44 protein-coding genes, 3 tRNA genes, 1 riboswitch and 2 other annotated features (1 of these 50 cut by a window edge) are annotated in these 57671 nt (G+C 42.2%); of the genes, 8 read left to right on the forward strand and 39 right to left on the reverse strand.

Annotated elements, in window-relative coordinates:
- Nucleotides 1-195 precede the first annotated feature (195 nt).
- From CTER_RS05495 to ileS, 10 genes are all read right to left on the reverse strand, one after another.
- Nucleotides 196-930, reverse strand: coding sequence for a Fic/DOC family protein (locus CTER_RS05495; RefSeq protein WP_004624006.1), 735 nt, complete (start codon nucleotides 928-930; stop codon nucleotides 196-198).
- An 11-nt stretch (nucleotides 931-941) separates the two neighbouring features.
- Nucleotides 942-1814, reverse strand: a complete 873-nt coding sequence (locus CTER_RS28715; protein WP_004624043.1) for an antitoxin VbhA family protein — start codon at nucleotides 1812-1814, stop codon at nucleotides 942-944.
- A 139-nt stretch (nucleotides 1815-1953) separates the two neighbouring features.
- Nucleotides 1954-3246 (reverse strand): hypothetical protein, encoded by a 1293-nt coding sequence (locus CTER_RS05510; RefSeq protein WP_004624194.1) that lies wholly within the window; start codon nucleotides 3244-3246, stop codon nucleotides 1954-1956.
- 155 nt (nucleotides 3247-3401) lie between these two features.
- Nucleotides 3402-3779 carry a DUF4368 domain-containing protein gene (locus CTER_RS05515; RefSeq protein ID WP_004624011.1) on the reverse strand — a complete coding sequence of 126 codons (378 nt, stop codon included), beginning with the start codon at nucleotides 3777-3779 and terminating at the stop codon, nucleotides 3402-3404.
- 109 nt (nucleotides 3780-3888) lie between these two features.
- Nucleotides 3889-3963: transfer RNA gene (locus tag CTER_RS05520), tRNA-Thr, on the reverse strand.
- 162 nt (nucleotides 3964-4125) lie between these two features.
- A complete protein-coding gene (locus CTER_RS05525; protein ID WP_004624076.1) occupies nucleotides 4126-4941 on the reverse strand; it encodes a Cof-type HAD-IIB family hydrolase in 816 nt (271 codons plus the stop codon).
- A gap of 152 nt (nucleotides 4942-5093) precedes the next feature.
- Nucleotides 5094-5726 (reverse strand): TraR/DksA C4-type zinc finger protein, encoded by a 633-nt coding sequence (locus tag CTER_RS05530; protein ID WP_004624281.1) that lies wholly within the window; start codon nucleotides 5724-5726, stop codon nucleotides 5094-5096.
- Between the two features lie 20 nt (nucleotides 5727-5746).
- Complete coding sequence (locus tag CTER_RS05535) at nucleotides 5747-6049, reverse strand: DUF5665 domain-containing protein (RefSeq protein ID WP_004624084.1); 303 nt, start codon at nucleotides 6047-6049, stop codon at nucleotides 5747-5749.
- 157 nt (nucleotides 6050-6206) lie between these two features.
- Nucleotides 6207-7286, reverse strand: coding sequence for a 3-dehydroquinate synthase (gene aroB, locus CTER_RS05540; protein WP_040760410.1), 1080 nt, complete (start codon nucleotides 7284-7286; stop codon nucleotides 6207-6209).
- A gap of 59 nt (nucleotides 7287-7345) precedes the next feature.
- Nucleotides 7346-10135 (reverse strand): isoleucine--tRNA ligase, encoded by a 2790-nt coding sequence (ileS, locus tag CTER_RS05545; protein ID WP_004624263.1) that lies wholly within the window; start codon nucleotides 10133-10135, stop codon nucleotides 7346-7348.
- A 133-nt stretch (nucleotides 10136-10268) separates the two neighbouring features.
- Nucleotides 10269-10520, reverse strand: a binding site (T-box leader).
- A 206-nt stretch (nucleotides 10521-10726) separates the two neighbouring features.
- Here ileS and CTER_RS05550 point away from each other — a divergent pair.
- The gene (locus CTER_RS05550) at nucleotides 10727-11233 is read left to right on the forward strand and encodes a hypothetical protein (protein ID WP_004624056.1); all 507 of its coding nucleotides are present in this window, start codon (nucleotides 10727-10729) and stop codon (nucleotides 11231-11233) included.
- On the opposite strand, the gene pdxR (CTER_RS05555) is transcribed toward CTER_RS05550, so the two are convergent.
- Nucleotides 11234-12664: a MocR-like pyridoxine biosynthesis transcription factor PdxR gene (pdxR, locus tag CTER_RS05555; RefSeq protein WP_004624188.1), complete on the reverse strand. Its 1431-nt coding sequence runs from the start codon at nucleotides 12662-12664 to the stop codon at nucleotides 11234-11236.
- 144 nt (nucleotides 12665-12808) lie between these two features.
- Between pdxR (CTER_RS05555) and pdxS the strand changes: the two genes are divergently transcribed.
- Both pdxS and pdxT read left to right on the forward strand, forming a co-directional pair.
- The gene (gene pdxS / locus CTER_RS05560; RefSeq protein WP_004624153.1) at nucleotides 12809-13687 is read left to right on the forward strand and encodes a pyridoxal 5'-phosphate synthase lyase subunit PdxS; all 879 of its coding nucleotides are present in this window, start codon (nucleotides 12809-12811) and stop codon (nucleotides 13685-13687) included.
- Nucleotides 13688-13756: 69 nt separating this feature from the next.
- On the forward strand, nucleotides 13757-14329 hold the full coding sequence (pdxT, locus tag CTER_RS05565) for a pyridoxal 5'-phosphate synthase glutaminase subunit PdxT (RefSeq protein WP_004624085.1): 573 nt from the start codon (nucleotides 13757-13759) through the stop codon (nucleotides 14327-14329).
- Nucleotides 14330-14520: 191 nt separating this feature from the next.
- On the opposite strand, the gene CTER_RS05570 is transcribed toward pdxT, so the two are convergent.
- The 10 genes from CTER_RS05570 to CTER_RS05615 form a co-directional block, all read right to left on the reverse strand.
- The gene (locus CTER_RS05570) at nucleotides 14521-15237 is read right to left on the reverse strand and encodes a hypothetical protein (protein ID WP_004624179.1); all 717 of its coding nucleotides are present in this window, start codon (nucleotides 15235-15237) and stop codon (nucleotides 14521-14523) included.
- 173 nt (nucleotides 15238-15410) lie between these two features.
- The gene (locus CTER_RS05575; protein WP_004624253.1) at nucleotides 15411-16973 is read right to left on the reverse strand and encodes a rhomboid family protein; all 1563 of its coding nucleotides are present in this window, start codon (nucleotides 16971-16973) and stop codon (nucleotides 15411-15413) included.
- On the reverse strand, nucleotides 16963-18282 hold the full coding sequence (locus tag CTER_RS05580; protein WP_004624189.1) for a homocysteine S-methyltransferase family protein: 1320 nt from the start codon (nucleotides 18280-18282) through the stop codon (nucleotides 16963-16965). The genes CTER_RS05575 and CTER_RS05580 overlap by 11 nt, the downstream gene beginning before the upstream one ends.
- A 190-nt stretch (nucleotides 18283-18472) precedes the next feature.
- Nucleotides 18473-20137, reverse strand: a complete 1665-nt coding sequence (locus CTER_RS05585; RefSeq protein ID WP_004624086.1) for an AMP-binding protein — start codon at nucleotides 20135-20137, stop codon at nucleotides 18473-18475.
- Between the two features lie 71 nt (nucleotides 20138-20208).
- Nucleotides 20209-20437 (reverse strand) — a binding site (T-box leader).
- 98 nt (nucleotides 20438-20535) lie between these two features.
- Complete coding sequence (locus CTER_RS05590; RefSeq protein ID WP_004624251.1) at nucleotides 20536-21186, reverse strand: response regulator; 651 nt, start codon at nucleotides 21184-21186, stop codon at nucleotides 20536-20538.
- A complete protein-coding gene (locus CTER_RS05595) occupies nucleotides 21173-22357 on the reverse strand; it encodes a sensor histidine kinase (RefSeq protein ID WP_004623996.1) in 1185 nt (394 codons plus the stop codon). Before CTER_RS05595 ends, CTER_RS05590 begins: the two co-directional genes overlap by 14 nt.
- 271 nt (nucleotides 22358-22628) lie before the next feature.
- Nucleotides 22629-22704 (reverse strand) — tRNA-Lys (locus CTER_RS05600).
- Between the two features lie 98 nt (nucleotides 22705-22802).
- On the reverse strand, nucleotides 22803-23423 hold the full coding sequence (locus CTER_RS05605; protein WP_004624098.1) for a cyclase family protein: 621 nt from the start codon (nucleotides 23421-23423) through the stop codon (nucleotides 22803-22805).
- 196 nt (nucleotides 23424-23619) lie between these two features.
- A complete protein-coding gene (locus CTER_RS05610) occupies nucleotides 23620-23928 on the reverse strand; it encodes a hypothetical protein (protein WP_242834933.1) in 309 nt (102 codons plus the stop codon).
- 156 nt (nucleotides 23929-24084) lie between these two features.
- A complete protein-coding gene (locus CTER_RS05615; protein ID WP_004624307.1) occupies nucleotides 24085-24711 on the reverse strand; it encodes a phosphatase PAP2 family protein in 627 nt (208 codons plus the stop codon).
- A gap of 291 nt (nucleotides 24712-25002) precedes the next feature.
- On the opposite strand from CTER_RS05615, the gene CTER_RS05620 reads away from it, so the two are divergent.
- Nucleotides 25003-25482 carry an acyl-CoA thioesterase gene (locus CTER_RS05620; RefSeq protein WP_004624202.1) on the forward strand — a complete coding sequence of 160 codons (480 nt, stop codon included), beginning with the start codon at nucleotides 25003-25005 and terminating at the stop codon, nucleotides 25480-25482.
- A gap of 2 nt (nucleotides 25483-25484) precedes the next feature.
- Here CTER_RS05620 and CTER_RS05625 read toward each other — a convergent pair whose 3' ends face one another.
- Nucleotides 25485-26228, reverse strand: a complete 744-nt coding sequence (locus CTER_RS05625; protein ID WP_004624099.1) for an AAA family ATPase — start codon at nucleotides 26226-26228, stop codon at nucleotides 25485-25487.
- Nucleotides 26229-26446: 218 nt separating this feature from the next.
- Here CTER_RS05625 and CTER_RS05630 point away from each other — a divergent pair, with 218 nt between their 5' ends.
- Entirely contained in the window at nucleotides 26447-27178 is a 732-nt protein-coding gene (locus CTER_RS05630; RefSeq protein WP_004624213.1) for an NAD-dependent protein deacylase, read from the forward strand.
- 11 nt (nucleotides 27179-27189) lie between these two features.
- On the opposite strand, the gene crcB is transcribed toward CTER_RS05630, so the two are convergent.
- Nucleotides 27190-27576 carry a fluoride efflux transporter CrcB gene (gene crcB / locus CTER_RS05635; protein WP_004624137.1) on the reverse strand — a complete coding sequence of 129 codons (387 nt, stop codon included), beginning with the start codon at nucleotides 27574-27576 and terminating at the stop codon, nucleotides 27190-27192.
- A 300-nt stretch (nucleotides 27577-27876) separates the two neighbouring features.
- Nucleotides 27877-27973: riboswitch (glycine riboswitch) on the forward strand.
- Nucleotides 27974-28061: 88 nt separating this feature from the next.
- On the opposite strand from crcB, the gene CTER_RS05640 reads away from it, so the two are divergent.
- Nucleotides 28062-29477, forward strand: coding sequence for an alanine/glycine:cation symporter family protein (locus CTER_RS05640; protein ID WP_004624287.1), 1416 nt, complete (start codon nucleotides 28062-28064; stop codon nucleotides 29475-29477).
- Nucleotides 29478-29634: 157 nt separating this feature from the next.
- On the opposite strand, the gene CTER_RS05645 is transcribed toward CTER_RS05640, so the two are convergent.
- From CTER_RS05645 to CTER_RS05675, 8 genes are all read right to left on the reverse strand, one after another.
- Nucleotides 29635-30114: a GNAT family N-acetyltransferase gene (locus tag CTER_RS05645; RefSeq protein WP_004624109.1), complete on the reverse strand. Its 480-nt coding sequence runs from the start codon at nucleotides 30112-30114 to the stop codon at nucleotides 29635-29637.
- A gap of 140 nt (nucleotides 30115-30254) precedes the next feature.
- A tRNA-Pro gene (locus CTER_RS05650) sits at nucleotides 30255-30332 on the reverse strand.
- Between the two features lie 123 nt (nucleotides 30333-30455).
- Nucleotides 30456-30641 (reverse strand): hypothetical protein, encoded by a 186-nt coding sequence (locus CTER_RS05655; protein ID WP_004624128.1) that lies wholly within the window; start codon nucleotides 30639-30641, stop codon nucleotides 30456-30458.
- A 171-nt stretch (nucleotides 30642-30812) separates the two neighbouring features.
- Entirely contained in the window at nucleotides 30813-30986 is a 174-nt protein-coding gene (locus CTER_RS28215) for a hypothetical protein (RefSeq protein WP_004624186.1), read from the reverse strand.
- A gap of 118 nt (nucleotides 30987-31104) precedes the next feature.
- Nucleotides 31105-32262: an aminotransferase class V-fold PLP-dependent enzyme gene (locus tag CTER_RS05660; protein WP_004624204.1), complete on the reverse strand. Its 1158-nt coding sequence runs from the start codon at nucleotides 32260-32262 to the stop codon at nucleotides 31105-31107.
- Nucleotides 32263-32379: 117 nt separating this feature from the next.
- Complete coding sequence (locus tag CTER_RS05665; RefSeq protein ID WP_004624030.1) at nucleotides 32380-33558, reverse strand: aminotransferase-like domain-containing protein; 1179 nt, start codon at nucleotides 33556-33558, stop codon at nucleotides 32380-32382.
- 67 nt (nucleotides 33559-33625) lie between these two features.
- Nucleotides 33626-35146, reverse strand: coding sequence for a MocR-like pyridoxine biosynthesis transcription factor PdxR (gene pdxR, locus CTER_RS05670; protein WP_004624235.1), 1521 nt, complete (start codon nucleotides 35144-35146; stop codon nucleotides 33626-33628).
- A gap of 178 nt (nucleotides 35147-35324) precedes the next feature.
- Nucleotides 35325-35858, reverse strand: coding sequence for an ECF transporter S component (locus CTER_RS05675; RefSeq protein WP_004624093.1), 534 nt, complete (start codon nucleotides 35856-35858; stop codon nucleotides 35325-35327).
- A 355-nt stretch (nucleotides 35859-36213) separates the two neighbouring features.
- Between CTER_RS05675 and CTER_RS05680 the strand changes: the two genes are divergently transcribed.
- Nucleotides 36214-37278, forward strand: a complete 1065-nt coding sequence (locus CTER_RS05680; RefSeq protein ID WP_004624308.1) for a branched-chain amino acid aminotransferase — start codon at nucleotides 36214-36216, stop codon at nucleotides 37276-37278.
- 345 nt (nucleotides 37279-37623) lie between these two features.
- Nucleotides 37624-38901: a sporulation integral membrane protein YlbJ gene (gene ylbJ / locus CTER_RS05685; RefSeq protein WP_004624233.1), complete on the forward strand. Its 1278-nt coding sequence runs from the start codon at nucleotides 37624-37626 to the stop codon at nucleotides 38899-38901.
- Here the strand turns inward: ylbJ and CTER_RS05690 are convergent.
- The 8 genes from CTER_RS05690 to CTER_RS05725 form a co-directional block, all read right to left on the reverse strand.
- Nucleotides 38893-39330 (reverse strand): hypothetical protein, encoded by a 438-nt coding sequence (locus CTER_RS05690; RefSeq protein WP_004624051.1) that lies wholly within the window; start codon nucleotides 39328-39330, stop codon nucleotides 38893-38895. The genes ylbJ and CTER_RS05690 overlap by 9 nt on opposite strands.
- A 74-nt stretch (nucleotides 39331-39404) precedes the next feature.
- A complete protein-coding gene (coaD, locus tag CTER_RS05695; RefSeq protein WP_004624007.1) occupies nucleotides 39405-39884 on the reverse strand; it encodes a pantetheine-phosphate adenylyltransferase in 480 nt (159 codons plus the stop codon).
- A gap of 14 nt (nucleotides 39885-39898) precedes the next feature.
- Nucleotides 39899-40474 carry a 16S rRNA (guanine(966)-N(2))-methyltransferase RsmD gene (gene rsmD / locus CTER_RS05700; RefSeq protein WP_004624178.1) on the reverse strand — a complete coding sequence of 192 codons (576 nt, stop codon included), beginning with the start codon at nucleotides 40472-40474 and terminating at the stop codon, nucleotides 39899-39901.
- Nucleotides 40475-40484: 10 nt separating this feature from the next.
- Complete coding sequence (gene recG, locus CTER_RS05705) at nucleotides 40485-42557, reverse strand: ATP-dependent DNA helicase RecG (RefSeq protein ID WP_004624259.1); 2073 nt, start codon at nucleotides 42555-42557, stop codon at nucleotides 40485-40487.
- 233 nt (nucleotides 42558-42790) lie between these two features.
- Nucleotides 42791-50047 carry a type I polyketide synthase gene (locus tag CTER_RS05710; RefSeq protein ID WP_004624119.1) on the reverse strand — a complete coding sequence of 2419 codons (7257 nt, stop codon included), beginning with the start codon at nucleotides 50045-50047 and terminating at the stop codon, nucleotides 42791-42793.
- Nucleotides 50048-50049: 2 nt separating this feature from the next.
- Nucleotides 50050-51216 (reverse strand): MFS transporter, encoded by a 1167-nt coding sequence (locus CTER_RS05715; protein ID WP_004624029.1) that lies wholly within the window; start codon nucleotides 51214-51216, stop codon nucleotides 50050-50052.
- A 17-nt stretch (nucleotides 51217-51233) separates the two neighbouring features.
- Entirely contained in the window at nucleotides 51234-57272 is a 6039-nt protein-coding gene (locus CTER_RS05720; protein WP_004624225.1) for a non-ribosomal peptide synthetase, read from the reverse strand.
- Between the two features lie 49 nt (nucleotides 57273-57321).
- A protein-coding gene (locus CTER_RS05725; protein WP_004624097.1) for an FMN-binding protein crosses the window boundary here: on the reverse strand, nucleotides 57322-57671 show its 3' portion. It continues 82 nt past the right edge of the window; only the last 350 of its 432 coding nucleotides appear in the window; its start codon lies off the right edge, out of view — the gene reads right to left on this strand; the stop codon is at nucleotides 57322-57324.

Genomic DNA, 57671 nt, shown 5'->3' on the forward strand with positions numbered 1-57671 from the left:
TGCGAGAAACGCACTCATACTCAACAGGCTTAAAGCCCATATAAATTAATGATAAGCAGACAGCTTACCCATATCATTTGTTACATATGCATAAAAAAATCCTTAGAACCATTGCAATTCTGAGGATTTAACTTCATTGGAACTGGTAGTCGGAATCGAACCGACAACCGCTGGTTGTTCGTAAGGTAGTATACATTATTTTTCCTTTTCCTCGTCGTCAGCCCGGTATTCATGCGCTACCGGCTTGTAATCTGTCTTATACTTCTCAGATTTCTCACCTTGAGGAAGTGATTCCTCTTGGTCTAAATCGTCCTTGTATTCGATTGCCTCTGTACAGATGGCGTCCAGAAGGATTTTTTCAAGGTGTTCATATTCCGAATATTGTCCGAGGCTGGCCATCACAAAGGCATTGCGAACATATCCGGCACTGGCAGCCAAAAGCTCTTTATCAAAGTAATAATCGTAATGCTCAACGAAAAAAGTCATCAGCATTACGATGGTTCGCGTATTCCCTTCGCGGAAGGGATGAGCCTGCCATAGTGCAGGGAACAGCCGGGCAATCTGTACAGCGAACTCTTCACGGCTAAGGCGGCCCCATTGAACTTTTTTAATTGCTTTCCATGCCGAGTCCAAATCCTTTTTGATATTGTCGGAATCAGCATACCAAACGCTTATCCCTGCTAACAAAGGTTCTCGCTTTTGGATGTTTATAGTCCGGAATTTTCCCGACCAATCGTATACATCTTCAAACAGAACCTTATGAATTGTCTTTATTCCCTGTGTAGAAAAGTCATCAAATCCTTGCTCATAAAGCAGCATCATGTTGGCTTGTGATAGTTCCGCTTCGGCAATATCCAATTCCTTCTCGTCATGGATATTAAATAAATTGCGCAAAACAGAGCTGTCTTTATAAAGATACGGATCATTCATAAACAACCCCCTTAGCTTTGTTTATGCTTTGCTATAAGGGTGGCTTTCATTTCCGCGCCTGAAATCTCTCCCCGTGCCCACTTAGCTGAGAGCGTTTTAGCTTGAGAGGAGACAGGGACGCCTTCTATTTTATTCACAGCGTTGGCAAGCTTTACTGCTGCCAGACGACGAGCATGCAATTCCGGAGACATAGAATCAACTCCTTTTACAGTATTATTATACCACAAATCGCTGGCGAATTGCGGTTTTTTTGTATTTTGCTCCACCAGTATATCAACCAGAATGAGAAGCGTCTTTTTCGAATAAAAACGTCTGGCATATGTCAGCACAACAATAGGGTCTAATTTATTTTTTGCTGCGAAGCTGTGTAGTATTGCTTTAGGATTCGCCGCATCAACAGACGCCTCCGGCAAGTCGCTGATGACATCGAGGAACTGCAGATAGCGGAAATTTCCGGCGTTGACTGTAACAACCGGCTTCCTGACAATGATGAATCTGTCATCTACATTTTTATGATAGGCATTGGTGGCTATCTCACGTTTCGTGGGGACAAGCGTTGTCAATCCTATTTTGTTCATGAGAGAAAAACCTGTCTCATAGCCGATGATTTCATTGCCGCGGCAGGTAAGGAGCTGTGCTTCAAGTAGTTCTTCTCTTGGACGAGCCTTGCCGAAGGCCGTTTGTTTGGCACGATAATAAACGCCTTTTTGAAAACGCTCAATCAAGCCCCTGTCTGCTAGGCGTTTCAAGGTGACGTTGATAATCGGTTTAGCCTTATATTCTTCAGCCATTGCTTCGGCTATGACGTCAGTCTGAAATGCCTGACCATACGGGATGTCGGCTATTTTATTCGTGATAAACTCACCGTAAGTGAGACGCTCCATAAACAAGAACTCCTTTCTTGTGTTATTATAATGTGCATTTTTTATTGGTATTATTGACGCTATAATAACATATTATGTGCAGAAACTCAATCCGTGATCACGTGCCTTCATTTTGCAGACAGCATTTACTACTCTATCATTATTGCATATTGGATCCTTCGTGCAAATAGTAGTATTTACCCTCTTTAATAACAATCTGAACGTCCTTATCATATATATCTTCAGGCTCATTGGAAATTAACTGGCTTTGCGTTGTTTGAGCATCTATTTTTTTCCCTAATCCATCCTCAAGCCCCTTATAATTCAAATCATCATCAATTAAGCCGGGTATTGCAGCAAAGAACCCTTCAATACCTTTTCTGCTTCTTCGGTTCTTATTTACATCAATGCCATGTGACTCCACTTGTCTTTTATGCCATTCTTCTAATGACAACCGTATCTGATTTGATTGTTGCAGATATGTGTTAAATATTGAATAGCTCATCTCATTCGAGTTTTCGCCTTTACCAAGTAAATATGTCAGCTTACTGATTTCTTCTAATACTGTCATCAATATTTGTTGATATTCGAGCAAAATCTTGAAGTCATCAACCTTTTCTTGATATTCCCTGTAATCTGGCTTTTGATTTTTCTTTATTATATCATCCATGGATAAATTAACCTGTTGAAGTAATTGAGTTCCTTCTTTTTTAAAATCATCCAAAGCGTGCAGTTTCCGATTCCGCAAATCATCACTTTCCAGAATTTCTGAACTAAAATTAGATATTTCTCCTACCAAAGCAATTAATGATAGAATCCGGCTTTTAAATTCTCGCTCTTGAAAATCACTAATCTTATTTACACTCTTCTTCAAAGTTTCAATCTTAGAATTAATTTCTGACATATAGTATTGACCAACAACCAATGAGCCAACATTCATTACATTTGCAACACCATTAGCTATCTTGGTAGCCTTGGAAATTTTCGCAGGGTCTACTTTGACTAAATTTGCTTGCCCTTTAATTCCTTTTGCCCCCCGATAAAAGCCTCGCACAGCCCCTTCCATTTGTTTGGATTCTGCGAGTGTAGCGCCACTGGGAATAACCGCCTTGTATAATTCAACATTTTTAAGTGCTTTGTTTGTAATTGTTTTTGCTGCAGTTTCCACTGCAGCTGGAATTGTTTGTGAAATTCGAGCAATAACTGTACGGTCAGTAATTTCAAATAGACTCTTTTCTTCAATTTTAATCGTCGCAGGCAGTCGTTCTATCGGTATGGTTATTTCACCTTGCACACTTTCTACCTCAAGCGTCTCGGGAGTGATGGAAGCAGATTTTTCAGGGCATAGAACATCATTGCCATTGAAAATAGCTTTTCTTCTTAAATAAATTGTTAAGACAACAATCAAAGCAATGACTATTATAGCAAATATTAATACCAGAAAATAATCCACGAATCCACCTCCGTATATAAAATAAATTACCTCGCTGCGAAGTAATTTAAGTAGTCCAAGATTAAAACCCATCGATTTCGAGGGGTTTTAATCTTGGAAGGTTCTGATATTTAGATTTATTATACTAAGATATTCCTCCATTCACAATCCGGATTCTATCCCGCAAACTCTTTCGCCACTCCTCTGGCTTCTGCTATCAGCACATCATCAATTTCAACATCCTTCGCCATTACCATGACCATCGGCAGCCCAAACATCTCTTTCATCTCCACATACCCGATGAATTTATAATGGATATCCACCCGCTGGCTTTTGCTGCCGTCAGGATTGTCCGTCTTTTCATATACAACAATTTTCTGTATCAGTTCATTTAGAATGTGCGTATTGAGTTCATTGATATCAGTATACTTCTGTATAATCGGCAGGAATTTATCGATGTTTTCATACGCCGACTCAGCGCGGGTAATCAGTTCGGTGAGATGATTCCGCCGCTCCTTAAGTCCTGACTGTTCTTCCTCATAGCCTTTAGACATGACTTAGCGTTGATGGTTGGATACGAAACTCACATTAGCACTTGTCACTTTACTCGTTACGAATGAGCAACAAAAAACGTGTAGCTATTGAAACTGCACGTTTTTTCATTGGAGCTGGTAGTCGGAATCGAACCGACAACCTGCGGTTTACGATACCGCTGCTCTGCCTTTGAGCCACACCAGCATATATGTGAGGACGGGACTTACATTCCCGGTTTTATATATTAAATGGTTTTAAAAATGCCACCTAATCTTATCAGCAATCACAGACGTGATGATTAAGAATCACCAATCTGAATCAAACAAATTTATATTAACATGAAATTCCTATTAATTCAATTCTAAATTATAATCCGGGAATTATTTTATGGATAATTTCATAAATGGCATGGCAGTCATTACTGACAGTAATCATATCAGCTACCATTTTGACGTCTTCACTGGCATTTTCCACTGCTATCCCCACATCAGCCAACTTTATCATTTCAATATCATTATCATAATCTCCCACTGCTATTATGGTTTTGTCCCTGAAATGCTCCAATTTTCTCATGCTATGTAATGCCGAGCCCTTTGAAATACCCTTCTTTAGAATTTCCAGATAAAATTCGAAAGAAAAAACATTATCAAAACTTACACTTAGCCCGAATTTTTCCAAAGCACTTCTAGCTTCCAGAAGTTTGTCACGCTTATCATTCAGTATCAATTTAAACCAATTGTTTTTCAGCATCTCTTTTAATTCCGAGCTGATAAACGGCTGTTCTTCCCGTAACACATATTCATCCACATTGCTTTCAGGAGAAACCGTATACATTCCCTCGGGAGTAAATATTTCAACCACCATTTGATCAAAGGTGTCCAGACAATAATTTATGTAATCAACCAGAAGTTCCTTTTCAAGATACTCCGCTCCGAGGATCCTCTCACTATGGAAATCATAAACAGCGGCGCCGTTGTAAAGAATGCATGGACCATTGAGTTCCAGGTTCTTTATAAAGGGTCTTGTATTTTGAATTGTTCTCCCGGTGGCTATGGCAAAGCGCCCGCCTTGTTCAGTGAAATAATTGATTGCTGCCAGGTTCTGTTTTGAAATTACATGTTGTGAATTAATCAGTGTACCATCCAGATCACTAATAATCAGGTATTTGCTATAATCTTTCATCCGTACCTCATATGTATAATTTTCTAGGAATATTACCATTATAACAGCTTTGAGCCATAGAAGCAAAATCCTTTAAAAGTACGCGCCTGAAATTGCAGATAGATGGATCACTTATGATGAAATGCACTGATTTCAGGCGCGTACTTTATAGATTACGGAAGCTGGTCCTTGTACTGCTGATTGGAAATCTTGTCTATTTCCTCTACAATCCCCTGGTTGTCCAGCTCATTTGTATAATATTCTTCAAAATCGGCATATCCTCCCATATCCTGAGGTGAATCCGATGAACCGTATTTCAAAACATCGTTCAGAATATCAATACCCTCAAATTCATCATCCTCCTGTTTATTAAGATACTTTCTTCCGAAAGGAGAATCAAATATTTCACCATACTGCTGATCGGCAGTATTTATTTCTTTAGCTTCAAGATTCATTTCACATTCGTAGCACAGGCCTGCACTGGGCTTTGCGTTAAGTCTTCCGAAATCTATCTCCCTTTGGCAATGCTCGCATATTCCATAGGTGCCATTGTCAATTTTTTTCAGCGCTTTTTGAATATCATTCAGCTTTGTCTGTTCATGAACCTTCAGTGCCATATTCAACTCAAGTATATACAGCTCAGTTCCGTGGTCTGCAGGATGATTGTCGTAATTGGACAGCTCTGTTGGATAATGTTCGCTCATATCTGCATCACCGTTTTCATGCATTGTTTTGATTGTATTTATCATTTGCTTTTCCTGTTCTTTAAGTTTTCCCTTTAATTGGTCCAATCTATATTTTTCCATATGGCCGCCTCCCTAATATTTTATCTGACGTTGCGCATACTGCTTTGGACTATCTTTACAATTTCACTTATAAACTCTCCAATATAAGGTAGATTATATTGAACTATTTTATTCAGTACATAAATGGCCACGGCGCCTAAAAGTGTAAAACCTATTGCAATACCAAAGCCCCTTGCCATTCCGCTTATAAAGTTAGCCCATAGCATCTTCCTGGGATGCTCCAGAAAATAAACATAATCAACAAATTTCATTTTTTCCATTTTCAAGGACATTTCGTCGATTTTTTTATTCAAAGAATCGAGAAGTTGATTATTGTTTGACATCTGCAAGACTAACTCCTTTCTTTTGTCATTTCTTATAACATTATGTTTGTTTAGTTTTACTTTATTTATACCTTGGGTAAAAATAACTAATGCATAACAAAAAAACAACCGGAAAACTTTTCCGGCTGTTTTAAAATTCCAACTTGTGTATATATATTTATTTAGCAAGATCGAATAATACTTTTTTCAGCAATCCGGTATCCTCTATGGTACACTGGAATACTTCCCCTATTTTCCTCGGAAGTATGAATTTCAGCTTGTTGTCCTTCACCTTTTTATCATAGAATATCTGATCAAAAACCCTGTCAACATCCATACCCGGAAGCGATACGGGAAGTTCCAGCTTCACAAGCATTGCCTTGACCTGATCTACAACCGACTCCGGCAGAATATCCATATACCTTGACAGTTTGAAAGCTCCCACCATACCTATGGCAACACATTCACCATGCAGAAGTTCGAAATTCCGGGCAGTTTCAATAGCGTGACCTATTGTGTGGCCTAAATTCAAAACAGCTCTCAGGTCGTCCTCCTTCTCATCCTGTTCAACGACACTGCCTTTTATTGACACGTTTCTTTTTGCCAGAAACTGAAGGACATTTTCGTCAAAAGCAAAGATTTTTTGAGCGTTATAGTTCAGATATTCGCAGAACTCTTCATCCATAATAAAACCATGTTTGATTACCTCTGCCAGCCCTGCCGAAACTTCACGCTTCGGAAGTGTTTTTATGGTATTGACGTTCATATATACCAGCTTTGGCTGATAGAAAGCTCCAACGGCATTTTTGTGTCCGTCGAAATCGACCCCGGTCTTGCCCCCGACACTGCTGTCGGCCTGTGACAGCAATGTCGTAGGAATCTGGATGAAATTGATGCCCCTCATGTATGTAGCGGCGGCAAAGCCTGATATATCTCCGACCACGCCCCCTCCCAAAGCAACCAGTGAGCTGCTTCTATCCAGTTTGTATTCTATCAGCTTTTTATATATTCCGTAAACGGCGTCAATAGTCTTGTGCTCTTCGCCGGGAACAAGCACGTGCTTGTATACTTCAAACCCGCTTTCTTCAAGTCTGCTGATACATTCCTCCGAATGAAATCCGTCCACGTTTTCGTCGGTGACAATCATTACTTTTTTACCGGTTCTCAAGGATAAAACAGCTTTGCCCAATTCATCGAAATTTGTTGTTATACAAATCGGATAGCTTCTTTCCTTTAAGTTAATAGTATGTCTAATCATTTTACACTCCATGTCCCATATGTACGGGGCCAGGTATACCCGGCCCTGTATCTGATGCATTAATCAATTACTTCCGAACATCTCCTGCAAAGTGTGGGATGCTTTTCATCTTTGCCTACATATTCACTGTACATCCAGCATCTTTCACATTTTTCCCCGGTCGCCTGCTCTACAGCAATTTTTATGCCTGGCATTTCTTCACCGTTCTGAACCTCTGCAGGTGCTTCCTGGAGCTTTTTGAGCTCGACATCGGAAATTATGAATATTGTTACCAGGTCGGCTTCGATGCTCTTTATGAAATCGTAATCGGCTCCATCGGCAAATATTGTCACTTTGGCATTCAGGGAGTGCCCGATTATCTTGTTGGCCCTTGAGACTTCAAGCGCCTTTGAAACATCCGAACGAAGGGCAAGTATCCTATCCCACTTTTCAGCCAAAGCAGTATCTATATATTTTTCATTGACTTCAGGCCAGCTGTTGAACTGAATGCTTTCAATATCATCACCTGCTCTGTGCGGCATAAACTGCCATATTTCCTCTGTTGTGAATGCCAATACGGGAGTGAGCATCCTTACCAGAGCCTGGAGTATTTCGTACATTACTGTCTGCGCAGCTCTTCTTTCCTTTGAATCCGCCTTTGATGTGTAAAGTCTGTCCTTTATTATATCCAGATAGAAATTACTCATGTCAACAACACAGAAATTGTGTATTGCATGGAACATCATATGGAATTCATATGAGCTGTAGGCATCGTTAACCTTTCTGATCAGGTTTGACATCTTGTACAGCGCCCACCTGTCAAGCTCGTTCATCTCGCTGTAGTCAACTCTGTCGGTGTCCGGGTTGAAGCCGTTAATATTACCCAGGATGTATCTTGCAGTATTCCTGATTTTCCTGTAAACTTCCGAGAGCTGCTTCAACAAGTCCTTTGATATCTTTATATCAGTGGTGTAATCGGAGGAAGCAACCCAAAGCCTTAATATGTCGGCACCGTATTCCTTTATTACATCAGCCGGGTCGATACCGTTACCCAGTGATTTTGACATCTTTCTCTTTTCTTCATCTATAACATAGCCGTGAGTCAGAACCTTCCTGTAAGGTGCGCCTCCTCTTGTAGCCACAGATGTCAGCAATGATGACTGGAACCAGCCGCGGTGCTGATCACTGCCTTCCAGGTACAAGTCTGCAGGCCATGCCAATTCATCTCTTTCCTCCAATACTGCCGCGTGGCTGGAGCCGCTGTCGAACCAAACATCCATGATATCGGTCTCTTTTGTAAACTCCCCATGTCCGCAGGAGCATTTGGTATCCTTCGGCAAAATTTCAGATGCCTCAAGTGCATACCATGCATTTGACCCCTTTTCTCTGAAGAGATCAGCAACAGCTTTGATACTTTCGTCGGTTATCAATTCCTTGCCGCAGTCTTTACAGTAGAATATGGGAATAGGTACTCCCCAGATTCTCTGTCTTGAAATACACCAGTCTCCTCTGTCCTTAACCATATTGGTTATTCTTTCCTGTCCCCATTCAGGAACCCATTTGACAGTCTTTATGGCCTCAAGAGCATCGTCCCTGAAGCTGTCTATTGATGCAAACCACTGTTCGGTTGCACGGAAGATGATGGGCTCTTTACATCTCCAGCAGTGTGGGTACTGGTGGGATATTTTTTCAGAGGCCAGAAGCCTTCCGTCCTGTGTCAGTCTCTCTATGATGGCGGAATTTGACTTTTCATAATACAAGCCTGCAAACGGTCCCGCTTCCTTTGTCAGGTAACCTTTGCTGTCAACAGGCACCACTGTGGGTATCTTGTATTTCTGACAGACGATAAAGTCCTCGGCACCGTGTCCCGGAGCTGTGTGAACGCAGCCTGTACCGGCTTCAAGAGTTACGTGGTCACCTAATATGACCAGTGAATCCCTGTCCAGGAAAGGATGCTTGCACACTATTCCTTCGAGGTCCTTACCCCGGTATTTGGCCACAGTCTCATATTCAGCTATGCCGGCCGCTTTCATGGTATTTTCAACCAGTTCGGTTGCAAAAACGTAATATTCGCCGTTTGCTTTAACTATGGAATACTCAAAATTTTCATTCAGACATATTGCAAGGTTTGCAGGCAGTGTCCATGTGGTAGTGGTCCATATTACAAAGTTGATCTTGTCCTTATCGGCCACTCCGCCAAACAGTCCCTTATCATCCTTGACCTGAAATTTAACGTATATTGACAGGGTCGTGTCGTCGGCATATTCGATTTCGGCTTCTGCCAGGGCGGTTTCGCAGTCAGGGCACCAGTAAACAGGCTTCAGCCCCTTGTATATATGCCCTTTTTTGCACATTTCTCCGAAAACCTCTATCTGTCTGGCTTCGAATTCAGGCTTTAAGGTGATATATGGATTTTCCCAGTCAGCTCTCACTCCGAGGCGTTTGAAGGCATTCCTCTGGATGTCCAGGTATTTCATTGCAAACCCTTCGCAGGCTTCTCTGAACACCACAGGGCCCACCTCATGCCTCTTGAGACCCAATTCCTTTATTGCTCTCTGCTCTATGGGAAGTCCGTGTGTATCCCAGCCCGGCACATACGGAGTATAGTAGCCTGCCATGCTGTGGTATTTAACAACAATATCCTTTAATATTTTATTTAAAGAAGTACCCAGATGGATTCCGCCGTTTGCATAAGGCGGCCCGTCATGCAATATAAAAGCAGGTCTTCCCTTAGCCTTTTCAAGCTGTTTATGATAAATATCCATCTCTTCCCATTTATTCAGGAATTCAGGTTCTCTCTGCGGCAGATTTGCTCTCATTGGAAAGTCTGTCTGCGGCAAATTCAAGGTCTTTCCGTAATCTTCTGACATTTACAATACCTCCAAATTTAATTATTGATTTCATAGTTTATTTAACCGTGCTGATGCTTCGGTGTTCAAACAGAAGCAAATTGGTTTCCTGACAATAATAAAGCCCCGTTCCCAAAGCCAATAAAGTTGGCTCTTAAGGGACGAGGCTGTTTTCGCGGTACCACCCAATTTATTTTGTCACATACTAATAATCCTGACATAAAAATTAAAACGTGACAATAATCACTTCATTCTATAACGGCTCGTCACCGGCACACCTTACCTACGTTTCATTCAGGCTGCAACTCATGGATGATTTTCAAAAGCTTGAACCTGTGAACTCCCACCAAATGTTCACTCTCTTTGAAGCCAATTGCCTTCTACTCTTTCCAGTCATCATATTTATAATATTATTTTATTTACCCGCCGATTTATTGTCCATAGTCAATAAAACCGACTTTGTAGTTTATAAATTATCATACATCAACAGAAAATATTCGTCAAGGCCAAAGCTATGCTTTTTATGTGCTTTTTTATATGTTTTTATTTATTGTAACACACCCGACATTCGGCTAATATCCTGTAGTATGATTAAAATGTGTTGTGTGATATATGGATTATAATTATCAGGATATTCTAAACAAAATTAAAAACGGTGAATACAGACTTATTGGTTTGGGCTCCTGCAGGCGAGTGTTCAACATGAATAACGGGTATGTCGTAAAAATGGCCAAAGATATCCGTGGTATAGAGCAAAACAAAACCGAATACGATATTTATAGCAGCAGTAACTCCCGGCTTTTTGCCGAAATACCCTATATTTCTGAGGACAACAGGCTTCTGGTCATGGCCCGTGCAAAAAGGATCAGGAAAATGAGAACAGTTTATTCCTACTATAAAGTTAATAATATTAATTCATTGTTAAAAGTAAATAACCTCCATGCAGATTTAAAAAATAATGATCTGGGTACTGGAGATTTGCGGCGTGCATCCAGTTGGGGCTTTATTAACGGAACCCCAGTTATAATTGATTATGGCCTTACACATAACCTGTTCAGAAAATATTATAAGGGGAACCTGATTCTAAAGAAGAAATTCCCCCCATTACTCTACACGTAATTACATAATGTCAACAGCAGGTATTGTATCATCCAGACACTTTTCCAAAATTGCCATACCGCACCTTATTTCTTCAATGTTTGAGGATGCAAAGCTCAATCTGAGGCTTCTGTCCTTACTTTTATTATCCAGTTCGTAAAAAACTCCCGAGGGTATCAGCACCAATCCGTTTGCCCTGCATTCATTATAAATGTCCTGTGCTGAAAGCTTCTTTGGCAGGCTGATCCAGAAATACAACCCTCCGTTAGGCCTGTGATATTTAACTCCCAGCTTCTCCAATCTCTCAAGCTGGGCCAGCATGAATTCATATTTTCCCCTGTATATTTCTTTCATGTACTGGAGGTGCTCCTCCCATTTTCCTGTTCTGAAATACAGATCCAAAGCCCTCTGTATAAGACCGGATGACGATAGGTCAGTGTTATGCTTGATTTTGGTAAAATCCTTCACCAAAACATCGGGAATTATCATACACCCCGCTCTCAATCCCGGCATAAGTATTTTGGAAAAGCTCTTCAAATAAATTACGCAGGTATTCTCTTTATCCAGGCACTTTAATGTCGTCAACTCCCCATTGTCAAAATTAAGTTCTGACATGGAATCGTCTTCAACCGCATAAATATTATACTTCCTGATCAACTGTAGGACCTGGTTCAATTTCTGGCGGCTGTAGCTTACTGTTGTGGGATTTTGGTAACAGGTCATGAGGTATATGAGCCTGGGCTTGCATATTCTGATCTTTTTCTCAAGATCAATCAAATCAATGCCATCCTCCTCCATGTTGACCCCCACCACACGGGCGCCCCTTGATTTGAATACGGCAACGGCACCGTCGTAAGTGGGATTCTCAGTAACGACATAATCTCCAGGATTTAACAATGCCTTTCCCACAAGGTCAATTCCCTGCTGTGCCCCCGAGACTATCAGCACATTTTCCTCATTTGCCGCTCTGATATTATACTTCCTTGCGAGATACTCAAGAATGGAGTTTCTCAAAGGAATAAACCCATTGCTCTCCTGATATCCGAAGGCAAAACCCCTGTCTCTTTCAAGAACTTCGATTATGCATTCCTTGAAGGATTCTGCCGGAAAAATGGATGGATGCGGCGTAGCACTGGCAAAATTTATTGTATCTGGTGCAATTGACATTCCAAGATCGCCGGAGGAAAGGGTATCTTCCTTCTGCATTTTTATGTTTGATACAAAATAACCGCTTCCCTTTTTGGCAGTGACGTATTTATGGATTTCCAGCTGCTTGTATGCATTTACAACTGTAATATTGTTTACATTCAGGCTCCGGGACAGATTCCGGACGGTTGGAAGCCTCTCTCCGGGGTTCAATTGGCCTCCGCTTATCAATTTTTTTATATGTTCGAATAGCTGTAAATACTTTGGTTGTTTATCATTATTAAATTGTATCGTTACAATACTCATTTTGCCTCCGCCATTTGATTAAATATATTGACTTATCAGTTCCATTATGTAAGAATATACAAAATTTAAATAGAATTTACCTAAATTGTTTCGATACAATTTAGTATAATAAAAATTCTTTAATAAGTAAAGGAGAATGTTGCAATGACTGAAAGATATGAATTAAACAAAAACCTGGCACAAATGCTTAAAGGCGGAGTAATAATGGACGTTGTAAACGCAAAAGAAGCCGAGATAGCCCAAAAAGCAGGCGCGGTTGCTGTTATGGCCCTTGAAAGGGTTCCCTCCGACATCAGGAAAATGGGCGGAGTTGCCAGAATGTCCGATCCAAAAATGATCAGGGAAATACAGAGTGCGGTGTCCATCCCTGTCATGGCCAAAGTGCGCATAGGTCATTTTGTTGAGGCTCAGATACTTGAATCCCTGTCAATTGACTATATAGATGAAAGTGAAGTTCTCACTCCTGCCGATGAAGATTTCCATATAGATAAGCATGCCTTCAAAGTCCCCTTTGTCTGCGGCGCCAAAAATCTTGGCGAAGCCTTGAGAAGAATCGGTGAAGGCGCCTCTATGATAAGAACAAAAGGTGAAGCCGGCACAGGCAATGTGGTGGAAGCCGTAAGACACATGCGGACCGTCACTTCCGAAATGCGCAAGGTGCAAAGCGCCTCAAAGCAGGAACTTATGACTATTGCAAAAGAATTGGGCGCACCCTACGATCTGGTGATCTATGTCCATGAGCACGGCAAGCTTCCTGTCATCAATTTTGCTGCCGGCGGTATAGCTACACCTGCCGACGCGGCTCTCATGATGCAGCTGGGCTGTGACGGCGTTTTTGTGGGGTCGGGCATTTTTAAATCCTCCGACCCGGAGAAGAGAGCCCGCGCCATAGTTAAGGCTACAACCTATTTCAACGATCCGGCCGTTATTGCAGAAGTATCTGAAGAGCTGGGTACTGCCATGGATTCCATAGATGTGAGAGAGTTGTCGGGAAACAGCCTCCTTGCCTCCAGAGGCTGGTAAAAAGGAAGATTGTAAAATGAATTTTTCTTTAAAACATATAATCAATGTTGCCCACGAAAGGAAATTTTTATGAAAAAAATAGGAGTACTAGGCCTGCAGGGGGCGGTTCAGGAACATCTTGACATGCTGGGCCGGGTAGAGAATGTAGAACCTGTCCTTGTAAAATATAAAAGTGACATTGAATACATAGACGGACTTATTATCCCAGGAGGCGAAAGCACGGCCATCGGCAGGCTGCTGGCCGACTTTGAGCTTACCGGCCCGCTTAAAGTCCGCATAGAAAGCAGAATGCCGGTATGGGGTACCTGTGCAGGCATGATAATTCTGGCCAAAAACATTGCCAATGATGAGAGAAGATATCTTGAAGCAATGGATATAGAAGTTATGAGAAACGCCTACGGAAGGCAGCTGGACAGCTTCACCACCAGTGTGGATCTGCCCGGACTGTCTGCCGGCAAAATACCTTTGGTTTTCATCAGGGCACCCTATGTGGTGAGCGTTGCCCCCCAGGTTGAAATATTATTAAAGCTGGATGAACACATTGTAGCCTGCCGCCAGGGACATATGCTGGCAACGTCCTTCCATCCCGAACTGACGGCCGACCTGAGCTTTCACAGATACTTTGCAGGCATGATAAAGTAATAGCTGTATAGTTAAATAAAAAAACTGCTTCTGTTTACCAAAAGCAGTTTTTTATTTAATATATGTTACGAATGTTTTATTAAAGAATACATGAGAAGTTCAGTGATCAGCAGTTTACATCCATTTGCGGCAGGAAGCCCTAACTAATTAAGCTTTTCAGGTTTATTCACGACAATTGAGCCTATCAATTGCTATTTAAGCGACGCTGATGCTGAAAAACTGCCTTCAGCCTTCCAATCATCCTTGAATATTCCTTCCTTGCTTATATTGACCAGATTGTTAGGATTGCCGTTACTTGTGGCCGAGCGGACATTTGTAAATGTAAATGCCAGGTCCCTGGAATTGGCCAGATACTCCTGGGGAACTCCGATACCCTTAAGCAGAGGAAGTGAATTCATATATATGCTTTGATCTGCACTCTGAGAATCCTGCAGGGTCATGGTCTCACCCAGTGTGTATGGGTTTGGAGACCAGCTGGTCAATACTCCCTCTTTGAAACCGATACCCAGGATATCTGCATTTATTACACCGGGGTTGACATGTGTAAATGTCATTTCGGCATAAACCTTCCATACATGCAGGTATTGGGAACCGATATAGTATACTTGATAATCATATGCTTCGGCTTTCAAGTTAAGATTAGATAAGAATGTCACCGTACCTCCATAATTATCATCATTCAAGTCAACCATCAGGTCTACTTCAGCTTTGCTGCTGAAAGTGCCGGTACCGCCGAAGCCGGTGAAAGTAGGCCCGCTGTGAAAGGTATCCGAGGCAAAACTGAAGAATGTGGTGGGTGGTACCAACGGTATCAGCTGAACATTTGTTGAGTCAACTTCTTGCGCAAAACACGGGATTGCAGAGGCCAGTAGAAACAGAATCAATACTAAGCTAACAAATTTCTTCATAACAAACCTCCTTATTAACTTTTGTGTTTTTACCCAAATGGATGTTTTAAAACCAGTCCAAGCTTCCACCTACATTGTATAATAAATATTACAGACAATATGTTTCGTGGAAATATTCCCCATATATTTTATTACATTAACTTGTTGTGCCAGTTTAAATTAATAATTATTATTTACTTAGCCGTTCCTTCAATCCTGGTTAACATCTGGTTAATTGTATCAATATATGGAGACTCCAGTTCCTTGGCCTTCTGAAGATGTTCCCGGGCAGCGTCATACTGGGCGGTATTAAAATATATAAATCCCAGCAGGAAGTGACCGTCAACAGGGCTTATTTTTACAAGCTGCTCTGCATGCGGTATTCCCTCTTGATACTTTTGCTGATTTATTTCAGCTCTTGTTATGCTCCAAAGCACACTTGTACGGATATTTTTGCTGGAGGGGCTTAAATCCATTATATCCTCTCCCAGCTTTTCAGCCTGGGCCCAATTTTCCTGTGTCTCGAAAGTCTGCATTTCTGTCAGTATTAGAACAATTTTGCTGTTCTGATTGTTAAACCCGTACAGCGTAGCTGCTATTGTGACAATTACAGCCATTATAAGAGACACAACTTTCACAAGCCTGTCCCTGGAGGTTTCTTCCTTTGAATTATATACTATGCCGGTAGTCAAAAAACCGCCTGCAAACCCACCCAAATGAGCATTATTATCTATCCGGCTGTTCATAAAGCCATAGGCAAGGTTTATGACTACAGTAGTGATCAGGTTTGCCCCAAAACTGCTTTTTAAAAGGGACGGACGCTTTAAGGCAAAAAACAGCATTGCACCCATCAAGCCAAATATGGCTCCGGATGCTCCTACAGCAACATTTATTGAAAAGGCAAGGCTCACAATATTGCCAAGTATACCCGAAAACAGGTATATAAATGCAAAGCGTCCCCGCCCGAAAAGCTTCTCAACCTGTGAACCAACAATAAACAACGAATAACAATTTACAGCCAGATGGATTTCATCGGCGTGTAAAAACATGGGTGTAAAAAACCTCCAATACTGTCCCTGCAATATATACGAATTGATTTTTGCTCCAAAAGGAACCAGAAGATTGGAATAGGATTGTCCGGTCCTTATGGATATAAGTTTGATTATCAGCCATACAACAATATTTATAACTATTATCCCATAGGTCAGCCAGGGCTTTTTTACCTTTAGCTGTATCTCATAATCTTTTTTCCTGTTTTCAATAAGCCTTTGAATATCTTCAACTGTAGTCCCGCTTTTATCAAGGTTTTTTGCAAAAAATCTTTTTACCGTCCTGACAATATGGGCATCAAAGGCCGGTACGGTAAAATGCTTTTGAATAGTACCCTGCGAGCAATTTACCGAAAATGTCCTCAGGAACTTTCTTTCTGCAGTAATATCCGCCTGTCCCTTCGATATGATATCAAGCCTTTCGGTATCCGGCTGACTTTCAAATAGGAACAGCTTGAACACTGTGGCATTCCTGCCATTGATATTATTGATGAGAGCAGTTCCATGCTCCATGGACATGGCTATCTGCCGGCTGTCCATCCTGTCTGCATCAATAATTTCCAGCAGCACCGAAGTACCGTGAAAATCCTTTATAAGGCTTGTGGTACCACTGCTGAAATCCAATCCCTCTGTTTCAGGACTTATCAAATTGAAAAATTCCTTTTCAATCAGGTAGCCCACAAGTGATGTAATTAAACTATTTTTCATTGATCAAAAAGCCTCCGCAATCAACAGCACCATATTTTTCAAACATTCCGGCCGCTTCAGGAGCATGTGATATATATCCCGCTCTTCCCTTATAAACTCTCAGTGCGGCGTCAAGCACTTTTATGTTGTTGGATTTTAAGATAAAAGGCTGTTTCAGATAGGTTTGAGCTTCCTTGACAACCTTTGCCAGCAGCAGTGAGTCCTCTGAATTCTCCAGATCTGCATCTACTATAATAATATCACTGTCTTCATCCAGAAGATCCATGGCTGCATCGGTAACGGCATCTATATCCCCATCCTTCAAAGAATCCCTTAATGTCGCATCCGCATTCACATCAAGCCTTCCCAGCCCGGCGGCACCTATGGCTGCAAAGGATATCTTCTGTGAAGCCGAGGTGATATAATCCACATCGGGCCTTATGCCTGTAATTTCTTTATTTTCATCATCAGTTTCCCTTACCAGTTTGGCAATCTCCGCTATATACCGGGGAGTTGTACCGCAGCAGCCGCCCAGCAGTCTTGCACCGTTTCTCAAAAATTCTGGTACAAACTCTGCAAAGCCTTCGGGTGTTTCCTTGAATACCTGCTTGCCGTCAACTATTTCGGGCAGCCCGGCATTTGGTTTCACACTGAAGGGGAGCCCCGTTTTCCCATAGCTTTCTGCTATCCTGATCATATATTCAGGCCCGAAGGAACAGTTTGTTCCTATCAAGTCGGCTCCCATGGAATGCAGTATTGCGGCACATATGCCGGGTTCGGTCCCCATCAGGGTCCTTCCGTTCTGTTCGTAGGAAACGGAACAAATAACAGGAAGGCTGCAATTTTCCTTTGCCGCAAGCAGTGCAATCCTCAATTCGCTTATATCCGTGAAGGTTTCCAAACTGATAATATCCGCACCTCCATCCGCGACAGCAATAATCTGAGCTTTAAAGGTGTCATATGCCTTTTCAAAAGTCAGATCACCAAAGGGCTCCAGCAACTTTCCCAGAGGTCCGATGGATGCGGCAACATAACACTTACCGCCGGCGACCTCTTTTGCAAGCTTTGCAGCCTGATAATTTATCTCATAATGCTTGTCCTTAAGGCCATATTCATCCAATTTTATAATGTGGGACTGAAAGGTATTTGTCTGGATAATATCCGAACCGGCATCCACATAGCCCTTGTATATCTTCCTTAATATCTCTGGATGTGACAAATTCCATTCCTCGGGACAGGTTCCGACCCCAAGCCCGTTTTCAAAGAGCATCCTTCCCATTGAACCGTCGAACACCAAAACTTTTTGTTTTAAATCATCTCTTAAAGACATTGTTCCTCCACAAATTAAATTTCTATATATTAAACAAATTGCCAGTTTTTTAGACTGGCAATCATGAGCTTATTAATAAATTATAATAGTGTATCAGCTTAATGTAAAGGTAAGCTGACCCAATTACTGCTGTAAAATTGTTTTAAAATCAACTGAAAAGTAATTATAAATGCAATTATCAATACAATTATCAAGCCGTTTCAATACCGGCTTCATCCTGCAGGCCAAGCTGAACTATGGCATTTTCACGCATTTTGTACTTCTGTATCTTTCCGCTTGCAGTCATCGGGAAACTGTCGACAAAGCTCACATATTTTGGAGTCTTATGCCTTGCCATATGTGACCTCACTGCATTCTTAACATCATCTTCGGTCATGGTACAGCCTTCCTTCAAAACAACGCAGGCCATTATTTCTTCACCGTAAGCTCTGGAGGGGACACCGATTACCTGGACATCCTTTATTTCAGGCAGCGTATACAAAAATTCCTCGATTTCCTTCGGATAAATATTTTCTCCGCCTCTTATTATCATGTCCTTGATTCTTCCGGTGATTTTGTAATAACCATGCTCATCCCTGACGGCAAGGTCACCGGTATGTAGCCAGCCGTCGGGGTCAATGGCCTGGGCTGTGGCTTCGGGCATTTTGTAATATCCCTTCATAACATTATAACCTCTTGCAACAAACTCTCCGGGTACTCCGTCAGGCAAATCCCTGCCTGTTTCGGGGTCCACTATCTTGCACTCGATAAATGGAAGCGAACGGCCCACAGTGGCAACTCTGCGTTCCAGGCTGTCCCCTATTCTGGTCTGGGTGCAAACGGGCGAAGCTTCAGTCTGTCCGTAAGGAATGGTGATATCTTTCATATTCATTTTGTCAACCACCAGTTCCATGTATTTTACAGGACACGGGGAACCTGACATGATACCTGTTCTCAGTGATGAATAGTCATAATTATTAAATTCAGGGTGTTCAAGTATGCCTATAAACATGGTGGGTACACCATACACAGCGGTGCATTTTTCCTCCTGTACCGTCTGCATTACCTTTAGAGGCTGATAGTATTCAAGGGGTATCATTGTGGTTCCGTGGGTAACGCAGGCCATTACGGCAAGTACAAGACCAAAGCAGTGGAAAAACGGAACCGGAATGCACAATCTGTCCTGGTGGGTAAAATGCATGCAGTCACCGATACACTTCCCATTATTAATTATGTTGTAGTGTGTCAGCATGACACCTTTAGGGAAGCCTGTAGTTCCGGAGGTGTACTGCATATTGATAACATCATGGCAATCAAGGGAGCTGCTTATGGCATAGAGCTCATCATCTGGAATATCACTTCCCATGTCTAACATATCAGACCAGCCGAACATTCCAGGGTATTTGTTTTCACTGACGCTGATAACATTTTTCAGGAAAGGAAGCTTTTCAATATTGAGCTCCCCGGGTTTTGAATCCTTTATCTCAGGACATAGCTCATTTAGTATCTGAATATAATTGGAATCCTTAAAGCCGTCGATTAAAACCAGAGTATTGCTGTCCGATTGCTTGAGCAGGTATTCCAGCTCGAAAATCTTGTAATTTGTGTTTACAGTAACCAGAACAGCGCCGATTTTCGCCGTAGCAAAAAGCGTAATCAGCCATTCCGGAACATTTGTGGCCCACATGGCTACATGATCACCTTTTTTAACACCCATTTTCATAAAGCTTTTTGCAACGCTGTTGCATATGGAATTGAATTCCGAGTACGTTTTTCTAAAGGGGCGATCAGAGTATAAAAGGCACTCGTGGTCGGGGTATTTTCCTGCCATTTCCTCAAGCATTCCGCCAACTGTTATTTCAATAAGCTTTTCCATATAAGCACCTCCCAAAATTATAAATGTCTAAATCAGATAAATTAAAGCAATAAAAAAGCTCTTCATCTCAGAAATGAGACGAAAAGCATGTTCCGCGGTACCACTCAAATTAATTCAACCAATAGTGTAATTGGCTTATTGAATTCTCTTTAATCTTATAACGGTGAAGACCGTTCCGGCCTGACTATTCAGCCGGAATGCTCCCGGGCGAGCTTCAACTTTTCAAAATCACCATCTCTCACCGTACGATAGCTCTCTTTGGATTTTTAACAGTCTACTTTTCCCGTTCTCAGCAGTTTTTTATTCAAATTATTAATATAATACTATGTAAATTGTACAAATGTCAATACATTTATTAATGCTTTAATTTAATAAATTCCCCGGCCGGGATTATCAAATCAGGCCTTGATGTTGTGTTTGAATGCATAAATGGCGGCTTGGGTCCGGTCGTTTACATCAAGCTTTTTAAATATGTTGGATATATGATTCTTGACTGTCTTTTCGCTTATGTAAAGGTTTTTTGCGATTTCCTTATTTATCATGCCTTCGGCTATGAGCTTTAAAACCTCTATTTCTCTGGTGGTCAAATTGTTGGTCAAGGACCTGTCATGCTCATACAGTGTAACTCTGTTGAATTCCTTGACCAGTTCGCTGGTCATATTGGGCTGGATAAAGGTCTGGTCATGGAATACACTTCTTATGGCCTCAATCAGTACAGATGACTCGGCATCTTTCAATACGTAGCCCTCACAGCCCATTTGCAGTGTTTTAAACAAATACTCCCTATCCTGATGCAGTGTTAAAACAATTATTTTAAAGCGGTCATTTCCTTCCTTCAACATTTTAATGGCCTGCAGCCCGTTTAATACAGGCATGTTTATGTCCATTAAAATAATATCCGGCTTGAGTGATTTTGCGAGATCCACTGCCTCACCGCCGTTAGAAGCCTGTGCTACAACACATATATCCTCCTCCAGCTCAAGAATTGTTTTTAATCCCTGCCTAACCATGGCATGATCATCTGCAATCATTACTTTAATCTTGTTCATTTACGAGTGCCTCCCCTTCATCAATGAGTGGTATTTGTATGTTTATTCTTGTACCTTTCTGTTCTTCGGACACTACGTTAAATTCTCCTTCAAGCAGGGCAACTCTCTCCTTCATGCTAAAAAGACCAAATCCTCCGGACAAATCCGAGTTAGTCATGCGTATGGTTTTGGTATCAAAACCCACACCGCTGTCAAATATGATGATACTGAGTTTCTTGTCGATTTTCTCCAAGGCAACACATGCTGTCTTTGATTTGGAATGCTTGAGCACATTATTCAGCGCTTCCTGTACAATTCTGAAAACCGTAAGTGAGATAACCGGCTTTATTTCTTCATCTATTCCTCTGCACTTGAATGTTACATTTATTCCAGTCGTCTCCTTAAAAGAAATAACATATCTTTCTAAAGTTGGCAATAGCCCCAGATCATCAAGTGCCATAGGTCTCAGGTTATATATGATTTTCCGTACCTCCTGCAAGCTATCTCTCATGACCTTTTTAAGGTTTTGCAGTTCAGTTTTGGACTCTGTAATATTTTTATCCAATAACCTTTCACATATCTCTGCCTTTATTACAGCATTGGATATTGACTGTGCAGGCCCGTCGTGGATTTCCCTGGCAACACGCTTTCTCTCCTCCTCCTGAGCTTCGATTATTCTCAGTCCGAGTAATTGTTTCTGCTGCAGATTATCCAGCTGCTCACCCACGCCCTTCAAATCGCTGCTCAGGTATTCCAGCGCTATACCCACATGTCCGATAAGATTGTCGGCTCTTTCAAGGGTCTTTAACGAATCCCTGATCCTTATTTCAAGGTCATTGCGTCTCTTTATCAAAAAGCTTTCCTGTTCCCGTTTTACAGCAAGCTTGACTCTCAAATCGTCTGCCGACTGATAGGCTTTTGCCAGATCTTCCTGGCTGTATTTCTTAAAATCCCTGTTTACGTCGGACAGCTTTTTCTTACTTGTCTTCAATGCAAATTCAAGATTCTCAATTTCGTTAATGCTGCTAGCCACTTGCATCTTCAGGCTTTCAAGTTCTTCTTTAAGACGCGAACATTCTTTTCTGGAATTTTCTGCGATCTCAATTATTTCCATCTTACCCGAATCAAGAGCCTTAATGGTCTTATTAATTATCTCATCCATTTGTACGGCATTATGTTTAAAATTCGGCATTATTCCACCATTTTTCATCCATAAGATTTTTTCTTTATTCAAACTGATAAAACATTCATGTAACTTTCTTGTAACTTTTATGTAACTTTATAGAACTATTTTAACCAATATGTTGCTCCCTCACAATAGGGGTTGACCATTTTTGTTAATATTTTCTTAAATATATCATTACTCTTCATGCAATGTTACAATTCTGACAGCAAACTAATACTTTTATTTATTAATACTTTATTAGACAATAAAAAAACTTCTACTTTTTGTAGAAGTCTTCTGGTGCGCCATCACGGGTTCGAACCGGGGACACCCTGATTAAGAGTCAGGTGCTCTACCAACTGAGCTAATGGCGCATTTTCAAGCGTTTGGAGCATTGGTGTTTCCCGAACACTTTTATATTATAAGAGCTAAGTATTGTATTGTCAACCCTTATTTTTATTTTTTCTCCTGTTTAAATGTCAATTCTTGCTATTGCTCTTACCATACTGGAATCGGCATTGATTTTCAAGGGAAATGCAAATACTTCGAATACATCGGCTTCAGATATTAAATCAAGATTTGTCAGATTTTCTAATATAAAAATATTATTTTGAAGCAGGAATTTATGAATTTCAAAGGGAAGCCTGTCAGGAGAAGGCATATCAACTCCGACCAACTTTATATTATTGGCTGCAAGACATTTACAGATTGATATGTCCAGAACAGGATGATCATTATAGTATTTTTCACTTCCATAAAATCTGTCCATTCCGGTATGAAACAGGATTATATCTTTTCCTTCAATTATTTCCTGATAACCGGGTTTCAATGAAATAACACTCTCATTTTCAGAATGTATTATCCCCCCTCTTCCGCTGAATTGCTCAAGGGGCATATTTCCGATATACTCGTCAACATCAAGCATATGCATCCTTCCGTCAATATGGGTTCCCGCATGCATTCCCGTCTCAAGTCTGTGGTTGTTGTAGTGATCCCTGCTGTAAACTTTATCATGTTTAAGTACAACAGCACTATCTCCGGGGTATACCGGCATACCTGTATATATTGGTTGTGACAGATCTACATATTTCATTTTGGCTTCCTTCTTTCACAAATACCAGTTATTATATTTAAATAAACGGTATAATTGCAGTTTCTTGAAGTAAACATACTGTACTTGCTTATTTTATCATACTATTTTCAGGCACAAAAGAGGCTGTCTCCAGACTAAAATGAATGCAATACATGAATTTCATCATTTTATTATGAGACAGCCATTTTCCGTTTTCCTATTGAACAACATAGTTTGTAACAAGCCGGCTTCCTCCGCTGACCACTTCAATCTGGTAGGTGCCTGTATCGGTATTTTTGTCGACTTTCCAGGTACAGAGAACACTACCGTCATTACCTGCAACTATGTTTCGTGTGGTTGTAAAATCCTGGCCTCTTATCCTATAGCTGCATATAATCCTGCAATTGTTGTTGGGAGTGCATCTTAATGCCAAAACTCCTACTTCACCCCTTTTGATATATGGTCTCTTTGCTATAACCTGAATTTGATTTCCATCTGCTTGTGCAAGCAAATTATTTTGCTGCATGACCTGTCTGCTTTCATTAACTTTATTAACTGCAAAAAAAACGTTAAATAACAAGCTGACACATAATAAACAAGGTAAAATACGTTTCATGCCATCACCTCAAAATAGTATTTTACCTTATTTTCTCCACTGCATATTTTTTTATTTACAGGTAATTCATACATGTTTTTCCTGTGCTTTTTCTATTATTAGGGTAAATACCCCAAGCCAAAGCACCCCAAGGGAAAAACCTCCCAAAACATCACTGGAATAGTGAACGCCCAGGTATATCCGGCTCAAACCCACAAGAGCAATCAATATGACAATCGGAAAAATAATCAGATTTTTATATTTACCTTTATAGAATCTGCTGCACAGATAAATTATAAACCCGTAGAAACTAATTGCTGCCATCGAATGTCCGCTTGGAAAACTAAGCCCGGTTACCTCAACCAGTTTTAAAATATCCGGCCGGTTTCTGTTGATTAACCATTTTAATCCCACATTGATTATTGAACTTAGAGATATATTTATAATTGCCATTGCAGCATAGAAGGAATACTTTTGCTTTTTTGTAAAGATGCTCAGGAATACTAGTGCACAAATTATACCTAGAAACTGTTGTGAAGCCAGAAAAGTAATGAATTTCATAAAAATGGTCATTTTTCCGGATATGATTTTGGAAACCATTGAATAAACATAAGCATCAAAGGCCTGAATATTATTGTTCAGAACATTAACAGCCAAAAATAAAAACATCAGCAGTGGTAATACAATTGTTAAAACAAATCTAGTAAATTTCAATTTGGAACTCCATTCGTATATTTACTCTCTATATATAAATAAGCCTTTTATAAATATATGTTACAAATATAATTTTTAAATATTATAGATAATTATTCCTGGTTCGTCAAATCAGAAAAAAAGCCGTGAATACCATTATTTTTTTCCTGCTCCAGGCAACTAAGAGATTATTTTGATTGAAACCGGGTATAAATCTACAAGAAATTAGTATATGCTTATATATAAAACAGCTGTATTGCCAGCTGGTTGATTAATATAACATACGTGAAAATGCTCAACTAGGAGGTTAGGATGGACAAAAAAATATATAAAAAAGTTTCTGATTCTAAAACAGAACAAATACAAATAATCATGCCCGAGCATATTAATGGCTTTAACCGGCTTTTCGGAGGCAGACTTATGGAATGGATTGATATTGTTGCCGCTGTGGTAGCCAGAAGGCATTCCGGCTGTAATGTAACTACCGCTTCAATAGATAATCTGCAATTCAAGGCTGCTGCTTATGTTAACAGCACAATCTTCCTCGTAGGACAGATTACTTATGTGGGGAGAACCTCCATGGAGGTTCGGGTATCCACTTATGTTGAAAAACTGGATGGAATGCGGTATATGATAAACCGTGCCTACCTTGTCCTTGTGGCATTGGATGAAAATGACCATCCTGTCCAGGTTCCGGGTGTGACCCTGGAAACCGAGGAGGAAAAGCTGGAATGGGAGGCGGGCAAAAAGCGGTGTGAATTAAGAAAACAAAGAAGACTTGAAGCTTTTTAGTTTCATATTTCATTAAATAAATATTCCAGCATTTTTTCGGGATTATTTAAAAATTGCCTGGTTATATTGTAGTGTTCCGTTTCTTTATAAAGAGTTTTTGTTATCCCTCCGTCATCCAGCATCAAAATATCGGAGTCGGGATATGCCAGCAATATGGGTGAATGTGTTGCAATAATAAATTGTGAATTATCCTTTGCCAATTCATTTATATGGACCAGTAAGGACAGCTGTCTTGTGGGTGACAGGGCAGCTTCCGGCTCATCCAGAATATAAAGGCCCTTTCCCTTAAACCTGTTTTGGACAAGTGCCATGAAGCTTTCTCCATGGGATTGATTATGAAGGGATTTGCCGCCGTATACATGTATAAAAGGATTGAATCCAGTCTTATCCAATCTGTCAATTTCAGTTGCAACATTGTAAAAACTCTCCGCCCTGAGAAAAAAGCCGTCTTTAGGCCGCTTAACACCTTTGACCAAAGTCATGCTTTTATAAAGCGCCGAATGAGTTTCCTGGGATGCAAAATTAAAATTCATCGTCCCTCCTTCGGCATTAAAGCCCATATTTATGGCAATTGCCTCAAGAAGAGTGGATTTTCCCGAACCGTTTTCACCGATGAAAAAAGTGACTTTTTTGTTAAAGGACAGTTGTTCCACATTCTTTAAACTTGGAAGCTCAAAAACATATGAATCCTGACATCCGGTATTCTTTTGCAATTTTAATCCGCTAATATATAAATCACTGAACATTATTTCCGGCTCTCTCATTTCTTATTGGATTGATTCTGCCAATTATTACAATTATTACAACTATTATTATACAATATATACATGATAATTTCAAGAACATTTGTTCGCCTTTTAATAGCCTTTTAGAAAATTCGATTAAAGCGTGCTATTTTTCCTGGAATATGAAATAATTACTTTATCAATGGTAAGTATATTAATAAGTATATGGAGATGATTTTGTGGATGTAAAACAGTTATCCGAAATTTTAAAGGGCAGCAATAATATTGTCTTTTTCGGAGGTGCAGGTATGAGCACCGAATCGGGAATAGCCGATTTCCGTTCGGAAAACGGCCTTTACAAGACAGCCCTGGGGTTTGAATACCCTCCTGAAACCATGCTCTCCCATAGCTTTTTTGTATCTCACACAGCTGAGTTTTTCAAATACTATAAAGAGAAAATGATTTTCAAAAATGCGTCCCCCAACCCTGGGCACAAGGCACTTGCGATTCTGGAGGAAAAAGGAAAACTCAAAGCAGTTATTACTCAAAATATTGACGGACTTCACCAGCTTGCAGGAAGTAAAAAAGTTTATGAACTGCACGGTTCAATCCATCGCAATTTTTGCATGAACTGCAACAAGTTTTACGGGCTGGAATATATAGTCGGTTCGGAGGACATCCCCCTCTGTACTGTCTGCGGTAGCATTATAAAACCTGATGTCGTCCTGTATGAAGAGGCCCTGGAGGACAGTGTCGTAAATGGTGCCGTCAGTGCCATAAAACAGGCCGATGTCATGATAATAGGCGGTACTTCACTGGTAGTTTATCCGGCCGCCGGCCTGATAACTTACTTCCAGGGAAGTAAGCTCGTATTGATTAATAAAAGCCCGACACCTTATGATTCCAAAGCGGATATTGTAATCAACGACTCTGCAGGCAAAATTTTGGGCACTGCCGTAGAAATGTTGTAAGCACTGATAAATTACGCGTTTGCAATAATTCCAGCCAGCATTTTTCCCAGGAATGCACCTGAAATGCAAAAAACAATGCTAAAAATTATATTTAATGCGGCATAGAGCATATTTCCGCTTTGATATAGATTCACCGTCTCCAGACTGAAAGTTGAGAAGGTTGTAAATCCTCCTAAAATCCCGGTTGTCAAAAAAAGAAGCAGTTTTTTATTGCTCGGATACAGACTGGAAAAAAGCTGGGTCAAGAACCCTATTAAAAACGAGCCCAATATATTAATAATTAATGTTGATATCGGAAAATTGCCCGTATTAATTCTATTCACAAAAACAGAAAACAAGTATCTTGCAGCTGCACCTATGAATCCGCCGCAGCCCACGGCAAAAGCATTCTTGAGCATAAGATTTCCCCTTAAGCAAAATGGTATAATTGCTAGTAGTATAATTGCTAATTGTAATTATACTATTTTGAATTTCTGGCATCAAATTAATTGTTTAATTCCAGTAAACATCAGCCGGAAGAATCTCCTGTACTTTTGGATATTATTCACTAAAATCATGCTTTCTATTTGGTTGTATCGCCAAATTTATCAGCTGGCAAAAAAAACTTTTGCCCTCCAATGTATATTATGTTAAATTAATTATTGCGAGTTTTATCAATTTATAAATTTATTCCGCTAAAATAAATTTATCTATTTATCAAACTGCTCTCTGGAGAGTCCCAGCTATTGGGCGCCGAAGGTGCAAGGAAAAGTGTGGCTTTTCCGGTCTCTCAGGCAAAAGGACAGAGCTTTTCAGCTTGATGTCTTTCTCTTTTGAGGGCCAAAACAAAATGTTTTGGCTTTTTTGATTTTCAAAAATTCAAGAAGGGATTGGTCAAAAATTTATGTTAGAACAAATCAATAGTTTTGTAACCTGGTTTGATGGTATTGTATGGGGGCTCCCCCTCATAATCCTGGTTTTATTGGTAGGAATTTTAATGACAGTCCGTACCGGCCTGTTACAGGTAAGACATCTCCCCCGTGCATTAAAGTACATGGTTAAAAATGAAGAAGGCGGAACAGGAGAAGTATCCAGCTTCGGAGCCTTATGTACCGCTCTGTCGGCCACCATCGGAACCGGCAATATCGTGGGTGTTGCCACCGCAATTGTTGCGGGCGGTCCGGGAGCACTTTTCTGGATGTGGATCGCAGCCTTTTTTGGTATGGCTACAAAATATGCCGAAGGACTCCTTGCCATAAAATACCGCACAGTTGACAGTGACGGTCACGTTTTGGGCGGACCTTTCTACTACATAGAAAACGGCATGGGCAGACGCTGGAAATGGCTTGCAAAAGCTTTTGCCTTCTTCGGGGCTGCTGCAGGACTCATGGGTATTGGAACCTTCGTACAGATCAATGGTATATCAGATGCTGTTCATAATTATTTTGACAAAAATAACGAATGGACCGTTTCCCTTTTGGGAAGGGACTATTCCTGGACAGTAGTAATAACTGCAATTGTTGTGACTCTCTGCGCAGGTCTGGTCATAATCGGAGGCTTAAAGAGGATAGCAAGCGTATCGGAAGTAATCGTACCATTTATGGCTATTATTTATGTAATAGCCACATTGATAGTTGTATTTGCAAATTATAAAGCCATACCCGCTGCCATTGTCGAAGTATTCGAAGGAGCTTTCGGTTTGCGTGCCATAGGCGGCGGAGCGCTGGGCGCAATGCTTGTGGCCATGCAAAAGGGTATTGCGCGCGGTATCTTCTCAAATGAATCAGGTCTGGGAAGTGCGCCCATCGCAGCCGCTGCCGCAAAGACCCATGAACCGGTACGTCAGGGCCTTGTATCCATGACAGGTACATTTGTGGACACAATAATAATTTGTACCATGACAGGTATTTGTATTATTACTACCGGCTCCTGGAATATAGGTCTAAAAGGTGCGGCAGTGACACAAAATGCCTTCCGGTCAGGTTTCAGCTTCGCTCCCTCCCTGGGTTCCTTCATACTTATGATAAGCCTGGTTTTTTTCGCATTCACCACTATCATAGGCTGGAACTACTACGCTGAACGCTGCATGGAATATCTTACAAACGGAAATATGAAAACAGTGAAAGTCTACCGCTGGATATACATCATAGCCGTATTTGCCGGTCCCTTTATGACAATTGAGATTGTTTGGAATATTTCCGATATATTCAACGGAATGATGGCATTTCCAAATTTGATTGCTCTTATAGCCCTCAGCGGTGTTGTAGCTGTTGAAACAAGAAAGTATTTTAAAAAAATCAGGGAACAGAAATTAAAATAATAACAATAAAAAAGAATGGGTTCAAGTTTGCAACCCATTCTTTTTTGTTATGTTTGTGATAATGGTTTTTCTAAGCTATCAAAGTATTGCCATGGCTTTCGCCAAATTGAAATTCTGGCTGCGGGCATCATGAGCATCTTGTACGCAAGGTATTTAATTACAACTTCAACACAGAGACGATTTCCTCTCCGTCTGTTTCGCCGTTTTCTGAAAATCCCATAGAGGTGTATAAAGCTCTGGCTGCAATATTTTCAGGTTCATAAGAAAGCCAGCAGTATTGTGCCGGGCCGCATGGCTTAGCGCGCAAATACTCAATGGCCTTGGCAAGTGCTGCTTTACCAAAACCATTTCCCTGGTATTTTTGGTCAATCATAAACCGCCAGATGCAATAATTTCCTGGGGCGATTGCCGGCTCATCAGCAGCATCAATGGTATCATACCCGAACATAACAAATCCCACCAATTCCTCATCGCTATAGATAGCAAACGGCAGCGCTGTTTTCCCTGAAGTGACTGTAACATATGCTTCCAGAAGGCTTTGGGTATTTGTTGCCACAAACCCCTTCTGCTGCTCTTTTACAGAAAGGCCAACCACCTTCCATAGATTTTTTGAATCAATTTTTTGAAGCCGAATCATAACTACCTCCAATTTACTATTCACATGCCGATTATATAAAAAATCCACAGTTTGATACAGACAGACAAATTCCTGTACATTATACCACCCTTTGGAACACAGAAAAAGACATACCTCCCCTTGACGGAAGATATGTCTTTTGGTCGGAATGACGTGACTTGAACACGCGACCTCTTGCACCCCAAGCAAGCACTCTAGCCAAACTGAGCTACATCCCGATAACGCTCAATCATTATAACATATCAAATTTTCAATGTAAAGATAAAATAGCAAATTTCGCCTCATAATAATCCATTATAAGTGAATTTATATATCACTTTTACAAAGGATCTGGGTTTTTATTACTGGCTTTCATGTTTTTGGCTCTGTTTGTTGGTTCCAGACGCCTTATCTCTTTTTTTCAACAACAGGGCTTTTTCAAAATCTCTGTCCTCCTTCTCCTTTTCCTGGCTCTTTTGGTGTATCAAGCTGTCGGTTTTTAAAATTCTTGATACCGGATATACTTTTGATACTCTGTCAATTTTCATAGTGCCACCTCCTCACCAGTTATGAAAATATATGGGTCTCACATTATATATCGGCATAAAATCAAAAGTGCCAAAGCCGCTTTTAATTATCAGGCACTGAAAAAAACAGCCCCTACTGATTTCCAATAACGACTGTCTTATCTAAAATATTTAAGTGAAAGTACAACATCATTAATATTTTCGGGCACTGCCTTTGTTTATGAGTCTGAAAACAATGTAGCCAATCACACCGATAATTGCAACAGGTAAAATCAGACTGAGTACCCAGCCAACAATTCTCAATGCAATTATAAATAAAAAGATCATAACGATAACGGTTATCAGTTTTTTAAATTTATTGTCCATTTTTTTACCTCCAAGATTAATATAGGTAAATTATACACCCGGATGATATATTTGTCTACAAGTAATTTAAAAATATTTAATTAACTTATTAATATTTTTAATATCCTAATCAATTTACTTAATATTTATTAGCCACATCGTATATTATACGATTAATTGCCAAAATTGTATTATCAATTTCATCCATTGTATTAAAATATCCCACACTCAATCTGATCATACCTGTCTTATTTGTATTAAAATGCTTATGGGCAAGAGGGGCACAGTGCAGTCCGGATCTGCATTCTATTGAATATCTTTTATCCAGAAGTGCACAGATCTCGGACGAATCGGTATCCTTGACATTAAAAGCCACAATCCCCGAATTTTCATTAACGTCTTGAGGATTATACAATTTAATGCTTCTATTTTGTGAAAGGCCGTCATTCAGCCTCTTTATCAGCGTATCCTTTTTCCTCTTTATTTCGGATAAACCTGTTTTAAGTACGAACTCAACACCTGCGCCCAATCCGACTATACCCGGAGTATTAAGAGTCCCGCTTTCAAATCTGTCAGGCATTATATCAGGCTGCAGCAAATATTCCGATTTACTCCCTGTCCCGCCGCTCATCAAGGGGTTCAGCCGGACTCCCGACGAGACATACAAGCCCCCTGTCCCCTGGGGCCCCAGCAGGCCTTTATGTCCGGGAAAGGCAAGCATGCTTGTGTATATCCTTCCAAGATCAATATCTATGCTGCCCAAGCCCTGGGATGCGTCCAACAGGAATAATATACCTTTGCTTTCTGCTATTTTGCTTATTTCCCGGACAGGCATAATAATTCCGTTTACATTTGACGAAAGGGTACATGCTATAAGTCTGGTTTTCTTATTTATATGTCTCTTTATTATAAAGGGATCTATTCTTCCCACCCCGTCACCCTCAACTATAGTCAGCTTTATGCCGTTATATTTTTCCAGAGTTTTCAGAGGCCTCAGCACAGAATTATGCTCCATGCATGTTGTTATGACATGGTCACCTTCTTTCAGGCATCCCAGAATGGCCATATTCAAAGCTTCGGTGGCATTTTTTGTAAAACATATGTTTAAAGAATCGTTTGTTTTAAGCAGCGAAGCCAATTTTTCACGGGTGTTATTTACCTCCAATGAACTTTGGACAGACATGGAATGGCTCCCTCTCCCGGGATTGGCACAGTAGGTTTTAATGCATTTCTCCATTGACGTATAGACATTTTCAGGTTTTGGAAAGGATGTAGCGGCATTGTCCAGATATATCATAATATTAACCTCGTCTTTTTTAGTTTACTTAATATATGGTATGAATCCGGGGTTAACATGTTTACAATAGCTGATTTTAGCGGGATGCAATGACAGGTAATTATTATGGTAAAGTCTTTATTTATCAATTTCTTCTTTCAGTATTTCTCCCAGGATGCTGATGCCCTTCCTGATCTTATCCTCCCTGACGCCTGAAAAATTCAACCTCATTGTATTTTCGTGCCCGCCGTTGGGGAAAAATGCACTTCCCTGAACAAAAGCCACCCCTCTTTTCAAGGACTTTACCAAAAGTTCCTTGGTATTGATGCTTTCAGGCAATGTAACCCACAGGAACATTCCGCCTTCAGGCCTTGTATACTCCACCTCCTTGGGAAAGGTCCTTTCAATGGTATCCAGCATTGTATCCCTTCTGCTTTTATAAATTTCTATATTGCTCTTTAAGTGTTCCTTTATATCGTATTTCTCATAGTAGCGGGCAATTTGCATTTGAGCGAAGAAATTTGTATGAATATCCGTCCCCTGCTTGAAAAGTACATATTTATTGATAATCTCCTGCGGAGCACATACCCATCCGATCCTGTAGCCAGGACAAACCGTCTTTGAAAACGTGCTGACATATATTACTCTTCCCTGGGTATCAAAGCTTTTTAAAGGGGGAAGTTTCCTGTTGTCAAAACAGAGTTCACTATATGGACTATCTTCAATTATTATAAGTTTATACTTGTTTGCAATCTCTGCTATTTCTTTTCTTCTCTCCAGGCTCAGGCGTCTTCCGGTTGGATTCTGATAATCAGGTACGGTATATAAAAATTTTATTCTGCTGTTTGATTCAATTTTTCTTATAAGGTCTTCCGGAACAAGTCCCTCCTCATCCATATCAATCTCGGCAAATCTGGGATAGAAAGGCTTGAATGCATTAATGGCAGACAAATATGTGGGACTTTCACAGAGTATGGTATCCCCTTCGTCCAAAAAAGCTTTGGCAGTCAGATCAAGTCCTTGCTGAGAACCGGAGGTTATAAGTATGTCGTCGGGGCTTGTGTGTATTCCCTTTTCCTCCATCAGCTTTACGATAATATTCCGGAGGCCGGCATGTCCCTCGGATATTGCATATTGCATGGACTTTACACCGCTTTCCTCCAATATTTGATTGCATATTTCACGCATTTCTCCCACCGGAAAAGATTCTTCAGCCGGCAGTCCTCCTCCAAAGGATATGATCTCATCCGAATCGGAAAGTTTCAGCAGTTCCCTGACCTCCGATGCCTTTAAAAACTCAGTTCTCCTTGCAAACATAACAACCTCCGTTTGCTGCATTCTGGCAGCACAAATTATAATAAAATGACCAAAGTTTTATAGTGCATTACAAATATGGATTTAATACTGTTTCTACAGGATGCCCGACCTTGACATTGCTGTTTGAGCATTTAACTATACAGTCAAGCAGTTTTTCTATCCCATCCTCTATATCCTGTTCTTTGGGATAGGAAAAATTCAACCTTATGAAGTTGCTTTCTATATTGTACTTTGGATAAAAGACATCCCCCGGCATCACTATTATCCCCTTATCTCCCAGCAGCTTGATCAGTTCATTCATTCTGATGTTGTTGGGCAGTTCAAGCCATATAAAATATCCCCCGCCCGGGACAAAAATCCTCATCCCCTCAACATTGCATTTATTGAGTTGGGCTATCATAAGGTCTCTCTTCTTCCTGTATTTGTTTCTGATTTTTTCAAGATGGTTTTTCAGATACCCATGTGCTACAAACTCATGTACAAAATACTGGGAAAGCGTATTGGTCTGTATGTCTGTGATCTGCTTGAACTTTATGAACCTGTTGATTATGTTTTCACCTGCAACAACATAACCTACTCTCAAACTAAAGGAAATGGTTTTTGAAAATGAACTGACGTATATGACATAATCATTATTGTCCAGACTTTTAAGTGAAGGAAGCTTTTCTCCCTCGTAATAAAGCTCTTCATAGGGGTTATCTTCAAGTATTGGAATATTGTAATAGTATGCGAGCTTCAGCAACTCCTTTCTCCTGTTCAGACTCATGGTCATACCGGTTGGATTGTGGAAGGTGGGCTGTGTGTATATGAGTTTCGGTCTGTATTTGACAAGGCAGGTCTCAAGTATGTCCAGCCTTATACCCTCTTCATCCATTGGTATGCCTATAAGCCGGGCATCATAGCTCTCAAAGGCCTGAATGGCGCCTATATAGGTGGGTTCCTCCACCAGTACAACATCTCCCGGCTCAATCAGCAGCCGTGCCAAAAATTCAACTGCCTGCTGGGAACCCGAAGTGACCATTATTTGCTTTGTACCTGCATTAATCCCGTTCTGCTGCAGATAGGACCTTATTGTATGCTTAAGTTCGGAACAGCCGTCCACAGGTGTGGGCATGAGAACCTTTTCCCTGTGTTTTTCCAGCAGCCGGGTCTGAATGCTTTGCAGCAGTTCCATATCATAGCTGTCCTCCGAGGCAACTCCCGAAGCAAAGGAGATCACCTTCTCCTTCTCAAATACCGACAGGATATTATTTATAGTTTGTTCATTCGATTTGTTGACTCTTCTGCTTTCCAGCTGATTCCACCTGAGCGGCGGAACGTACATTTTCTCCTGAATACCGTCCTTTGAGAAAGGCGCCAAAACCACTGTTCCGCTTCCCACCCTGGATTCTACCAGCCCCTCTGCCTTGAGTTCCATATATGCCTTGATGACCGTACTCCTATTGATCTTAAGTCTTCCGCCCAGCACTCTCTCTGCCGGAAGAATGAAATTGGGAGGAAGCTTTCCTGAATTGATCATGGCTTCTATTTGCTTCTTTATTTGCAGGTATATTGGCGTTTTAGACTCTCTATTTATAGTGATTTCCATATGGTATTGTCCTCCATTTGCAAATTGGCATCATCCAATTATATTATATAATTTATTTTTCATTATAAAACACCCAATTTTTAAAATTTAAAACCATCCAATTATATTTTGGATGGTTTATGTTGTATTCTGACATTTGGATGGTCATATAAAATTTTCATCTAAGCTTTCATCTCGATTATCTGATTTTAAGTGCCTTTCTTACACTGTAAATCACAGGTATTGCTACCAACCCTCCTATGACTGCTGTTAAAAGCTGAGGCCAGCTGAACAGCTCAAAGAGCTTTTGAGTAAACTTTGGAAACGAAAAAATATTAAGGAATATTCTTATTCCCAGGAAAAGTACACCAAATTTGAGTACGGCTCCAACTCCCAGGCCTATGAATTTATTTTTATTGTATAACAGGTAAAATGCAAGCACAAAAATTATATTGGCTAAGGCTATAACCGGTGCAAAGGGCAGCAGTGCTGCTGCAATTGGAGCATTATTGTTGATAAGCGAAGTAAAAGGTGAAAGAATTGCTATTGTGATGCCTCCGGCCATACCTGCAGTCATTGCAGCCAGCAGCAGACACATATTCACCAGGGGACCTACTATAAAATTATTGTTGGGCAGACTTCTCCCCACTATCTGAACTACTACCACAACCGCCAGCAATACTGCTGTTCTTGTTATCATTCTTATATTGTTTTGATTATTGACCTGATTCATGTGTCCCTCCATATACGATTATTTACGCAATTAATTATAAAATAAACCCCGGTGTTATTCAAGCATGCATTGCACCCAGAGCGGTTATACCACCGTCGGGAGATGAAGTCCCCATTGATGATATACCACAATATTGTAATTTATAACATATTTATAATTGTTTCAACAAAACTTCTATGTTTTATCAAGGTATTATGGTAAATTAATTTTTTCTATAGACTTTTTTTTTGAAAAGTAGCATAATAAAACTTGTAATTTTCCAATTTGATTGCATCTTTCTTTGGAACAGCATATTAACTGCTGCGTACTACAATCATTTTATAAAATAAATACTTTGAAGGGAGTATTATAAATAATGAATATTTCTATTACAAAAACATCGCATCCTAAACAGAAACCTGATAAAAATAATCTGGGCTTCGGACAATTTTTTACAGACCATATGTTCATCATGGATTACACCGAAGGAAAGGGCTGGCACGATCCCAGAATAGTCCCGTATGCTCCTCTGGAACTGGACCCCAGCTGCATGGTCCTGCATTATGGTCAGGCTATTTTCGAAGGTTTGAAAGCGTATAAGACAAAGAATGGTGAAATATTATTATTCAGACCTGAAAAGAATATGGAAAGAGTAAACAGCTCCAATGACCGTCTGGTTATTCCCAGAATCGATGTGGATTTTGGTGTAAAAGCCATTAAAGAACTGGTCAGGGTTGACGCAGACTGGATACCGGATGCTCCGGGAACCTCGCTCTATATACGCCCATTCATAATAGCTACCGATCCTTATCTTGGAGTAAGACCTTCAGACACCTATAAATTCATTATAATTCTCTCCCCTGTGGGTGCTTACTATAAGGAAGGTATAAATCCTGTAAAGATCTATGTTGAAAGCAACTATGTACGTGCCGTCAAGGGTGGTCTGGGCTATGCAAAAACGGTGGCAAACTATGCTTCCAGCTTAAAAGCACAGGTAGAGGCAAAGCATGCCGGTTATACCCAGGTTCTCTGGCTGGACGGTATTGAAAAGAAATATATTGAAGAAGTCGGCACAATGAATGTATTCTTTAAAATAAACGGAGAAGTTATTACTCCGGCCCTGGAAGGTTCAATACTTCCCGGAATCACCAGAATGTCAACTATTGAATTGTTGAGAAAATCAGGAATTCCTGTTACTGAACGCAAGATTTCCATTCGGGAATTATACGATGCACATGCCTCTGGTAAACTGGATGAGGCTTTTGGAACAGGAACGGCAGCAGTAATCTCACCTATCGGTGAATTCAACTGGAACGGCGCCTCCATCACTGTTAACGAAGGAAAGATCGGACCCGTGGCTGCAAAAGTATATGAAACCATTACAGGCATCCAAAGCGGTGATCTTGCTGACACTTATGGATGGACACAAAAAGTTTTATAATAATAAATTAGAATACAGGGGAATGCTGGCAATAGCCGGCATTCTTTTATTTGTCTATTATCTAACCCTCAACCCTTTCACAGTTTTTTGCCGTCTTTAAATGGCTTTAATGAACTTCTGGTTATATTCTTATCCTCCGGAGTATATATTTTATAACGAGGCAACAGATGTCCATGGTGTCCTTCAGGACCCCTTTGCCTCTACTGGTGTCGGGTACCTCTTTGGGTCTCGGGCGGCAAACACAGAGCTCCTGCCCCGTTGAAACGCGCAGAGGTAATAAGAATGTCCGGGTTTAATTCCCGGTCAAATGGAAGAATAGCCGGAGAAACGGCTTAGGAGGCTTGCTTGAATTGGTTTTTACTGTCATCGTTCATATTTCTGCTTTCAACTATTTTCTTAAGTTATAAGAAAACAGTTTTTGCCTATTTGAAGAATAGCATGCTGCCCATAATGGCTTTCCTTTTTATCCTATCACTTATTATATTTCCGAAAACTGCTGTAAGTTCTGCTTCAAAAGGCATCAAGCTGTGGCTTGAAATAGTTTTTCCATCTTTATTCCCATTTTTTGTAGCCACCCAGCTCCTGAGCAAATCCGGAGTTGTCAGTCTTTTCGGAGTAATCCTGGAACCGGTAATGCGTCCGCTCTTCAATGTCCCGGGCTGCGGTTCTTTTGCTCTGGCCATGGGAATCGTCAGCGGTTACCCGGTGGGGGCCTCCATTACCGCAGACCTCAGGAAACAGGATATGATAACACGGTTGGAGGCAGAAAGACTTCTCACCTTTACAAATAATTCAGGTCCGCTGTTCATAATGGGTGCTGTGGGAGTCGGTATGTTTAATCAGCCCAGGCTGGGCTATTTACTTTACATAAGCCATATCGCGGCTTGTTTGACAGTGGGTTTTATTTTCAGATATTATAAAAAAAGACAAACCGGATCTATTAATAAACGAAAGGTAAATATACCGGACAATATAAAAATTGAATTAAAGAAATTAAAGAATTCCCAAACCAATCCCTGGACGCTTTTCGGTGATTGCATAAAAAACTCGGTATATACTATATTGGCAATTGGCGGATTTATAATATTCTTTTCCGTTTTGATAAATATAATGCTCTCAAGCGGGCTGATAGGAGCTATAGGCCGGCTGCTCCCGAATTTTGCCGGTTTAGCGGGATTGGACTCTAAAACTGTGGAAGGATTCCTGTGCGGAATATTTGAGATAACTACCGGGGCCAGCTATATAACCCACTCGCCGTCAGCTCTGGCGGTGAAACTTTGCTGTGCCAGTCTCATAATAGGCTGGGCGGGCTTTTCGGTTCACACTCAGGTTATGAGTATTGTAAGCACAACCGATATAAGAGTTAAACCCTACCTGCTTGGTAAAGCCCTTCAAGGTGTTATCTCCTGCTTTTACACTTTTATCGGCTACTCCCTTTTCAGCAGTCTGCTGCCCGGGGAATCGGCCGTCTTTGCAAACAGCTCAGGTAATATTACCAAAGGATGGGGAAATATATTTGCAGACTCCATACAATACATTGGTATTTCTGCCTTAATAATGATAATAATAACAGTAATATATATATGTATAATCAGCTTATCATCAAAAAAAAGCTTATTTTAACTCAGACCTGTTGGTTCTGATAACATCAGTTGCATCAGTCAGTATTTCCTCAACCTTGTTCAGAACACTGTCGGCATATTCCCTGGCTCCAAGCCGTATCTCCCTTGCATTCTTCTGAGCACCTGCAATTATCTCATTTGCCTGCTCATAAGCCTTTTTGGTGATTTCATGTTCATCAACCAGGGATGCGATCTTGTTCTCAGCGTCCTTCATTATATTATTGGCTTCCTTCTGTGCTTCCAGCAATATTCTCTGGCGCTCTTCCTTTACCCATTTGGCCTGCTTGATATCATCAGGCAGCTTTATCCTCATCTCTTTTATTATTTCAAAAACTTCTTCCCTGTCTATGAGACACTTGCCGGAAAAAGGCACGCTGGCACTTCTTTCAACCAGTTCCTCCAATGTTTCCAGTATGGTAAGTATTTCCATGTTGACCTCCCAAGCCATATTATGGCTTTGAACCGCATAGCGGCCACAAAATGTAATGAAATCTATATCCTTTATCACTTTTTAAACTTGTTTAATACATCCTCTTCTATACATTCAGGAACAAGTCCCCTGATATTTCCGCCATATCTCGCCAGTTCCTTGACCATGCTGGAACTTAAAAAAGAAAAATTAATATTTGACATCATAAAAAGCGTTTCAATATCCGGTGCCATTTTTTGATTCAACAGGGCCATTTGCAGTTCGTACTCAAAATCAGACACAGCTCTGAGCCCTTTTATGATAACATTTGCATTCTTTTGAGCCACGTAATCCACAAGCAGTCCCGAAAAACAATCTATTTCCACATTCTTGCAGTGGCTGACCGCCCTTTTCAGTAAATTTACCCTCTCCTCCATTGAAAACAGAGGTTGTTTGTTATGGCTGATCAGCACAGCTACTATTAATTTGTCACATATCTTTGAGGCCCTGTCTATTATGTCCATATGTCCATTTGTAACCGGGTCAAAACTGCCTGGATATATAAATGTATTCATCGATTCATCCTTTATTAGTTTCTTTTATAAAAAGTCAATTTCGTACTCCCGTATACCTGTACTTTTGAAATTACCATGCAGCCGGTACTTTCCGGAAGTTCATCCGATATATCTGTTTCAGCGATAATAATAAATTTTTCATCTAAAACACCGTAATCTTCCAAATGCTGCAGGATTTGAGGTATGATTCCCTTTTTGTACGGTGGATCTAGGAAAATTATATCAAATTTTTGTCCGTGTTGGGAGAGTTTTTTTAATATTAATGCCGCTTCTCCCAAAAAAACCCCGGCTTTTTCAGTCATTTTAGTATGTTCAAGATTTTTTTCAATTATCTGAATACATTTTTCATTCTGGTCCGTGAATACGGCACTTTCCGCCCCTCTGCTCAGGGCTTCTATTCCAAGGCTGCCTGAGCCTGCAAACAGATCCAGTACTTTTGAATTCTCAATATAGGGTGCCAGTATATTAAAAAGATTTTCCTTTACCCTGTCTGTGGTAGGTCTGGTGCCCGCACCTTCAAGAGTCTGAAGTTTCAAGCCTTTAGCGCTTCCTGCTACAACTCTGAGAATGATTATCCCCCCTGTCGGCATGTGGTTTTGTTTATGATAGTGTTACTTTTTCTCCAAAGTAATTGGACAGATATCCCTTCAGCTTTTTATTCCCTTTAAGTCCCGGATCAATCTCCAGCAGTTCTTTGGCACTTTCCTGGGCAAGTTTCAGTACTTCAATATCCCTGTACAGGTTTGCAATTTTCAACTCAGGCAGGCCGTGCTGCTTTGTTCCGAAAAAATCACCGGGCCCCCTGATTTCGAGATCCTTTTCAGAAATTACAAAACCGTCATTGGATTGTGACATTATTTTCATACGTTCACGTGAAACCTGGGATTTTGACTGATTAAAAAGAACACAGTAGGATTGTTCGGCTCCCCTGCCCACTCTTCCCCTCAACTGGTGCAGCTGTGCCAGTCCGAATCTTTCGGCATTTTCTATTACCATGAGCGTGGCATTGGGCACATTCACCCCCACTTCGATTATGGTAGTGGATACCAGGATACTGATTTCGCCGGCAACAAAGCTCTTCATAATGGCTTCCTTTTCTGCAGCTTTCATTTTGCCGTGTATTATCCCCACTTTCAGATCTTTAAAAACATTATTGCTTATTTCCTCTGCTGTAATAACAGCCGATTTTGCCTCTATTTCCTCGGATTCCTCAACCAGCGGACAGACAATGTATACCTGTCGGCCCTCCATAACCTTTTCCCTTATAAATTTATTTATACGTTCTCTCATAGCCTCATTCACCGTATAAGTCTTAATGGGCTTTCTGCCCGGAGGCAGCTGGTCTATTATGGAAATGTCCAGATCCCCATAAAGTATTAGCGCCAGTGTCCGCGGTATAGGAGTGGCAGTCATGACCAGAACATCCGGATTCTGACCCTTTTCGGCCAGTATGGTTCTCTGGCGGACACCGAACCGGTGCTGTTCGTCAGTCACTACCAGCCCCAGTTTTTGAAATTGTACCGCAGCCTCTATCAGGGCATGTGTTCCGATAACCACATCTATTCTGCCCTCACTCAAGCCCTCAAAAACCCATTGCTTTTGCTTCTTTGGCTGACTGCTGGACAGGAGCTCTACAGAGATATTATACTGCTCAAATAAAGGTTTTATAGATTTAAAATGCTGTTCAGCCAAAATTTCGGTGGGCACCATCAGTGCGCCCTGGTATCCGCATTTCACAGCCTTGAACAGGGCCAGCACGGCAATTATTGTCTTACCTGAACCCACGTCCCCCTGTACAAGTCTGTTCATTACATTTTCGCTTTCCATGTCCTTTTCAACTTCATACAGAACTCTTTTCTGTGCAGCAGTCAGCTCAAAAGGCAGTGCTTGCAGGAAAGAATCCATTTCAGGAGGTTTGTGAAAGCGTATGCCAAAACCGGAATCGGCCGCAAGGCTTTTGTAATTGAGCAGACCAAGCTGGAGCATGAAAAGCTCTTCAAAAACCAGTCTGTATCTGGCCTCTTCCTTTTGTGCAAAGGATTCGGGAAAATGTATCTGCTTTATGCATTCAACAAATCCGGAAAGGTTGTACTTTTTTCTTACATTCCCGGGCAGCATGTCCTCCATTTGTGTGCCGTCAAGAGTTTTTAGTGTTTCCTGCATAATAACTCTTATTACATTCTGTCCCAGATTTTTAGTGGAAGGATATACTGGAAATATTTTCAGGCTCTTCTTCATATCGTCGCTGCCAGCCAATTCAAATACCGGGTTTACAATCTGAAGCTTGTTTAATTTTCTGTCGGCTTTCCCATAAAAAATATAATTTGAACCCACTGCAAGTGAATTTTTAACATATTGCTGGTTAAACCATACCGCAGTTATTTTACCGGTACTGTCCCGCACCGAAACTTTCGATATCACCATACCCCTTCTTGGCCTGGCCTCACTTACATTTGAAACCACCGTACCCTCAAAAGAGCAGACTTCCCCATGTTCAAGATCGGCTATGTTTTTTATCCTGCTCCTGTCTTCATAATCCCTGGGATAATAGGTCAGAAGATCATATACCGATCTGATGTCAAGCTTCTCAAAAAGTGACAGTCTGGATTCTCCAACTCCCTTGACATATCTGATGGATTTATTTTTTAAATCTTCAAAAGCAATTAAATTCAAGCCTACCTCCAGAGATCATTCAATAGGTAATCAACATATAAATTAATTTTAACATAAAAGACGTAAAGAAGAAAACTTATATCAAAAATGTAAACAAACTGAAAACCTGAAAAACCGAAAATAATTAAAGAAACACAGACCCTGCTTTTATTGCATTGTCTGTGTTTCTTGTCCATGGTATTTGAAAAATTCCAGACTGACTGACGGCACAAACTGCACTGTTGCCGGTGTACCTATGGAATACGCAGTAAATCTGCCTTCAGCATTTCCAGACTCCTTTTCCTCTCCTCCGGATCCATAACAGGAAGCTTTTCCATTTTCACCAGCTGCAATACTGAGGGGACAGGTTTACTTTCATGCCGGATGGCGGTCTGAACCGGAACAGGCCGGACCACTGTTTCTGCTTCAGCAGCATTAACCAATGAATCATCCTTGAAGGAAACCTTATAGGCTTGATATTCAAATGGATATGTGGGCAGAGGTATCCTCCCGGTATTTTTTCCGTAGAGCCTCCCCGGATTGAATCTGGCTCCGCAGGTATATAAACCTGCCAGAAGCCTATTCACAGGCTCCTCGGATAATGGTTCCGACAGATCTCCGGAAAACATTCCGAAGGCCTTACTGTTGTATTGTTTCAGGTTTTCACAGCTTGACTTTATAAAAATCAGAGCATCATCCTTACCTGCCGAGGAATTGATCCATCCTGCGTTGACTTTGAAATTGTAAATCTCCCGGTTTTGCACATACCAGACAAGATTTTCGTTTGAAACCGGACCCTGCTCCGTGATTACCTCACAGTTGCCGAACAAAGCCGCAGTTATTCCTTCCGACTCCTCAGCAACGGGGTTTATCTCACAAACCATGGCAGCCGCTTGCTTTAGTGAAACAAGTCCTGTTAACGCCATTGCTGCGGCAATTCCTGTTCCTCCTGTAAAAATGCCTGACGGTACAACATCAAAATCGTGCAGCAGAACACCCGTAGCATAATGGAAGGAAAATAACCTGACCCTGTCATGAACAATCCCATCCCTGGTGTCCGCACATTCAGTGCATATGTCCATGCACTTCCCATAAGCTTCGTCAAATATCCTGTACCGTTTCCCGATTGTGTCAACAAGGCCCTCACTTAATGGCTCTTCATCCTGCATCACAAGATAAACAGGCATTTCTCTGTTGGGATTGGAACGGCCTTTAAAAATATTGCCTTGCAAATTGCCATTTTCAATGGCTTCCAAAGTCTCAAGCAGCTCCTCTTTGTTACTGATTGTGGCTGCCAGCTTAAAGGACATTTCCTTTTGCGCATTATTCATGGTATAGCAGACAGAACCTGCATCCACACCGCTTTGGATCACATAATCCTTTAATTTGGCGGCAATTGTTTTTATCACTTTTTCATTTCTTCCGGTTAGTGTAAGAATATATGGCGTTTTCTCGTAAGCTTCCTGCTCCGCTTCTGTTGCCGGTGCCTCCTCAAGGATCACATGAGCGTTGGTCCCTCCAAACCCGAAAGCATTGACACCCGCTCTCCTGGGGAAATCCCCCGTACTCTCCCATTTCTTCGGTGCCTTGCTGATTACATAAAAGGGAGAGCTTTCAAAGTTGATATTGGGGTTTGGCCTGTCAAAATTCACCGTATGGGGAAGCATTCTGTTATTAAGGGCCAGAACCACCTTGATCAGACTTACGATTCCTGCCGCCGACAGCATATGGCCAATGGCTGCTTTGGCTGATCCTATACCGCAAAAAGTTTTTTTATCGGTAAAAGTTCTCATGGCAAGAGTCATTCCCTCAACCTCAATAGGATCCCCCAACGGCGTACCTGTACCATGGGTCTCGATATACGAAATGGTTTCGGGATTTATTCCGGACTTCAGGTAAGCGTTTCTAATGGTTTCGGCCTGACCCTGGGGCCTTGGTGCCGTTATTCCCTGGGATCGGCCGTCATTGTTAATTGCAGAGCCTTTAATAACCGCATAAATGAAATCCTTATCCTGTAAGGCCTTTTTTAAAGGTTTAAGCAATACAGCTCCAGACCCTTCGGAAAGTACCAGCCCATCCGCCCTGTTATCAAAGGGATAGCAGGCTCCCGTGGGAGATAGCGCCGTCACTCGGCTCAAGCAGATAAAGGGAGTGGGATTCAGATTAAGATTGACTCCTCCGGCAATTGCCATATCGGCCTGACCGGAGCGCAGATTTTCACAGGCGAGGTGTACAGCCACAAGTGAGGAGGAGCAGGCAGAATTGACAATCAGGCTGGGTCCGGTCAGGTTCAGGCAGTGGCTGACCCTTGCGGCTATTTCATTAAGACCGTTACCTGCCACCGCATCGGCAACCATTTTAGCCGGCTCAAGTGTTTTTAGAATACCTGACAAGATCTTTTCCTGCTTGTCTTTCTCCAGACTCTTGAAAGCTTCATTCTCCCCCAATTTTCTCTTAATCCTCATATACGAATTGTAACCTGCAAAATGTTCCATATATGTATTCTGCTCTGTGCCTGCAAATACTCCTATGCGGTTTGTACAGTGTTTTCCCCCGTAACCGGCAGATTGAAGGGCTTCCCATGCCACCATCAAAAAAATACGCTGCTGCGGATCCATTACTTCTGCTTCGTTGGGTGAGATTCCGAAAAACAAGGGGTCAAAATCGTAAGGATTACGGATAAAACCACCTTTTTTACTATACATGGTATGAGCAGAGCCGGAATCGGTACTGTAGAATTCTTCCGCGTCCCAGCGTTCGGCAGGGATGTCCCCTATGACACACTTTCCTTCCTTTATAATATCCCAGTACTCCGTAAGGGTATTGGCCCCCGGCACCCGTAAGCTCATACCGATAATAGCAATGTCATCATCTTCCGCTCCATGAGCTGCCTCACAGGCCTGACCGGGTTTCGTTTCAGCGGGACTGCCTGCTTCTCCGGCCTGTTTCAAGGTATTCTCAATATATCGTATCAATTCCTCAGGAGTCTGGTACTCAAATACCAGAGTAGGATACAGCTCCATGTTCAGCAGTCGGCTTATGTCGCTGATCACCCTGGTTGCACCTATGGAATCCAGTCCGATTTCCATGAAGTTGGCGGATATATCAAGCTGTTCTTCCGGGATACCCAGATATCCCGCAATCAATTTTAATACCTGCTCCCTTACATTTTTAACAGGCAGTACACTATTTCCCTTTGAGAAACTTTTCTCAAATGCTGTTTTCTCTATTACCGGCAAGGTTGGGCTTTTTCCGGTAACCGGGATCAGGTCCAGAATATGAACAACACTTTCCTGCTTAAACCGAAGGGCCGGAAGAAAGGCAGCAGCTGCTGTTTCGGCTTTCAACGGATTGAGTCCCTGGGCCTTGACAGCCAAAAGCGTTGCATCCCCGAATTTTTGAACCATGCCCTTCTCAGCCCATAATGAATAGTTTAATGCCACTGTCTTTCCGGGAGCACCAACCGAATTTCTATAATATGTGTAGCCATCTAAGAAAGCGTTGGCAGCAGCATAGTCTCCAAGTCCTGCAGACCATGATTTTCTGGAGGCAGAAACCGAAGACAGAGCTGCAAAAAATTTTAACGGCTGATCCCTGGTAACCAGATCAGTGATAATTGTCCCCTGAACCTTCGGCTGCAGTACCTTTTTAATTATATCAAGTTCCTTGGACAGAAGCTGGAAGGAGGACGCATCCCATAAACCCGCGGCATGAACCACTCCATTGACCGGCCCCCATTCCCGGTTAACGGTTTGGATCAATTCCTTCATTTGTTCCGGATCATTGACATCAACCGGATAATAGGCAGCTTTTGAACCAGCCTGCTCAATGGACTTAAGTACTTCCAATTTATCCGCAATTGAAGGATCAGCATCCGATGATACAGCCTTTTCTCCCCCGGGCAATGGCTTTCTGCCGGTTAATATCAGGTTCAGCTTTGCCTGCCCTGCAAGTACCTTGCAAATTTCACCCGCTACCGGGCCGGTTCCGCCGGTGACCAAATAGGTTTCTCCGTCAATGAATTCCACTTCCTGCTGCTGATTGCTCTCATCCATCTTTTGAAGTTTACGGACATATCTGCATCCCTTGCGCACAGCTGCCATTGATTCGTCCGGAAATCCGGAGTTTAATTCCCTGACGGCAGCCTCCAGCAGTTCTTTTCCGGTGGGATATTCAGCCATGTCCAGATCAAGCACACACAATTCAATTCCGTTATTTTCCTGGTCTGCAGCAAGTCCTAAAGCTGCTGCCATAAACTGATGAGGATTTTGTGAAGTATCTCCTTCCATAACCGGGGACATGCGATTGGTTACAACCATTACCCTTGACTTCCCTGCCCGTTCAGCTAGGGCCTTTCCAAGGTGTATCAGGCTGAAAGCCCCCTGTTCCAGCAGTGTATCGTTTGCCAGTATTTCCTGCGGATTGCAGCATTCCTGCTGACAATTCCACAGGTGGAGTACGTTGACCTGCTGTTCCGGAATATTTTCAAGAACTTTCTTAAAGTGGGCTGAATTGCCCGGATTTACGGTGAAAAACCCATCACCGTCAAAATTATATTCCCTTCCGCAAACTACCTGGAAAGCTTTGTTATAATGCAAATTCTGCCACTCCGAAAGAATGTCCTGCATACTTCCGTCATGTATTATAATTAAGGAACCGTCCCTGTCAATCTGCTCCTCTATCCGTTCCTCCCTATCCCATGCCCACCGATGAAACAGCTTTTTAAACACGGCTGTGCTGCCCGAGCTGCCAAAATCCGGTTTGAAAGTCCTGTGTTTGAATGGATATGTGCCCAAGGGCAGAATCCTGGGTTTACTGTTGTAATCAAGCTTTCTCAAATCCAAATTTAAACCGTTGCCGTACAGACTGCCAAGTGTGTCGAGAAGGACATGAAGCCCTTTCTTTTTCCGGTCCTGTGTCTCCCATATCAGGATATCCTTTGGGTCCGCCGCACCCCGGGCCATACCCGACAATATTTTATCCGGCCCCACCTCTATAAAGCTGTTAACACCCATTTCCCCGGCACGTTTCACACTCTGTTCGAATTTGACCGCGCTGAGGATATGTTTGGTCCAATAGCCGGTATCCGGTGCTTCGGTCATCACATCACCGGTGACATTTGAAATGATAGGAATGACAGGCCGACAAAATTCAACCTTGTTCAGCGCTTCTTCAAATATCTCCAGCATGGGGTTCATTAAAGGGGTGTGGAAGGCCTGGGATACCTTGAGCTTTTTGCAGACAATACCGTTTTTCTGGAGCAGGTCGGCAAATTCCTCCAGAGTATGGGAATATCCCGATACAACCTGATGCGTGGCGTTATAGGCTCCAATCCATAATCTGTCCCTGAATGGTGCTATGAGTTCTTCCACCTTGCCGGCAGGAGCAAATACAGCCGCCATTGAGCCATCCGCCTTTAATTCCTGCATCAGTCTGCCACGCAGAGCAACCAACCCAGCTGCATCTCTGAGGCTGATACAACCTGCCAGGCATGCCGCTACCCATTCTCCGAGGCTGTGACCCATCATATATACCGGTTGTATACCCAATGACATTAAGTATTTACCGATTGCATAATCCATTGAAAAAACCACCGGCTGGGTTATACCGGTTTGCGATAAAACCGGTTCGTCGGCTTTTACACCGAAAATCAGGTCTATGATGGAATTATCAAGATGAGGTTTAAATGCATCCGAGCATTGGTCCAAAATGTCCCTGAAACCTGGAAGGCACTCATACAGTTCTTTTCCCATGCCGACATACTGAGACCCCTGTCCTGTAAACATGAAGGCTGCTCTAATCTTTTTCTTTCCAAAAAAATCTGTGCGGGCAGCACTTTTTAACCGGCCCAGAAGTTCTTCACCGGAGGAAGCTGCAGCGGAATAACGGTACTTTCCGTAATTCTCCCTGGTACTCAAGGTGAAACAAATGTCCTCCAGCCTGTACTCAGGGTGGACCTCCATATCTGCTGCCAGGTTTTGAATTTTTGCATACAGTGATTCTTCACTGTGGGAGGAAATACACAAGATACCAGCCGCTGCCGGTACCGTTTCAGTAAGAGAATGATTTGCTGTTTCGGGCGGCTCCTCCAATACCATGTGGCAGTTGGTTCCTCCAAACCCAAAGGAATTAATGGCGGCTGTCCGCTTTTTACCCTTGAGTTTCTTCCACTCCTGGGCTTCCTTAAGCACTTTAAAAGGGGTTTGTTCAAATTTGATAAGCGGATTTGGTGTGTTTACATTGACCACCGGCGGCTTTATACCATAATCCAATGCCATCAACACCTTGATAAAGCTGGCGATTCCGGCGGCATTCAATAAATGTCCTATATTGGCCTTTACCGAACCTATAGCAATGGACTGTTTCTGCGGATCCCAACCGCCAAAAGCTTTGGCCAGTGCCCGTATTTCACTTGGGTCGCCGATAGTCGTGCCGGTACCGTGAGCTTCCACATACTGTATATCGCACGGGTTCATTCCGTATTTTTTATAAAGTGCTTCGATTACCTCCCTTTGTCCGTCGGGGTTAGGGGCCATAACACCAATGGAACGGCCATCGTTATTTATCATACTGGCCTTTATGACACCCAGAATCCGGTCTCCGTCAGCCACCGCTTTATCAAATGCTTTTAGCATGACCATTCCAGCCCCTTCGCCGGGCACGAAACCGTCGGCTCCGGCATCAAAAACGCGGCATTCTCCACTGTTGGAAAGAGCCCCCGCATAACTGAAATACAGATAAGGTGTTGGTGTCAGCAGGAGATTAATGCCACCTGCAACAGCCATATCACACTCCCCGCGCTGTATTGCTTCACATGCCAGGTGGATGGTCACAAGCGCCGAGGAACAAGCCGTATCCACTACAATACTGGGACCTTTGAGATTAAATTCCTGAGATACCCTGGATGCTACCATATTGGGAATATTATCTACCAGAATGTTGGGATGGGGCTCAGTTTTTCCAAACCTGTTCTTCCATTCCTCCATAATTTCAGCTTGCTGTTTATCCGAAAGCGCCGAGAAACTGTTAAATTCCTGAAACCTCTCCATTTGGAGTGTATTGAGATGAAATTCGTAAAATTGGTTCACACCCGGACTAAGGTACAAACCTACCAATTTCTTTTCCATTTCACCTTTGTTATATCCTGCCCTTTCCACAAGCTCATGGAACAGTTCCAGCATGATCCTTTGCTGAGGGTCCATAATGGCCGCTTCCCGGTCGTCAATGTTAAACATTTCGGGTTCGAAGCCGTATACATCCTCAATAAATGCCCCGGTCCTACAACCGGTCTTACCGAAGACCGTCTCAGGGCTGTAATACTGGTCGATGCTCCACCTGTCCGAAGGCACTTCCTTGAAGCTGCACCTTCCATTTACAATATTGTCCCAGAAAGCTTCGGGTGTGTCAGCATCCGGAAATCGGCAGGCCGCCGCAATCACAGCAATTTCTCTGCAAACCGTTGACGCCTCTGGAGTGTTATTTGTTAAATTTTCTTTTTTTGTTTTTTTCATTTTCAATCCCCCTTTGCATACAAACTGTTGAATTTTTCCCGGAATGCCTTAACCATTAAATATGTGAGGAAGGCGGAAAAAAGTACAAGGCACATGGTGAAAATATGTTTATCACCATAAAAATATATTAAAAGTGATGTCATAAATGGGCCTGCTGCCGACCCGAAACCGTAGGAAAATGTAAAAAACGAGGTGGCCGAAGCCAGATCATTTTCTTTGACCTCCTCAACGGATAGGGCCAGCGACAGTGGATAAAGCGGACCGATTACAAAACCTGAAAAAAATGAAAAGAACAGACGGGACTCATAACCCCCGAACAGGACAATTCCAAGGACGGCAAAACAAGACAATGCCATACACCCTGCCAGTATCTTTTTTCTTCCGACCCGGTCGGACAGCAGGGTAACAGGCAGTATTCCCACCAGGCTGCCTACCACAAAAACCGCAAGGAAAAAACCCATCTTCTTCAAATCGTAATGCTGATTTATCAAAAACATTGGATACATAGTCACCAAAGTAGTTTCGGAGAATCCATAGACAAAGGCACTAAAGAGTGGAAGCTGAATTTTATGAATGATTTTTTCCTCCAGTGCTACCGGAATTGTTACGACATACTTTACAAAAAAGTATACCAATGTTGCATCGATCAGAAGACAAGCTGTTCCGACGAGGAATGCCGCCCAGGAAACCGCTTCATAAATAACCGGTCCTATCACAGAGCTGACAATAAAACCCACAGCAAAAAAAAAGCTGTATAATCCGCTGACAACTCCACGGTTGTTTGTATTTGATACACTGTGCAGGATTGCCTGCACACCTGTCATATTAAAGCTGATTCCAATCCCCATTAAAGCCATCAGTAACAGCCAAAGGAAAATATTATTCAACAAGGGGAACAGTGCTGCACATACCGCCGCAGTAACCAGCCCGACTATCATGAGGCTTTTTACATTTTTCCCTTTTAATTTAAGTACTGACAGGATGGCTCCTATGGAGAGGAACACGAAATAAGCCGAAGATATAACTCCAATCCAGACACTTGATGTATTGCAGGTTGTCATATGGGTTGTCGCAATGGGGTTGATGATCCCCATTGCACAACCGATCAAAAGTGCCAGAATAAAGTACAATACCATAACATGTTTTGATTTCAAGTTATCCTCATTCATTTTATTCTCCGCAAATTTTATAGTATAGATTTCAGAAGTCCTGCATGTTGAGCTCCGAACCAGTTCATATCCTGGTTTCCGTAAACCTTCAGTGCCTCACCGGTGATGCTGTTGGATTTCTGAGATGCCAGGAACACCGCAACCTCCGCAACCTGAGAGGGATCTATTGCTCTTGATCTGAAAGCGGCAGGTGCCATATCTGTATTGACCATGGCAGGGCAGATCACATTGACTTGGATATTGTAATTCTTCAACTCTTCCGAAAGAGATCTGGTGATGCCCAGGATTCCATGTTTTGATGCGGCATAAGCACTCAGAAGTGGATAGCCGATGAAGGAAGAATCGGAGCCGATGTTGATGATTTTTCCCGATTTCTGCTTTATCATATGCGGAATTACTGCGTAACACAAATTATAGGTTCCGAAAAGATTGACCTCTACTATTTTTTTCCATTCATCGGGAGGAGTATTCAGTACAGGCATCATTTTTGTAATTCCGGCGTTATTCACAAGTATATCGATTCTGCCATATCTCTGAATAACTTCTTTTATAAGGCCCTTAACAGCAAGTTCATCGGTGATGTCACCTGGAAGTGCCAATGCATCTCCGCCTGAATTCCGGATCTGGGCCATGGTCTCATCCAGCTGGCTTCCCGTTTTGGCCATGATGGCAACACTGGCACCCTCCTTTGCCAGGGAAAGTGATATCGCTCTTCCGATTCCTCTTCCCCCGCCTGTGACAAGGGCTACCTTCCGGTCCAGCGCGCCTGCCTGCCTGTGGAGATGTACAGCCGGAGTACCGGCCTGCCTCCTTTCAGAGGAGGCAATCAATTCTTTCAGAGCATCCATATATTGTGTGCCCAGGGCGGTAACCGTTTCGGCCCTGAACATGTTGCCGGAATACTCTATGGAAAGCTTCAGTTTCTTTTCCTCTACCCTGAAGAAGAATTCCAGTATTGAAATTCTCTTTTGATCCGGTGATGAATACCTCCGGTCCATATCCTCTTTTGGGAATTCGAAAGTCTGATGAGCCATTGTATCGGTAATTCCGAGATAATTAGCCCTAATGCCGGCAAGTTTGATATCGGGATACAAATACATCGGGAACATCTCGGCACAAAGATCATAGCTGATCCCGTTCAAGGGTACCCTAGACATTTCACGCTGAAATTGTTCCACAGCTTCAGCCCAGCCGGCTTCAGGATCAACCTGCACGGCGAGCGGATAATTAACTGCGAAATTTCCGGCAGTATGCAGGAATGTTCTCCCGTTTCCAATATCTCTTCCGTGTACCCGGTGGCCCACCACCACCTTTTCCCTTCCGGTTTTTCGGGCCAGCATTCTGTATAACGGGGCCATCAGCAAGGAATATACACCGGCATTCATTTCTTTTTTTAACTTTCCTGTCAGCAGTGCCGTACTTTCCTTGTCCAATTCGAAATGTACCATCTGTGCAGAGCCTTCATTATTCGGTCCTTTGGTGAAATCCGCCGGCAGCAGAAATGCCGAATCAGGACTTGGGAATTTTTCTCTCCAATATTCCAGATAGCTTTCCATGTTTTCCGACTTTGCAGACTCTGTCAATTGGATGTAATCCGTATATTGATCCAGGTTATGAATATCTGATAAATTGGGATTTGAGAGCAATTGACTGTATATTCTCCAGATTTCTCTGAATAGAAGATGGTTGGTCAGCATATCGGAAATCAAATGATGCCCTACTACTGCTATATCATAAAGCGAATCGGACACCCGTAGAATTATGACCTTGAGCAGAGGCCACTGTTCTACACTGAAACCCGAGACCGTCTCCCTGACCAAATTCCGCATAGCCTCTTCCCGCTCAACCGGTTCCATTGAACCGGCGTCATATACAGCCGCCGTCAAAATTTCTCTATGAGTGATGATTTTCTGATACCATCTGGAGTTTTCCTGAACAAATATGCATTGCAGAGAAGTATGCCGGTTTACCAGTTCGTTGAGCGCACGATTAAAAAGTTCCAGGTCTAAAGGCATTTTGTATAAAAACCGTGTGTATCCGGTCCAACTGTATGGATAGTCAAAATAAGTCATCAGCCAGCTTTGTGCCGGTGTCAGAGCAAGAAGTCCCCCAGGCCCGGCATCCTGCCTGGTTTGGATATTTGAGGACTCTGCCGCCCGAACAGCGAGGCGCGCAGAGTCAGACCTGCTGGCTTTATCCGCAGAAAGTGCCTTTCTGTCCAATTTCCCGTTTGGATTTTTCGGCAGGCACTCCAGCCATTGAAACCTGTGGGGAATCATGTATTCGGGAAGCTTTCGGGAGATACTCTCCTTCACTTTCCTGTCCTCCAACCGTATTCCTGCCAACCAGGCAACAAGGAATTTCTGACCTGAGCCTTCCGGTTCTTCCATCATGGTCACCGCTGCCTCACTAATCCCGGGAACAGTTGATAATACCGCCTCAATTTCACCCAATTCGATACGGAAACCGCGAATTTTAACCTGATGATCAGCCCGCCCATGGAACTCATAGCTTCCATCAGCTTTTCTCACAGTTAGATCTCCGGTTTTGTAGAGAAATTCACCGGGAATTTCAGGGAATGGATTTTGTTTAAAAACTTCGGCGGTCTTTTCAGTATTATGTAAATACCCCTTTGCCAGCTGTATACCTCCTATCCAGAGTTCACCCGTCTCTCCTTCGGGAAGCTCCCGCATATTATGGTCAAGATTCCTGATATATACATTGTCGATAGGTTTGCCTATCGGTATGCTGGTTTCTCCGTCCAGGCCGGGACGCTTATCTATGATGTGACAGGTCACGTCTATTGAGGCTTCTGTGGGACCATACAGGTTCGCCAGCCCGGTTGACGTACCGTACCTGTCCATCCATTTCTGTATCAGGGACATAGGCAATGCTTCCCCGCTGAATATCAGCCATCTTAATTTTTTAAAGGTATGGTGATCATCTTCCAGTGCATTGACAAATTCTCCGAATAGTGAGGGTACAAAATGCATAATGCTGATTTCGTTATCTTCCATCCATTGTGCCAGTTTCCAGGGATTCCGGACTATATCCTTCCTGACGGGGCAAACTGCCGCACCGTACATAAGCGGCCAGAATAACTCCCACACCGAGATATCAAAACAGCAGGAAGTCCTTTGGGCCACACATTCTCCCGGTTTCACCCGGAAAGTCTTCTGATGCCAGACCAAACGATTCATATAACCCCGGTGGTTTAACATTACCCCTTTGGGTTTACCGGTGGAACCGGAAGTATACAGCACTGTCATCAAATCGTCCGGGCTGCTTTCATACACCGGTTCGGCAGCCGGGAAGGCCATCCATTCCCTGCGCGTTATCCTGCGGATCTGCCCGCAGGAAACCTCTTCATCTCCTTCATCCATGCAAACCACTGTCCTGAGGTGGGCAAACCTGTCAAGCAGCACAGCCAGCTGTGTATTTAACTCCTGTTCAGTCACCAGCACCTCCATTTTGGAATGGTTGATGATATACTCTATACGTTCTGCAGGGTAAACAGGATCAACCGGTATATATGCTGCTCCCGCTTTCAAAATCCCCAGCATCCCCAGCAGCATGAAAGGACCCGGCAAGGTCAGAATACCGACAAAGCTGCCAGCCCTGATTCCACGGGATTGCAGACAGTTTGCCAGCTTATTGGAGCTGTCATGCAGCTCACGGTATGTTAATTTCTGATTTCCGAACTTGATTGCAACTGCTTCAGGTGTTTTTTTGCATTGCTCCACAATTTGTAAATACGGAATCTCAGTTTGAACTATATTTAAGTTATCCGTACCATTTCCTGCCGCATTAACGATTTCTGAAAGTGTCCTGCATGTGAATATTGCATTCTTGTCCAATCCCGGTATCTGTCTGGACAATCCGGCAATGAAACGTATCCTTTGCAGTGAATCCATTCCCAATTCTCCGTCCAGATCCCTGCTAAAATCCTGCTGCGATATGTTGCGCAGGCAAACCTCTTCAAACAGCTGCTTTATTTTATCACTATAGGACGGGGCTAACGTCAATACCGTCTCATTTGATTTTGTATCAGCCTGCTCTGATAATCCTGCCAGTTCCCTGATATTTTTGATGTATTCCTGCATCAATTCATCTATAAAGGAGCGGTCAAAGAAACCGCTGTCATAATTGGATGTGATTATAAGCCTCCCGTGAAAGAGCTCCACAAGATTGTCAATGGTCCCCGGATTGGTGCAGGTGTATGCTTCATAATCGCAGACCTTCAGTTCGTCATACTGCTCCTTCAGGCCGGTATTACCGACATAGGAAAGATACAGGTTGGATTTAATAGTCTGCCTTATAAATGCCGCAACCGACGGACTCATTTTTCCGTTTTCCAGTGTCTCCTGGGTCACGGCATTCCGGGCTGCCGAAAAAACCTGTGCCCGGTCCAAGCCAGAGGTTATAGCCCCTCGGATGTGTTCACCGACATGTTCCACCAGGGTTTCCCATGGTCCGGCCGCCAAGGTTGTATCAAAGCTTAGGGCCATATTTTGCGCAAAGCAGCCCAGAACTCCGGTGGCATCGGCATCCGGATAGACCTTGCCTCCTGTAGGCAGGTTCAGGATAATGTTTTTCCCGGGTTTTTCATACCCGGCAATTGTTTTGACATAGGCACTGACAAGCAGAACAAACACCGATGTCTTAAAAACCGCGGTGCAACGTGTGAGCCTGCTTGTTGTCCCGGCATCCAGCCAATACTTGGAAGTTTTTGTGATTACGGCATTAAAAGGCTCTGTTGAAAGTTTTTTGCTGAGAGGATTAAAAAAGTACCTGCTCTTCCCCTGACTTTTCAGATACTTTTCCATTTGGCTTAACTCTTCGGGAGAATTCCACCGGTTCATCCGGTCTACCAGTTGGTTGTATTGTTGAGGCAAAAAACTACCGTATGTGAGCTCCTCCCCACGGAGTTTCTTTCCGTAAGCCTCCAGAAGCTCCCGCAGGAACTGCTGGTTTCCCAGTCCATCGGTCACCGTATGATTAAAAAAGCATAGTATCCCGAAACATTCTTCATCAAAAAGGACAATCTCCATGCGGTGCAAGGGCCAGGTAAAGAGATCAAATTTGCCATTAATGCCTTTCTCCAGCCGCTCCATGACAAAGAACTCTTTTTCTTCAGCATTTATATTCCTTATATCATAAACGGGAATTTCAGGAAGTGTAATGTGTGAGAGCATTTTGAGCCTGTACTGTCCAAAATGCCTTGCGCAGGCTTCGGTTTCAAAAACCGAGCGCAAAATCGGATGGCTCATGATTACCAATTTCCATGCACCCTCCAGTACCTGAAGGTTGAATTCACCCTGAACCTTCACACAGGAATCGATAGTTATGTTGGAAACGGACCAGTAAGCTGCCAGAAAAGGATATTGTGCATTCAGGATTTCCAGATACTCGGGCTGGAACCCCTTTACTTTTTCAGCCGTCTCGCCGTTATTTAAAGAAATTGTTGACTGCTCAAGCCCCCATTTATCAAAAATGTCAAGAATATCCCCGACAGTTTGAACCGACATCAACCCGGATATGGGATGAAGGGAAGTAAATTCCTCCCGTTTATCTGCCGGAACCAGCTTCATCAGCTCATTCATCAGGGACACCATTTTAATGGAGTCAATTCCCAGATCCCCTTCCAGGAACAGGTCGTCCTCCAGTTGGTTTTCCTTGTGACCTGTAATTGCTGCAATACATCCCAAAACCATCGACCTGGCACCCGCAGCCGAAAAAGGGGTACTGTCTTCCTGTTCCATCTGCTTTTGCTGCTGCGTTTCTTTACCGTCGAACAAACCCATAAGATCGCCGATGGTTTCCAGCGACATCAAATCGGAAGCAGGATGCTTCTGTTGAAAAGCTTCCCTTTCCTCAGAAGGTACCAACCGGATAAGTTCATTCATCAGGGATACCATTTTAATGGAATCCATCCCCAAATCTCCTTCCAGGTATAAATCTTCCTCCAGGTCCTCCACTGCATGCCCTGTCACATTGGATACCACCTGCAGTAAAGCTTTGTGCAGCTGGTCATTATTAACAAGTATATCTTTCAAAATTTTCACCCCCGGTATTGTTAATTAAATAAATCAATCAATTAAGTATTTATTGGTTGTCTTTTTGCGATTCCAATGCATTTTCCACGGCTTTCAGAATAACTTTTGAGCTATTTGTGGCCCCGGATATGACATCCACCGTTACTGACTGCTCTGAGATGATTTTATCCACGATTGCCTCTGCTTTGGCACCTCTTTCATTTTTATGTTTGACCAGGTCAATCCTTTCAATGGTATGATTTTTTACCTGTACTACTACTTCCGCTCCTACAAAGATGGCGTCGAAAGAACCCCTGTAGCTTCCGTCTCTGACATTTGATAAATCTACCCTGGAAATAACAATTCCTTCAATCCTTTTTTTGTATTCCTGGAGCTGCATATAATATCTCAGCCCGAAAA

Source organism: Ruminiclostridium cellobioparum subsp. termitidis CT1112 (assembly GCF_000350485.1).
GTDB classification, from domain to species: Bacteria; Bacillota; Clostridia; order Acetivibrionales; family DSM-1351; genus Ruminiclostridium; species Ruminiclostridium termitidis.

Excerpts from the sequence above, each read along its gene's own strand:
- CTER_RS05620 (WP_004624202.1), top strand. The coding sequence starts at position 25,003 with ATGGACAAAAAAATATATAAAAAAGTTTCTGATTCTAAAACAGAACAA.
- CTER_RS05665 (WP_004624030.1), bottom strand. The coding sequence starts at position 33,558 with ATGTTTGCAAGGAGAACTGAGTTTTTAAAGGCATCGGAGGTCAGGGAA.
- CTER_RS05640 (WP_004624287.1), top strand. The coding sequence starts at position 28,062 with ATGTTAGAACAAATCAATAGTTTTGTAACCTGGTTTGATGGTATTGTA.
- CTER_RS05515 (WP_004624011.1), bottom strand. The coding sequence starts at position 3,779 with ATGTCTAAAGGCTATGAGGAAGAACAGTCAGGACTTAAGGAGCGGCGG.
- crcB (WP_004624137.1), bottom strand. The coding sequence starts at position 27,576 with ATGCTCAAGAATGCTTTTGCCGTGGGCTGCGGCGGATTCATAGGTGCA.
- coaD (WP_004624007.1), bottom strand. The coding sequence starts at position 39,884 with ATGAATACATTTATATATCCAGGCAGTTTTGACCCGGTTACAAATGGA.
- CTER_RS05610 (WP_242834933.1), bottom strand. The coding sequence starts at position 23,928 with ATGCAGCAAAATAATTTGCTTGCACAAGCAGATGGAAATCAAATTCAG.
- CTER_RS05625 (WP_004624099.1), bottom strand. The coding sequence starts at position 26,228 with ATGTTCAGTGATTTATATATTAGCGGATTAAAATTGCAAAAGAATACC.
- CTER_RS05585 (WP_004624086.1), bottom strand. The coding sequence starts at position 20,137 with ATGGAAAAGCTTATTGAAATAACAGTTGGCGGAATGCTTGAGGAAATG.
- CTER_RS05530 (WP_004624281.1), bottom strand. The coding sequence starts at position 5,726 with ATGGAAAAATATAGATTGGACCAATTAAAGGGAAAACTTAAAGAACAG.
- CTER_RS05495 (WP_004624006.1), bottom strand. The coding sequence starts at position 930 with ATGAATGATCCGTATCTTTATAAAGACAGCTCTGTTTTGCGCAATTTA.
- CTER_RS05655 (WP_004624128.1), bottom strand. The coding sequence starts at position 30,641 with ATGAAAATTGACAGAGTATCAAAAGTATATCCGGTATCAAGAATTTTA.
- CTER_RS05645 (WP_004624109.1), bottom strand. The coding sequence starts at position 30,114 with ATGATTCGGCTTCAAAAAATTGATTCAAAAAATCTATGGAAGGTGGTT.
- CTER_RS05525 (WP_004624076.1), bottom strand. The coding sequence starts at position 4,941 with ATGAAAGATTATAGCAAATACCTGATTATTAGTGATCTGGATGGTACA.
- CTER_RS05595 (WP_004623996.1), bottom strand. The coding sequence starts at position 22,357 with ATGCCGAATTTTAAACATAATGCCGTACAAATGGATGAGATAATTAAT.
- aroB (WP_040760410.1), bottom strand. The coding sequence starts at position 7,286 with ATGATTAGACATACTATTAACTTAAAGGAAAGAAGCTATCCGATTTGT.
- CTER_RS05570 (WP_004624179.1), bottom strand. The coding sequence starts at position 15,237 with ATGAAGAAATTTGTTAGCTTAGTATTGATTCTGTTTCTACTGGCCTCT.
- CTER_RS05590 (WP_004624251.1), bottom strand. The coding sequence starts at position 21,186 with ATGAACAAGATTAAAGTAATGATTGCAGATGATCATGCCATGGTTAGG.
- CTER_RS05550 (WP_004624056.1), top strand. The coding sequence starts at position 10,727 with ATGGATTATAATTATCAGGATATTCTAAACAAAATTAAAAACGGTGAA.
- CTER_RS05660 (WP_004624204.1), bottom strand. The coding sequence starts at position 32,262 with ATGATATATCTGGACAATGCCGCTACATCCTTTCCAAAACCTGAAAAT.
- CTER_RS28715 (WP_004624043.1), bottom strand. The coding sequence starts at position 1,814 with ATGGAGCGTCTCACTTACGGTGAGTTTATCACGAATAAAATAGCCGAC.
- pdxR (WP_004624235.1), bottom strand. The coding sequence starts at position 35,146 with ATGGAAATCACTATAAATAGAGAGTCTAAAACGCCAATATACCTGCAA.
- CTER_RS05690 (WP_004624051.1), bottom strand. The coding sequence starts at position 39,330 with ATGGAAATACTTACCATACTGGAAACATTGGAGGAACTGGTTGAAAGA.
- CTER_RS05715 (WP_004624029.1), bottom strand. The coding sequence starts at position 51,216 with ATGAATGAGGATAACTTGAAATCAAAACATGTTATGGTATTGTACTTT.
- CTER_RS05675 (WP_004624093.1), bottom strand. The coding sequence starts at position 35,858 with ATGAATCAGGTCAATAATCAAAACAATATAAGAATGATAACAAGAACA.
- CTER_RS05535 (WP_004624084.1), bottom strand. The coding sequence starts at position 6,049 with ATGTCAAACAATAATCAACTTCTCGATTCTTTGAATAAAAAAATCGAC.
- pdxR (WP_004624188.1), bottom strand. The coding sequence starts at position 12,664 with ATGAGTATTGTAACGATACAATTTAATAATGATAAACAACCAAAGTAT.
- CTER_RS05580 (WP_004624189.1), bottom strand. The coding sequence starts at position 18,282 with ATGTCTTTAAGAGATGATTTAAAACAAAAAGTTTTGGTGTTCGACGGT.
- CTER_RS05575 (WP_004624253.1), bottom strand. The coding sequence starts at position 16,973 with ATGAAAAATAGTTTAATTACATCACTTGTGGGCTACCTGATTGAAAAG.
- pdxS (WP_004624153.1), top strand. The coding sequence starts at position 12,809 with ATGACTGAAAGATATGAATTAAACAAAAACCTGGCACAAATGCTTAAA.
- rsmD (WP_004624178.1), bottom strand. The coding sequence starts at position 40,474 with ATGCCGACAGGGGGGATAATCATTCTCAGAGTTGTAGCAGGAAGCGCT.
- CTER_RS05680 (WP_004624308.1), top strand. The coding sequence starts at position 36,214 with ATGAATATTTCTATTACAAAAACATCGCATCCTAAACAGAAACCTGAT.
- CTER_RS28215 (WP_004624186.1), bottom strand. The coding sequence starts at position 30,986 with ATGGACAATAAATTTAAAAAACTGATAACCGTTATCGTTATGATCTTT.
- pdxT (WP_004624085.1), top strand. The coding sequence starts at position 13,757 with ATGAAAAAAATAGGAGTACTAGGCCTGCAGGGGGCGGTTCAGGAACAT.
- ileS (WP_004624263.1), bottom strand. The coding sequence starts at position 10,135 with ATGTCAGAAGATTACGGAAAGACCTTGAATTTGCCGCAGACAGACTTT.
- CTER_RS05605 (WP_004624098.1), bottom strand. The coding sequence starts at position 23,423 with ATGAAATATGTAGATCTGTCACAACCAATATATACAGGTATGCCGGTA.
- CTER_RS05710 (WP_004624119.1), bottom strand. The coding sequence starts at position 50,047 with ATGAAAAAAACAAAAAAAGAAAATTTAACAAATAACACTCCAGAGGCG.